Here is a 57,671-nt window from a genome sequence, read left to right as displayed (position 1 = left end):
GATGTGTACTTTGCGTCGCTGGGGGTGCACGGGAAGGCGATCCCCGCGGTGGATCTCGTCTCGTTTGGTGTTGTCCGCGACGCAGACCGTTTCGCGGAGGCTCGGCGCGAGGGGGTGGGCAAAGGGAAAAACTATGGCTTGGGGCTGATCCGAATCGAAGCGTCGGCCTAGACCTGAGGCCCATCATGACCGGTGTGCGCCGCATCCCGTTACACCTCTAAACAGTTGCACAGAAAGAGAAACACATGACCTCGAAGCTAAAAATGTTGTCCGCGAGCACCTCATCGACCCGACCGTTGCGGGCCTGGCCAGTGAGACCGTCTTCCAACCGCTGGGCGGGCCGAACACCCCCGTTGCCCCGCCCACGTATGCACGCCAGAAAGGCGACGACAGTAAGGCACCAAACTACGCAATGTCGCAGAACGCTTTTGTGCCCAAGCGTGATGCTGACGGCTGGTACACCCAGATAGAGCACAACAACGAGGGGACCCCGCGAACTGCCATGCGGGTGCTGCTTGATAGTTGGGGGTCGCAGAGCGGGCGTGCAGAGACCGCGATCTGGAATAACCAGGATCGGCTCGGGATCACCGTTCCCGCCCTGGTCGTCTCGGGTATTCCGGAGGGAAAACAGCCCGAGTTGTTTGACAACGCCACGTTGGATGAGCAATTTATGGCGGCCCTGAATGTGAACGTTTCCACCTGGGAGCTGTCCCATCGTCATGTGGACGGCTGGATCCGTTTTGCGACCGAGGATGGGACGACGCAGGTCTGGCAGTCGGAGGACCCCGACTCGCTCAAGGCGCTGATTTGTTCCGCAAGCGCGCAGCGGGCAGAGACGCTTTTTAAGTATTTTCCCAACTCGGCAATCTATGGCTTCTGGTTGTCCTCCGGAAGCGCGATGCGCCACAAGCTTCCCCGGGCATACTCCTCCGAAATCGTTGGATATGGTGCCCGAGAAGTTGTTGCCGGGGCAACAAAACTGGATGCCGCGGGCGGGGCCTCGAAGCAGTCACGGGCCGAAAATGTTCGTAATGCGTTGACGGTGCTTGCGCCCGGTAAGAGGGGCGGGAAAGAGCCTTCAACGTTCGGTCTTGGCCAGGTGCCAAGCCAGCCCGAGGTGCGGGGATTCATGTGTGAGACCATACTTCAGCAGTCGAGTATTTCCTTTGCCGTGCTCCGCTCGCTTCGCTTTGATAACGAGGAACGTCGAGTTGCGGCTCTTACCGTGCTTGTGCTTCTCGCGATGGCGGGGCATGCCCTCGCGCAGGAAGAAACCTTTTTGCGGAGCGAGTGTGCTCTTGTGGCCGAGGAAACCCGGTGGGGATGGAAGCGGCAGGGGAGCGGGGCCACTCCTGAGGCCGTGGAGATTGACGGCGTTAACGACATCGCAGAGGCGTTGCGTGAGGCCCTCTCCGACGCAGAGAAGGTGGGCCTCTCGTTTGCCGCACCGATTCGGCTGAATTTTTCCGAGGCGCAGCAGAAACTGATTGCGGAACGGGTGGAGGCCGAGGTCACGAAGCAGGAAACGTCAGAATGATCTGCGTAGAGATCGAATTTTACCGTCCCGCGTTTCATGGGCTCGTCAGTGGGGGGCGGCCCGAATGGCCACCCTCCCCGGTGCGGTTGCTCGGCGCGCTCAAAAGCGGGGCACACGCGATTGTGGAACCCGGCTTAGAGCAACGGGCTCACGCGCTGCTTGACCGTATCGTGACTGCGCCGCATCCGGTCATTGAGGCACCCCTCGCCTACGATCTTGACATCCCTGATTCATACCAAGATTGGACCTGGGTTCCAGACCGCGTCACTGACAAAACCGCGGGTGCATCTCTCGGTCTTTCGTGCTTTGCGATGGATAGCTCAAACCGAACCCCGAAACCCCAGGGTGCGCTCGCGCTTTCGGGAACCGCTCTTCGATACTTCATCACGGTTGATGTCGACCAGGCGGATCTGGCCGTATTGCAGTCGGTCGCTCAGCAGGTTCCCTACTTTGGCCGATCCCAGGACCCGGCGTGCGTGTGTGTGTACGAGAGCGATGAGGCTCGTTATCTGTCTTCGGGTGAAGCCCACGATGGCGACAAAACCAGGGTGGTGTGGTATCCGACACCTCATGATCGCGGAAAATCTCGAGGGTGGCAATCGAACACCATCCGCTGGATGGATCTCAACTATGAGCGGGTTTTTTCGGACGATGACAGCATAAACTTTCTTCCGCCACTGCCTCCGGATGGTTACACCCAGCCTGTGGTTTACGCGCCGACACGTGCGGGCGGAGTGGGGCAAGACGCGACCGTGATCCCGTTTGAGCGCGGTCTCGAACACCAGAGAATTCCGTCGGTCATCGGCGAACTCAATCGGCTCCTGACCGGGTCCGGGTGGAGGGTCATCCCGCTGACCGTGAGTGCTCAGGCACACGCCGATGGGCGGTGTGTGGGGGTCGCACTGACACCCACACCGTCGCCCGGTGCGGGCGCAGAGGAGCCGCCGCAGACTCAGGGTGAACGCATCGCAGCGATAGCGGACTGGTGTACCGAACACCAGAAACACTTTCGCGGTCAGGCTGTGGGCCAGCCGAAGGCCCTTCACCCTCATCGGTTGCGGCCACACGCTCGACACTGGGCCTCAACGACTCCGATGCGGGCTTTTCCTGACGTGAGAGTACTCGCCTACGAAACGGAGCGAGAAATCTTTGAGCGCTACGGTGTGAAAGCTCGGGTCACGGAGGCCTCGACCGAACCGGTGAAACGCTGGCAACACGTATTGTCAAACGGCTCCTACCCCGACGGTTACCGGCAGTGGTGGGTCCGTATCGAGTGCGAAGAGAAGGTTTCCGGCCCACTCCTACTCGGCGCCTCAACGAGTGAGGGCTTTGGGGTATTCCAGCCGGCTCAGGGTGAAGAGGAGTAGGTGAGCGACATGAATAAGAGTGAGAATTTTCCACAATTTGATGAATTCTTCCGCGCGTTACACGGTGGCACGGAACCGTATCTGTGGCAACAAGAGCTGGCTGTCGAAATCGCGACGGAACAATCATGGCCCGGGCAGGTCGCTATTCCTACCGGGCTGGGAAAAACGAGCACGGTGGCTTTGGCCGTGTACGAGTTGGCGCGTGATTGTTATCAGGGAGGGCCACGAACTGCTCCACAACGAATATTTCACGTCGTAGACCGCCGCACGGTGATTGACTCGACCGCGCTCTACATGAAGAGAATCGCTGACTGCATCAACCAGGCAACCGCGGGTCCACTGCTGCCCGTAAAAATGGCTCTGGACACGTTGGTGGGTCCCGGCGATAACCAGACGGTCGTCGTCGCGCGAGTTCATGGCGAGAGTCCAGACGATTATGCGTGGATGCGATCAAGCGGTTGTGTTCTGGTGTCTCTCACCGCCCACCAATTTGTGTCACGGCTCCTATTGCGTGGTTTTGGAGTGGGTACAAAGGTTCGTTCTATTGCGGCGGGACTGTGCGGCATCGATCGGCTTGTCCTGTTTGACGAACCTCACCTGTCGGTGCAGAGCGTTTCGACAATTCTCGACACGGAGCGCCTGCAACGGGAGGCCCCTCACGATCTCGGGCTACCGCACGCACGTACCGTGCTGCTGGGTGCGACTCTTCCGTCGACACTCGACGAGTTGGACAGAAGGACCTTCGAGCTCACGGACGAGCAGCAGAAGGATCCGGCTGTCACGAAGCGGGTACAGGCCACACGGGAACTCTCTCCCGTGTGGTGTACGGGAACCGATAGCGGAATTGAGAAGGAGCTCATCGCTCAGGCCCAGGCCGCCTGGAGTCGGGGTGCAGAACGCGTCGTGGTGTTTGCGAACACTGTGGACGTGGCCCAGGGTGTTTATCGCGCGCTGGTCGGTACGGCAAAAAATGTGCCGGGTGCCCAGTCCCGCATCGAGTTGGTCACGTCGAGGTTCCGTCCGATGGATCGTCTGGATCGAAAAGACGGGAACTCCCCGAATAAGGACGCTGATACGGCCATCCCGGAGGGGCCGCTCACCGTTGTGGCAACGCAAACGTTGGAGGTTGGTGTAGACGTCACATTTGACGCGCTGGTCACCGAGTCTTGCTCGTGGAGTGCGCTCGTACAGAGATGTGGGCGGCTGAACCGCGACGGTTCTGCCGCGTCTGCGCAGGGGGTGGTTGTCTGTGGGTGGGACTCGGCGCACGCACAACCCATCCTTCGCAAAGCGACGGGTCTCGTGTATGGGGAGGAGCCGGTCGAGAGGTTAATCTCTTTGCTTCACGTTCTTGATGCCGAGTCTGCTGGGAGTCCGATTGATTGGAGTGTTGCGGGGCTGAAACGGATTCAGGCACGAGACGGTTTTGATGCCTCAACCTTGCAGTGCGTTCCTCCTCGCGTCGGTACCGTGCACCGAGCGATGCTTCCCCTTCTTGCCCAGACCAATCCCACACCGAATCCCGACGTTCCACTGAACGCGTTGATAGCGGGACCGGATGCGCGACCGACACATGAGATCAGCATCCTGTGGCGCCATGACTACGAGGCTGTTGACGTTGTGGGGCCGCGGCTTCGGCCCCACAACGCGGAACAGGTCTCGATTACTCGGGCTGCCTTTGCTGCGTTCCTCTTCCAGAAGCCAAAACTGTCTGGGGGCATGACGGATGTGGACGGGTTGGCGCTGTCTGAGCCGGTCAATGACGTGGCACCGCAGGATCGTCCAGTGGTTTCCCTCGAGCGAATCCGTGTGTGGGATGGTGAGAACATCTGCTGGTGTAAGCCCACAAAATGGTCAGAAGTGTTGCGGGCACCAAAGGTCATTCTTCCGCACGATGCGGGTGGGTATACGCAGGAACTGGGCTGGACGGGGAAACCCGAGACCGTGCCGGTATCGGATATGGCGGTGACGGGCGGCTTGGCGCACATCCGCAGGATCGCAGGGAACTCCCGGTACGGCGAGCAGCGGGTTGATGTGGTATTCAGCGAATATACGCTCGGTGAGATGATCCTTGATGCGCCCTATGGCGAGAGCGTTCGAGGGTCAGCGATTCTCTGCCGAGAGGAGTGTGAGGAGCTGAGCGGACGAGCGCCCGACGATGATGTAGATCTGGAACCGCTCAAGAACTCAGTGGCTGCGGTGATCCGCACCTGGCTGACATCACAAGGATTGGCACCTGAGGGCTGGGCGATTGCGGTTGATGCGGCTGCGAGTCCGTACCCCATCGCGGTGGCTCAGGTCAGGAAGGTTGCGATGGGGAACGTCGCCGGAGACTGCAGCCTGGAGTCGCACCAGAGGCAGGTTGCGCAGTGGAGCCGGGGTGATGGGCGGGCCGCTGGACTTTCGGAATCTCTGGTCGAACAGGTTGGATTTGCCGGACTCCATCATGATGATGGCAAAATGCGTCCCGAATTCCAGGCGTTTTTGCGCCGGAAAGACGGCGAGTCCTTCCTGGCTAAGTCTGACCCCGGGCAGCCGCGTAGTAAGAAGCGGCGGAGGTTGGACTGGATGAATGCGGGCCTGGAACAGGGGTGGCGGCATGAAGCTGTCACCACCCTGGCGGCTCTGATTCTGGAACGCCACCTTATCGGCTCTCACCACGGGTGGTTCCGTCCGATTCTTCAGCCGATTCCAGGAGCCCCCGCAGTGGCTGAAGGGATTCCCTACCCCGACCCCCTTGCGCACGCTGATGACTTTGCGTTCCCTAACGCGCACTACGGAGTGTGGGGCCTCGCCTACCTGGAGGCTGTGCTGCGTTTGGCTGATTGGCGGGCTTCGGCAACTCCCCAGAACGTCGCTGAATCGGACGAGTGGACGCGTTCGGGGAGACCTCGCGTTACTGACCCCGGAAACGCGACCATCACAGTGGCAGAGTCGATTGTCTTCGCCGGGCTCAGCACGCATCCGGTTACCGGCTGGTTCGCCGTGATGGGCCTGCTTTCCACCTCGGAACGGCTGTTGAAAGGACACGCAAGCGTACGCTGGGAACCGTTGGAGGGGGCGGAGGGTGGTGCGCCGCTGGTACCTGTGCTTCGCACGACGTTCTCGGCGCATGACCTCGTGCACGCAGCGTTTTCTTCTGACATGTGGGATGACGCGCAGAGGATTCTTGAACAACACGGAGTGAGCAAACTGGGAATCAAAAACCAGAAGCTTTCCCCCGCGCACCAACTGCGTCCTCTTCTGCTTGCCGCCGAGGAAGAGGAAAACAGCCTACTGCTGGGGTTGGTGAACGATCTTGAGCGGGCGGATGCCAGCGGGAAGGTTCCTCTCTCGATTCCAGCGATTGCCAACAACGCCTCATACTCTGAGGCAGCTCTGTTACGAATCACCCCATCGAGTCGCGATCAAGCTGCGGAGGCTGCGGTCAGTGCGCTCTTTTCCCCCAACGCCGGATTTGCGTATGAGCAATGTGACGGCGGCATGGACCGTTTCGAAACGGTGAACCCGGCCGTAAACGGTTTGAGCCGTAAAGGTGGCCGTGCCAGCCGGAACGCTCTCGCTCCACTTGTCCTGGTCGGAATTGCCGCGTTTGGCAGCGGTTTCTTGAAGGGAGTTGGCATTTCGCAGAATGGAGGTGCCCTTCAGCTTCCGTTTCCCACAGTCCCTCTCCGCAAGGAGGAAATGCGAGCGCTGGTGTACCTCGGCAGCGGGCCCAAGAAGTGGGATTGGGATGGTAGCGGCTTGGAGTGGGTGTATGAAGTAAAACGAGAGCGCCCCACACAATATGATCATTACTGGAAGGGCGCGCTATACCGTCGGGGGAGTGATGGTAAATCGGCCAATCTCCCATAAGAATGCCTGATCAGTATCCGCTCCGCGTACGCGGAGGTAGACCGGAATAGCAGGCGGTTGCCGTTGGCAAGCTCGAATCCGCTCCGCGTACGCGGAGGTAGACCCACGGTCCGCTGCTGCTGGAATTTCGCGATGGTATCCGCTCCGCGTACGCGGAGGTAGACCTCTTCTCGCCCGCCGGTAAATGGGTTGCGGCAGATCCGCTCCGCGTACGCGGAGGTAGACCGTATGGCCTCCGCTATCAGCAGCTCTTTTAGTGATCCGCTCCGCGTACGCGGAGGTAGACCCTGGCCGGGGTTTTCCGGCTTGGTGAATGGGGGATCCGCTCCGCGTACGCGGAGGTAGACCGGGCGGGTTCAACCTCTGGCTCCCGGGGGTGACGATCCGCTCCGCGTACGCGGAGGTAGACCCATCTGACGCACCCCAAGGAAACAGAGCAGGACATCCGCTCCGCGTACGCGGAGGTAGACCCGTAACCATCACCAACCCCGGTGACCCCACCGAATCCGCTCCGCGTACGCGGAGGTAGACCCGACGTTTCCGCCGTCGGCTTACCGGTCACCGGATCCGCTCCGCGTACGCGGAGGTAGACCGAATCTGGCGGTGTTGTAGCGGCTGATCCACCTATCCGCTCCGCGTACGCGGAGGTAGACCCAGTCCACAAAGGTGTTCCGGGCACCCGTGAGGATCCGCTCCGCGTACGCGGAGGTAGACCGAGCCGCCCGTCCAGCTCAAGCGCCGTTTGCGAATCCGCTCCGCGTACGCGGAGGTAGACCGCAAGGCAGCCACCACGGCAAACCTTCACCTACATCCGCTCCGCGTACGCGGAGGTAGACCCTGTGCGCCAGACGATGCCCAGCCCAGCACCCCATCCGCTCCGCGTACGCGGAGGTAGACCCCGATTCAGACCGCGATGCCTTCAGTGCGTCCAATCCGCTCCGCGTACGCGGAGGTAGACCCGTGTCGGGTCGAGTGGGGATGGTGCGCGTACTATCCGCTCCGCGTACGCGGAGGTAGACCCGAGCACCCCAGCCCTAAGCACTTGCCCGCAGTATCCGCTCCGCGTACGCGGAGGTAGACCGCCGTGGCAGATTCCGGTGCCGATCCTACGTCGATCCGCTCCGCGTACGCGGAGGTAGACCGTGGCTGATGCCATTCAGAAGATCGGGTCGATGATCCGCTCCGCGTACGCGGAGGTAGACCCGGCTACGGCTACGGCAACGGCGACGGATCCGCTCCGCGTACGCGGAGGTAGACCCTCGAACCAAAAGCTGACTACGTGGACACTTTCATCCGCTCCGCGTACGCGGAGGTAGACCTCGGGCTGAGCAGCTGATCGGACTGGCAGATGCATCCGCTCCGCGTACGCGGAGGTAGACCTAGCTCTGGTATACGCCTGGTTTGGCCTGGGTTTAGTTCCGTACTTTCAACAAGGATAGGAACACCATGGCAAACAAATATGAACCAGAATTCCGTGAACGCGCGCTGCGTATGCTCACCGAAGCGCTCCCCGAGCATACGAGCCTCAACGCAGCCAGCAACCAGGTCGGCAAGCTCCTCGGTGTCTCACCAGACACGCTGCGTATCTGGCATCGTCAAACGCTGATCGATACTGGCCAAAAACCCGGCGTGACCACTGATATGAACGAGGAGAACCGGCGACTGCGCCGCGAAGTCGCTGAACTCAAGAAAGCAAACGAAGTCTTGCGAGCTGCGAGCATATTTTTCGCCAAGGAACTCGACCCCCCACGAACGAAATGATCCAATTCATCGATACCTATCGTGATCGTTTCGGGGTTGAGTTCCTGTGCCGTGTGCTGGGCTCGGCAATTCGTGTTTCTGACGTCCCGAGGATATCGGGCAGCGAAACACAGACTCCCGTCGGTCAGGAAACTACGCGACGAGATTCTCGTCACCGAGATCCGTCAACTCCACAAACAGCACTACAGCGTCTACGGGCGCCGCAAGATGCACGCCCTCCTCACCAGAGCAGGGTGGGTCATCGGACGCGACCAAACCGAGCGTCTGATGAAAATCGCCGGAGTGCGTGGAGTACGTCGTTCGAAGAGAGCCTTCACAACAACGAGTGACGTCAGGGATCAGCTGCCGGGTGATCTCGTCGAACGCCAGTTCGTGGCCGACGGGCCAATGAAGTTGTTGGTGTGTGACATCACTTACGTTGCTACGTGGGCTGGGTTCGCATACACCGCGTTCATTATTGATGTCTTTGATCGTAAGATCGTTGGCTGGAACGTTGCCTCAACACTGAAAGCTGAGATACTGCCGCTGCAGGCGCTTGAGATGGCGGCCTGGCAATCAGGTGGAACGCTCGACGGGGCCGTGCATCACAGCGACCACGGATCGAACTACATGTCGATGGTCTACTCCAACCGCGTCAGAGAACTGGGGGCGATTCCTTCAACGGGGACCGTAGGTGACAGCTACGATAATGCCCTGGCCGAGTCAGTGAACGCGCTCTACAAAGCAGAACTCATCCGCAGGCGTGGCCCCTGGAAAACAGTTGAGGAAGTCGAACTCGCCACCCTGGAGTATGTGTGGTGGTGGAACAATGAGCGCCTCCACGGCGAGCTAGGCAGGCGAACCCCGGTCGAGGTTGAGACGGCGTACTATGCTGAGGCGCAGTCACTCGTGACAACCGTCGAGTGATGAACAAAATAGTCGGAACTAAACCCAGGCCAAACCATTCGCAAGCGCGGGCCTTGGCGGACGGCCCCGGAAGTCGAACTCGCGACGCTTGAGTACGTGTGGTGGTGGAATAACCAACGCCTCCATGAAGCTCTCGAGTACCGTACCCCGGTCGAGGTCGAGACGGCGTACTACGCTGAGAATCGTCAACCCGTGATCACGCGGGTGTGACGGAACCCGATGCCGGAACCACACCCAGAGCGCATCAGTCCATATCGGAGAACGTCACGGTGCCGCCGTTCAAATGAGGTCTTAATTCTGGCTACCGTGTCGTCAATGGTGACGGGGCGTCCGCCCCAGAACCCATGCAGGACGCAACGGGGTTGCGGTTTCTTCTTTACTATTACAGCGATCGTCACGGGAACGTTGGGGGATGCTCTTGAAGTTCGGGTATGGCCCGTAAGCGTTTGCTATCCAGCAGGTCCCGCCACACGTCTGCGGCTTGTTTTGCGTCCCAGGTGTCGGTTGTGACGAGCGTTCCCGTTCCGTAAGGGGCGGTTGTCGCCCCGTCAACGGTTTCTAACTGTCGCGACACTCGATCAGATACCCAGGACACGTAGCCCCACGAGGGTAGACCTGATGTTCGTGTCCGGGAGATGCGTTCATGTCGAAGGTCCAGCAGCGGGTGGTCTGTGAAGGCGAGGTGCTCCGGTTGCCAAATCCGGGCAAAGCTCCTCACAAGCACCTCCGCGTGCTCCCGCGCTGGAACGGTAAACCCATCCCCCTCAAACGATAGAACAATTCTCGAAGCCACAGTGGAGGCGTAGGGAGACACCGACACGTTGAATTGGCCAAGATCGTTAACTATGGAATTTGGGACTTGAAAGTTTCCCAACTCAAAGCTAGGGATGTAGCCTCCGCCTTCGACGGGTTCGCCAACGTCATCCAGGACCGGCGAGGCGAGGACGTGAGTACGGATCGCGTCCTCATTGCTCACGTCGATTGGATTTGTGTAATCCACTTTCCACGGGCCACTGAGCGGTTCCCCGAGTGATTTCAGAACTTCGAACGAGGCCTTGATCCTCGCCACCGTGTCGTCTACGGTTACGGGGCGTCCGCCCCAGAACCCGTGAAGGAAATACTCATGCTGCGTGTTCACATTGCCGCTTTCTTCTCAAATTGCACAGTACCGGACACCACTGACTATTCAGAGACATAGACAGAAACGAAGTCTCCAAGGTTCGCCTTGACGAAGGCCGCTTGGGCGAGCTTGGCGACTTCAGGGTCCTTGAAGTACCACTCAAGTAGACCCCCGGTGCCTTTCATCGTGTCCCATTGCCGCTGAGCTTGGACAGCCATTTCTTCCATAATCGTTCGCCGGCGTTCTTTATGTGCGGAGTGACGGCAATAGCTCATACTCTGCCTCGACGGAGACAAACGCCGTTTTCAGATCGTCGGTGCCGATACGAGCTTCGTCAATCAGCAGCCCGGCAACACCTTCGACAGCAAATACCTGCCCTAGCAACAGACTTGGGCGACCATCAATCTGTGTTTTGAGTACTCGTTCTAAGGGTTCGAACGATGAGAACGAGAATTCGGGCGACGCGCTCAGAAAATAGTAGTCTCCTAAAACTTCTATAGTTCCCGTCCTCGGCTCGTCTGTGCCGATAACCTTAAAATCGATTGCGGGCGGCCAGTCAAAACCTGGGTTGGCATACAACGACATGAGTTGTTTCTCCTAACAGTTGTGCGGGAAACGTGCTTGATGGTGGCAAGTTGCCGAGGTAAGGCGGGAGACGCTCGGTGTTGTACATATCACGCACTTCTTTAAAGAAATGTTGGAGGATATTCCTGTATTTTGGGCGCGGTACGCAACCGTTTCGTATCCAACAACAGCTGCCACACGTCCGCCGCCTGTTCCGCTTCCCAAGTATCCGTGACGATCAATGTCCCTGTTCCGTAACGGAAAGTTGCAGCCCCCTCAACGCTTTCTAGCTGTCTTGATACCTGATCAGAAACCCATGAAACATAACCCCACGAAGGCAACCCCGATGCCCTTGACCGCGTGACCCGCTCGCGGCGCAGAGCTAACAATTTGTCATCGGTGAAGGCAAAATTCTCCGGTCGCCAGATCCGCGCGAAACTTTTCACTAGCTCCTCCGCATTTTGACACGCTGGGACGGTAAAATTGTCCCCCTCAAATGTTAAAGAAACGCTCGCCGTCATCAAGCTCTGATTTTTAAAGGGCGACAACCAAATATTGAACTTTCCTAGATCGGTAACGACCGAATTTGGTACCTGCCAGTCCCCGAGCTGGAAACCTGGTCCGTAGCCGTCCTCAGGGGAAGGCATTCCCTCATCGTCTTTGAATGGAGAGCCAAGTATGTGCGCGCGTAATGCTTTTTCATCGGTAACGTCGATAGGGTCTTTATAGTTAACTTGCCATGGGCCGCGGAGCGGTGCTCCCAGTAGCTGTAGCGCTTCGAAAGAAGCTTTGATGTTCGCCGCAGCATCCTCGACTGACATGGCGCGCGCGCCGGCAGTACCTTGAAGCGTGTAGTTCCGGTGGCTATTCACTGCTGCCTCCATCTTTCATGAATGACTGTGGAGAATGACCTCTACTTAACAACATAAATTGAGACCCTTTCTAGACCGCCAGCTTGCTCAAAGAAGGACCTCGCGAGGTCGGCCACCTCGGGATTTGTGAAGTACCATTCAAGCACCCCTCCGCTATCTCCCATCCCCGCCCACTGCCTTCTGGCTTGAACGGCCATGTCCGCAAGAATCGCATCCAACCGTGGCTTTGGGAACCATGGTTGCTGCATGAACGAATAGTCACCCTTGAACTCCTGATACACCTCGATGGGCGGGTCTCCACGGTGGGTGAAGTTGTCGAACGCGACCGATTTCCCCGTTGCGGGGGACTCAACGTAGTACTCAATCACTTTACCGTTCTCGCTCGGCAGGATGCCGGAGAGTTCGACTTGATTAGGCATTCCGGCTGAGTTCTGGTCTCGCGGACTTTCTCCCCATGCTCCTGGACCGCCGTCGCTGTCTCCCAAGTTTGGTCGAAGGGGGTGTTCACGTCCGCCGGGGTTGCTCGTGTCGGGTACGAGGTCGGGACGTTCTGGTTCAGCACCCCAGTCACCATCGTCATCGCCCCAGTCACCATCGTCATCGCCACGGTCGCCACTGCCGTTGCCGTCCCCATCGCTGGGGCCGTCGCCTGAGCCGCTATTGCCTCCCGGCCCGCCATGACCACCAGGGTTACTGTCAGTTGGCCCACCGCTGTCCGGGCTGGGTGGGTCACTGTCAGGCAGCGGACGCGTCCCGTCGTCAGCCCCAGGGCGCTCGGACGGTGCCTGGGGAGCAGTATCCGTCGGATGCGTCCCGCCAGGCTGCCCGGGCGGTGTGTCAGCGGGGCGGTCCACCGGCGCAGGAGTGTCGGGTTCTGTCGGGCGCGCAGGGACCGGGGACTCATAGTGCGGCCCCGGGCCACCTGTCGGGTGCGATGCCACAGGTCCAGGTGTGTGCGGGGCCGCAGGGGCAAGTGACGCCCCTGGCGTCTCGGGGAGGTGCCCAACCGCTACCGGCTCCGCAACGTCCAGACCCGGGGTCTTCCCCGCCACTGGTGCCTCGTCGGGGAAGTCGAACTTGGGCGGGGTGAAGAACTCGGGAAGCTTCCCCGCGAGGTCACCGGTTTTCGTTTCCGCACCGACAATAATCCCGTCAAGCTTTGACCCGATCGTTGTCCCTCTAAGAATTGCAGATAACCCTTTGGGTCCGGGGATGAAGATTGTTGCGACGTTGAAGATTGTTGTCCCGGCAGCCTCGGCCGGGTTGTCGGCCCACTGGTCCCACCCGACCATGCCCTTGGCCATACCAATAGTGTTTTGTGCGGCACCTTTCCACAGGTCTTGGAACCCGCCAGGTATGAGTGCGGGAATGTAGCTTGCGGGTTGTGTCACCAACAGGAGGCTGCCGACGCCCGTGGCGAGGCCTCCCCACGCGTTGCCGTAGGACTCTCCTTGCCACCAGTCCCCGGACTGCGGGTTGTACCCCACCACGAGACCACCGAGGCCGTGGAGCCCGTCACGGGCACCCGTGCCCACACCGTGCCAGACTCCTTCACCGCAGTTACGGCTCTCTTGAACCCGGTGACCCCACGGCAGGTCCACAGTGTTCTCGCCATCCTGCTTCAACTGCCACGCTTTCACCGCCTCGACCCTGTCCACGACAGTGTCACGCTGCGCGTTGATAGTGTTCGCGCACTCCGCTTCAAACGCGGACAGTTTCGCGTACTGATCAGCGACCCGGTCCAGGAGCTTATTGTTGCGGTCGACGTGTTCGGAGGACTCTTTCCAGTCCACTGTGATCTCAATGATGCCCCCGGTGCGCCGCACCGTCTCCCCGGCCGCCTGCAACGCCTTCACCTGTGAGGCGATCGGGTCAACAATGCCACCCTCACCACCTGTGCCGCTCCCACCAGTACTGCCGCCACCGTCGGGGACACGCCACTCGTACTTCTTCGTTTCTGACGGGATTACCCACACACCGTTGTCTATCTCGGTCCGAAAGCTTTCCGCATCCGTCCGGATGGTTTCAAACTCTTTCTTCAACGTCGCAATGTTTGTCGCGTAGTCATACAACGCGGACGCGACCTTATCGAGCTTCCCCGCGAGAGTATTCGTACTGCGAACCGCGGGCCGCATCGCCCCATACATAACATCCGCGGACGGTGCGACAAACACGGCAGGGAGAACCTGCCAATTCGTTTCGACGTCTGTGGCATCCGTGCGGATGTTCTTCGCCGTGGAGGAGAGAGTATCCGCGGCAGCGTTCACGTTGTCGGGGAGGAGATCTTTCCCCGGGATCTGCGAGGGAATGATGCGACCGTCAGCGGTGGTGTCGGGGTAGAAATCAAGCACCGGCATCCCCCTGGAACACGGTCATATCGCCTGTCTTCGCGGCCTGCTCGGTGCCCGCGATCATGTTCGACGCGATCTCTTCGTTACCCATCTCAATCGCGAGACGCGCTGCTGCCGTTGCGGAGAGTCCAGCGTTGAAACGGTTCATCAGGGCGGTGACACGGGCGTTTTGATCTTCGAGGAACCCCGCGTACGCACCGGCGACGATACCGTCGAACCCGGCACCGGTCTGCAACGGCTCTAACGCGTCATTCACCGTACTCAGATCGGTACCCAGGGTTTGAGCGGCGGTTTGCGTGTTCGTGAGGACCGTGTTCACACCGGGACTATCCAACTGCCAACCGTTCATTCGGGGAGGCCTTTCACTACTGTGACACCATTGGTGAGTTCCGCTAAGGCGTAGGCGACGACGAGACCGCGTGTGATCGCGTCGAACGGGATGTATCCTTCCGTCCAGAATCCGCAGGTGGCCGGAATCGGCGTGGCCGGTTCCAACACGCGGGTGACATCACGGAGGGTATCGACGCGCTTAGCTCGCGCCAGCGTGAGCACCAAGGCGTCGTCCATATCGGAGAACGTCACGGTGCCGCCGTTCAAATGAGGTCTTAATTCTGGCTACCGTGTCGTCAATGGTGACGGGGCGTCCGCCCCAGAACCCATGCAGGACGCAACGGGGTTGCGGTTTCTTCTTTACTATTACAGCGATCGTCACGGGAACGTTGGGGGATGCTCTTGAAGTTCGGGTATGGCCCGTAAGCGTTTGCTATCCAGCAGGTCCCGCCACACGTCTGCGGCCTGTTCTGCGTCCCAGGTGTCGGTTGTGACGAGCGTTCCTGATCCAAACCGGACGGTTGTTGCCCCGTCAACGGTTTCTAACTGTCGCGACACTCGATCAGATACCCAAGTCACGTAGCCCCAGGAGGGTAGGCCTGCTGTCCGTGTCCGTGACATGCGTTCCCTGCGAAATTTGAGGAGCGAGAGGTCGGTGAACGCAAGATACTCCGGTTGCCAAATCTGCGCGAAACTCTTCACGAGCAGCTCCGCAGACTCCCTCGCCAGAACGGTGAGCCCATCGCCTTTGAACGACAAGATAATACTCGACGACACGGTGGAGGCATACGGAGAAACCGATACGTTGAACTGGCCTAGGTCCCTCACCACGGTGTGGGGCAGCGAGTAGTTTCCTAGCTCAAAGCTCGGGACGTAGCCCCCGCCTTCGACAGCCTCACCGACGTCATCCAGGAGTGGTGACGAGATGACATGGGCGCGCAACGCATCCTCATCGGCCACATCGATTGGCTCCGTATAGTTCACTTTCCACGGGCCGCTGAGTGGTGCTCCGAGTGATTGCAGTACCTCGAAAGACCCCTTGATCCTCGCCACCGTGTCCTCAACGGTGACGGGGCGTCCACCCCAGAAGCCGTGCAGAACATACTCAAGCTGCGTGTTCATCCTTGCTACTTTCTTCTCGAGTTTCACAGTACCGGACTGCCAAATCTAAGCGGAAACATGGATCGAAACTGAACCGCCGATACCGGCCTTATCGAATGCTATTTGGGCTAACTCAGCGACTTCAGGGTCTTTGAAGTACCATTCAAGGAGCCCGCCGGTGCCTTTCATCGTGTCCCACTGCCGCTTCGCTTGAACAGCCATTTCTTTGAGGATCGCGGTTCGCCGTGTGTCGGGGAACCAGGGCTCGGTGATGAAGGAGTAGTTGCCCTTGAACTCCTGATACACCTCGACGGGTGGCGGGTCGCCGCGGTGGGTGAAGTTATCAAACGCGACGGGTTTGCCTGTCTCGGGAGACTCTACGAAGTACTCGATGACTTTTGCGTTGTCGCTGGGTGCGATACCTGATTTGTCGATCTGGTATCCCATCCCAGGCGAGGTGTCTGTCCGGGGGCTTTCATCCCATTTACCTGGCCCGCCGCTACTGTCGCCGAGGACTGGTTGTATCGGGTGTTCACGTCCACCGGGGTTGCTCGTGTCGGGTACGAGGTCGGGACGTTCTGGTTCAGCACCCCAGTCACCGTCATCGTTACCACGGTCGCCACTGCCGTTGCCGTCCCCATCGCTGGGGCCGTCGCCTGAGCCGCTATTGCCTCCCGGCCCGCCATGACCACCAGGGTTACTGTCAGTTGGCCCACCGCTGTCCGGGCTGGGTGGGTCACTGTCAGGCAGCGGACGCGTCCCGTCGTCAGCCCCAGGGCGCTCGGACGGTGCCTGGGGAGCAGTATCCGTCGGATGCGTCCCGCCAGGCTGCCCGGGCGGTGTGTCAGCGGGGCGGTCCACCGGCGCAGGAGTGTCGGGTTCTGTCGGGCGCGCAGGGACCGGGGACTCATAGTGCGGCCCCGGGCCACCTGTCGGGTGCGATGCCACAGGTCCAGGTGTGTGCGGGGCCGCAGGGGCAAGTGACGCCCCTGGCGTCTCGGGGAGGTGCCCAACCGCTACCGGCTCCGCAACGTCCAGACCCGGGGTCTTCCCCGCCACTGGTGCCTCGTCGGGGAAGTCGAACTTGGGCGGGGTGAAGAACTCGGGAAGCTTCCCCGCGAGGTCACCGGTTTTCGTTTCCGCACCGACAATAATCCCGTCAAGCTTTGACCCGATCGTTGTCCCTCTAAGAATTGCAGATAACCCTTTGGGTCCGGGGATGAAGATTGTTGCGACGTTGAAGATTGTTGTCCCGGCAGCCTCGGCCGGGTTGTCGGCCCACTGGTCCCACCCGACCATGCCCTTGGCCATACCAATAGTGTTTTGTGCGGCACCTTTCCACAGGTCTTGGAACCCGCCAGGTATGAGTGCGGGAATGTAGCTTGCGGGTTGTGTCACCAACAGGAGGCTGCCGACGCCCGTGGCGAGGCCTCCCCACGCGTTGCCGTAGGACTCTCCTTGCCACCAGTCCCCGGACTGCGGGTTGTACCCCACCACGAGACCACCGAGGCCGTGGAGCCCGTCACGGGCACCCGTGCCCACACCGTGCCAGACTCCTTCACCGCAGTTACGGCTCTCTTGAACCCGGTGACCCCACGGCAGGTCCACAGTGTTCTCGCCATCCTGCTTCAACTGCCACGCTTTCACCGCCTCGACCCTGTCCACGACAGTGTCACGCTGCGCGTTGATAGTGTTCGCGCACTCCGCTTCAAACGCGGACAGTTTCGCGTACTGATCAGCGACCCGGTCCAGGAGCTTATTGTTGCGGTCGACGTGTTCGGAGGACTCTTTCCAGTCCACTGTGATCTCAATGATGCCCCCGGTGCGCCGCACCGTCTCCCCGGCCGCCTGCAACGCCTTCACCTGTGAGGCGATCGGGTCAACAATGCCACCCTCACCACCTGTGCCGCTCCCACCAGTACTGCCGCCACCGTCGGGGACACGCCACTCGTACTTCTTCGTTTCTGACGGGATTACCCACACACCGTTGTCTATCTCGGTCCGAAAGCTTTCCGCATCCGTCCGGATGGTTTCAAACTCTTTCTTCAACGTCGCAATGTTTGTCGCGTAGTCATACAACGCGGACGCGACCTTATCGAGCTTCCCCGCGAGAGTATTCGTACTGCGAACCGCGGGCCGCATCGCCCCATACATAACATCCGCGGACGGTGCGACAAACACGGCAGGGAGAACCTGCCAATTCGTTTCGACGTCTGTGGCATCCGTGCGGATGTTCTTCGCCGTGGAGGAGAGAGTATCCGCGGCAGCGTTCACGTTGTCGGGGAGGAGATCTTTCCCCGGGATCTGCGAGGGAATGATGCGACCGTCAGCGGTGGTGTCGGGGTAGAAATCAAGCACCGGCATCCCCCTGGAACACGGTCATATCGCCTGTCTTCGCGGCCTGCTCGGTGCCCGCGATCATGTTCGACGCGATCTCTTCGTTACCCATCTCAATCGCGAGACGCGCTGCTGCCGTTGCGGAGAGTCCAGCGTTGAAACGGTTCATCAGGGCGGTGACACGGGCGTTTTGATCTTCGAGGAACCCCGCGTACGCACCGGCGACGATACCGTCGAACCCGGCACCGGTCTGCAACGGCTCTAACGCGTCATTCACCGTACTCAGATCGGTACCCAGGGTTTGAGCGGCGGTTTGCGTGTTCGTGAGGACCGTGTTCACACCGGGACTATCCAACTGCCAACCGTTCATTCGGGGAGGCCTTTCACTACTGTGACACCATTGGTGAGTTCCGCTAAGGCGTAGGCGACGACGAGACCGCGTGTGATCGCGTCGAACGGGATGTATCCTTCCGTCCAGAATCCGCAGGTGGCCGGAATCGGCGTGGCCGGTTCCAACACGCGGGTGACATCACGGAGGGTATCGACGCGCTTAGCTCGCGCCAGCGTGAGCACCAAGGCGTCGTCCATATCGGAGAACGTCACGGTGCCGCCGTCTGGTGATTCCCGCACGATGAGCGGGGGATTGAACGCCTCTCCCAGTTCGCGCTGTGCCAGGAGGTTGGCCCCGCTGGGGGCGAGAATAACAACGTCAACGGGCATCACACACCACCCGTCTGGTTGATCGTCGCGTCGGGATGTCTGGGGAAGCCGAGGGCGTGGCGCACGTTCTCGTCTCCGAATTCTGTGAGCAGCTCGGCGAGCTGGTCCCACGATCCCGTGCGGGGGTCGGTGAACGGCACGACCAGTGAGGGGATGCGTGGACGTCCCGTACGGATCGCCCTGAAGCGATGCTGCAACTCGTCGATGCGTGCGCCCAGGTCACGCACGGCGCGGGGGCCGATGAGGCCGGCCACGGGATACCCCGGGTCAGTGCTTGTTGCGGTTGTGGTGAGGTCGCTTCTCCCACGGCGGATGCTGAGCGAACCGATGACGGGCATCGTCACGGTGTTTGCGACCTCCACGAGCACCTGGGGCAGGAGAGAAACGCTGCGCGGGGAGGAATCGGCCCGGCTCAGGGCGGTAATTCCGGTGAGGGATTCCTCGATGCCCTTGTCCGTTCGGCGGATGAGCGAGGTCGCGTGGAACGGGATGTGGCCCTGGCCGGTGATGACGTAGCGGGATTCGCCTGGCATCCGGGATCGGGCGGCGGCAGTGTAGAGGTCTCGATCCCACGCCACGAGTGCCGGCTCATGTGACCCCCACTGGCCGGGGAGTTTGCCGGTGAACGCGCGACTTAGGCACTCCGCTGCCTCGCCCAGGCGAGTATCGATGGTGGCATTGTGGTGCACCGTCAAGCCAAAAAGCACCTGCACCTCAAACCCCGAGTCGGCCGCAGGAGTAGCGAACGCCTTCTGCGGTAGATCGGCGGAGTGGTTTCCGGCGGGGGAGAGGTCGCTGATGCGGGCGATGCGCTCACCCGTGCGGGTGTCGATGAAGCCGGTGGGGGTGCGGAGAACCCAGAGTGCGCGGCTCAGCTCCAGGAAGTACGTCGCGGGGTACGTGAGGCGTGCATCCGGCGCGGTAATAATCACCGGCGTCAGATTGCGCCGGGCCGTGTATCCGAGGAAGTCGGCGAGGCCCTCGCTGAGGAATACTAAGTGGCTGCGAGATTCCGTGCAGGCAAAAGCGCCCTCGACATGGTCGAGGAGCGGATGAGCGGGGGGCGTCACCGGTGAGGGTCCTGGGACGCTGTCGCTAGCCGATGTTCGCGACGGCCGACTTCGCCTTCGCGATGGCGGCCTGCGCGGACTCGTCGGACTGCTCCAGGCTCTTCTTGATCGTGTTGATGATCTCTTTTACCCCGGCAGCGGCGTTTTTCCAGCGCAGCTCCTTTGCGGCGTAGTCGTCGCTGACGCCGTCGGCCTGGTAGTCAGCCATCGCGTTGCGGACATCCTGATCGCGCTGATCAATGAGTGCCTCCAGGCGGGCGGCCGTTTGGAGGAAGTTGTCCTGAGCGGACTGGGAGGCTGAGATGTCGTAATCGCGGCGGTCGGTCTGGTTAGCCATTAATACTCCAAAGATGAGAGGCGCACAGCCGACACCTCAACGGTGCGGCACGGCGTAAAGGTGAGAAGAAATTACTTGGAAGAACTGAATCGGGCGGCGTCATACGCGGCCCCGGCATCCGTCGCACGGGTTTGCTCGGCCATTTCCTGCTCGCCCTCCTGGAACGAACGATCCATGCTGGAAATACCGCCCAGGACCCCGGCGAGAGCGGCGTTCAGCTCAGCCGCGATCTGGTCAGTTTGGCCCTTGAACCGGTCAAACGCTGCCCGGGCAGAACCGTTGAAACGGCCCTCCAACGGCTCGGCAGACTGCGCGAGCTGCTTCACGAGAGCCCTGAGATCCTCCGAAGACGACGATGTCTTCTTGGTGAGTTGGCCGAGAACATCAGCACCCATAGCAAATTTCATGCGGAACCTTTCGGGGGGAGGTTAATAACAGTGGTCACACTATCTCTGAAATCGTCGTCAATGCAACATGGGGGTATGGTTGTACGGTTATCAGTCGGCGAATGGTAGGGGACCGCGGCATGACGCTACCGAGCACCATTGCTCCTGCCTGCCCAACGTGCGGCACTCCCGCCACGGGTGCCACTGTGCACTGTCAGCGCTGTGGAACGCCCCTCGTCACCGTGTCCCGGGCGCTGCCATCTCTGCACCGCGGTGTGCCGTTGGGAGGCTTTTTCGAGGGCGTTGTTCCTGCGCCGCTGTCGCTCGTGTTGGGCGGCGTGGTGCTTGACTGTCTCATCGCTATTTCCCTGATCGCGGGCATCATATTCAGCTTTGTCTTTAGTGTTCCGGTTCTCGTTCTGGTGCTCTTTCTCGTGACAGTAGGCCTGCTCCTGTGTCAGGTCTATGTTTTCGTGACTCGTGGTCGCAGTATCGGGTGGGCGATTGTCGGAATTCGAGGAGTTTCCCGCGCGACAGCGTCGCCGGTAGGGTGGCACGGGCTGGGGGAGCTGTCCGATCTTTATGTCGCCAATCTGCGACGGGGACGAGACCCGATTCGGCCGCGCCAAACACAGGGTGTTGCGTTCCCCGCGGCTTTTATACCGGCCCCTGTCGGCCACACCGCCCCTGTCGGCCACACCGCCCCAGCGGCACCGGTGCCGCCGGTGCCGGGAGCCGATCCGCGCCGGGGAAACCCAGACGTGCACCCATCAGCCGGGGCTCCTCCGCACCCAGAAGTCACAGTTATCCCCGCTCACGCCGGATACCCTGCGATGCAGGAACAACCCGTCGCGCCTGTCCCACTCGCCCCGGCTCAACTCCCGATAGAGCCCCGTCTATCGGCACCGACACCTCGTGCCGAGGGGACGGTCCTCCCCGAAATAGAAATCCCCACTTCCGGAGACTCAGGAGTGTCCTCCCTGGCCCAGATGATGGGTGCGGGGGCCGGGTTCGAAAAAACGGTAGCCGATACCCCACGCCGTCCCCGTGGCTCAGAGCGCAACATCGCTCAACCCCCTGAACACACGCAGCCCCCGACCGGCCATGCGCCTTCACCTGTCATGAACGAGCACCGTGCGCAGCCCCAGCCGGAGACGGACCCGCGTGCGGAAGACATCGCCCGGGCGGAAGCGCGAGTGCGGAACCTCACGGACGGTCCGCGTCTGGACAACGGTATCCGAGGCTCGCTGTTCGACATTATGGGTGCGACCCCGTCTCAGGCCGGGCCGAGGCTCGGCACCGTGCAACTCGTGATTGATGGAGCAGCAAAACACACCCTCGGCGCATGGACCGTCGTCGGGCGAAACCCGACCGCCCGGCGGGAGAGCGAAACCATCATCGCGGTGACGGACCTGGCACGGAAAATGTCAAACAACCACTTCGCGATCGAGCACGACCCACGAGACGGTTTCTTCATCCGAGACCTGGGATCCACCAACGGCACCGCCCTGCATACCCCGGCTGGTGTCACCCTGCAGCTGGAGCCCGAGGTGCGGATGCCGTTGCCGATCGGCGCGCAGATTCTGGTCGAAAGCCACGTGATGACGGTTGTCGTCCGTAAAGTCGGAACACCAGACTCGAGGAGCGCGCATGGGTAAATACGATGACCAGGCCCTGCTGGAAGCCGTCAAAACACACCGGGAGCGTCTGCGCGGGGCGTTCCTCTTCGGCTCTCTGGGCTCCAGACGTGTGGCGTCGACACTGGCAAACAGGATGTTTGTCAGCGTCATCCTTGCGGCGGTGGCCTGCGCGGTGTGTGCGGGGGTGTCGTTTGTGACGACCACGCTGCAGGCGCAAAAGGACGAAAAAGACCAGGTAACGACGACAACCGTGCCCGCGGAACCCACCCCGGCCGTGACGAACCCCGCCGAGAACCCCGCGCCAGTCCCGGCACCGGCTGCGCCTGTGGCCCCGGACCCGAACAGTGTGAACGAAGAGGAGGGTGGTGTTCAGTGACCACGTTTACCCGGATTACCGTGATCGGTAGCAGTCACAAAGCAACCCTCGTCATCCCGGATGATGACCCGCTTGGCCTGCTCGTCCCCGACATTGCCGAACTCCTCCACGAACCCGCCGAGAACCTCGCTAGGCCTCTCACCCTGGTGAGCAGCCTGGGCGAGGAAGTTGAACGCACGGCAACGGCCGAGGAACAAGGTATCGCCGACGGCACCGTGCTGCGCTTGGTGCGGTTGGAGGATGCGCCGGCGCCTCCGGAGGTCACCGACGTCACGGATTTTGTCGCCGAGTCCCTTGACCACAGCACCGCCCGCTGGAGCGCTGCGCACCGCGAGGTCGCCGGTGGGCTCGGTCTCGGGGTGTTCGCCTGTGTGGCGCTGCTCAACCTGCACGGCCTGGGACAGGTGATGGGCGCGGTTCTCTTCGTCCTGGGCGTCGGTGGTGCGGTGATTGCCGGGAAGCTCGGTAAGCGCTGGGTGACCACAGCACTTACCGCCCTCGCGGTGGGGACTGCCCTGTCTGTCACCGGCGGGATTGCTGACATTCTGGGCGTGCCTCTCTCCCCTGTCATTGCCCTCGCGGTTGTGTGGCTCGTCGTCTGGGTGGCCCTGGCCCTGGGCCTCGGGTATGGGGTGGGGCGGTCGCACCGGGCCGCACTTGCCGGTGCCGGCGTCGGCATCCTGATTGGGGTGGCCACGATCCTCACCGTGACGGCCGGGGCTCCTGTGACCGGCACATGCGCGGTCATTGCGGTTCTCTGCACGGTGCTGCTGGGTGCGGCACCCGTTGTCGCGATGAATGTCGCCCAGCTCACGAGCCTGGATGATCGGGTGATTGCCGGTGAACTACCGGAACGCAGCCGCGTTGAGACGGCGGTGGAGCGCGCCTACCTGGTGCTGACCTGGGCCGTGTATGCCGTGAGCATCCCGGCGGCAGCCGCCGGCATCTGGCTGCTGGCTTCGGGGGAGCTGTGGCCAAGCATCCTCGGGGCGGCCCTCATCCTGGTGCTCATGCTCCGCACCCGAGTCGTGCCCTTGGCAGTACAGGTGTGGCCCCTCTGGGTCGCGGCGGTCATTGGCGGTATCGCCGGTGTCGCGATGCGTTCTGATGTTGACCTGGTCGTCGTTGTGGCAGGGGCCGCGGGTGCCGTCGTTCTGGTCGCAGTGTTGATGGGGGTTCAGCCCGCTGCGCATGTGCGCGCCCGACTGCGCCGCCTCGGTGACCTTCTCGAAGGCGTCTGTGTGCTCGTGATGGTTCCGGCTGTGATGGGCTGTTTTGGGATTTTCGAGATGATGCTGAGCACCTTCTCATGACGCATCTTCTGCCCGGTGCCACCTGGCAGCGTGACCTGATCGAACGCGCCGACAGAATCGCCACCCCGACGCCCACCGGTCGACGCGTGTCGTTCTTCTCGCTCGTGCCACATTCGGGGGTATCGACGGTGACCACCCTCGCCGCTCGCCTCCTGACGAGTCGCCGGCCGGGCCGTGTGCTGCAGGTGGAGACCGGAGGGACGACGGGCTTTCTGCAACCGGGTGTGCGCCGATCTGGCATGACAGTTCCAGACACCTCTGAGGCGTCAGGTGGTCTCGCACAGGAGGTCCTAGACCGGCTGAAGTACCGGGCCGGAACCTGGATGACCGACCTCCCCGCCCTCGCGCAACACGTTGCCCTCACACCGGGTGGTCTGCCTCCGGGGCAGCGTGCCGGGGTTCGTGAGTGGTACGCCCACGTCGCCCCGATGACCCGTTTCTTTGACGTGGCCGCCACAGACTGGGGAACCCGGAGCAACACTACGGAGTGCTTGGAGATCGTCGCCACGGGACACCACACGTGCCTGATTTCGCCGTTTGACCGGGCTGTGGCGGAGGACAGCATCGCGTTTGCATATCACCTGCGCGCGACGACAGGGCAGCCGGTCAGGGTGGCCTTCGTGGATGCCGCGGGTACCCGGTCCACGTGGCCCGGCATCGTCGCCCCCACGCTGCCGTTCCCCGCTGTGGTTTTCGCCTACGACCCGGGATTGTCCCGCACGGTGAAAACCACGCGGCTGCGGGCATCCACTATCAACGCGGTGATGACGCTGGCTGCGGCCCTCATGGCACCCGATCGATCTGGAAAGGATGCCCGTTGAGCTCACGCATCATCCACCGACCCGCCCGCATCACCACCCCGGTGACCGCGCCAGAACCCACCGAACTTGCGCCCCCGCCCCAGCTCGGGGACGCCCCCGTTGGCGGCATCCCGTTGCAGTCTCTTCTTCCGGTTGTGGGGTCGCTGTCGTCCATCACCATGATTGTGGTGCTGCGGGCGAACCCCATCATGGTTGTTATCGGGGCCATGATCCTGGTCGTAGCGCTGGTGGGTGGTGTGGGGATGGCCCTGTCACAAAAGGGCAATGCCACCAGGCAGCGTAAGCGCAGCCGGGAACGCTACCTCGACTACCTGGAGAAACTCCGCGCGACGCTGCGGGGCGAACGCGATGCCGCTCGTGCCCGGGCTGAGCAGCTCGACCCGGAACCTGTGGCTCTGACGGACATTATTCGCAACCCGGAGCGGGTGTGGGAGCGGCGGCGTAGGGACGCCGATTACCTTCGGGTGAGGGTGGGGACCGGTGTGGTTGCGTGGTTTGGGGTGGAGGCCCCGGTAGATCCGAACCCGGTACAGCCATTTGACCCGATCATGGTGACCGAGGCCACCCAGCTGAGCGATAACTATTCGGCCGTGCCCGGGATGCCCGTTACCGTCGCGCTGAAGGACGCCGACCGGGTGTCCATCGTGGGCTCCCCGGCCGAGGTGTATGAAACGGCGCGGGCGTTGGTCGTGCAGTTGGCCACGCTGCACTCGCCCGACGACGTGCAGCTGGGGTTTGTGTATCCGCCTGGCAACGCCGCCCACTGGTACGGAGTTGACCTGCTGCCGCACACTCTCTGCGCGGACCTGTGGGACGGCCCGGTTCCGGCCCGCCGTGTGGCCCCCTCCACTCAGGCCCTCTACGGCGTTATCGGCGGGGAACTGATGGATCGTGCTGGCCGGGCGCACGCCCGTGCTCGCAGCACCGGCGGTACCCACTCCGAATCCGCGCTCATCGTGTTTGTCGATGACACCGGCCGGGTTGCTAGCCCGATCCCGATTCCGGAGGGTATCCAGGATTTTTCCCAGTTGGGCATTACCTTTGTCCACCTGGTGACCGATCGTGTGCACGAACCCACCGAGGTTCACGTGCGTATCGTCCACCACAACGGCACCCTCAGCATCCGGGACACCCGCACCGACATTAACACCCACGAGGTGGCTCCTGACCCGGTTGGCCCGGACCTTTTTGCCGGGATTGCCGGGATGCTCGCGCCGCTGCGCCTGTCCGTGTCGTCGCGAGAGGAGGGGGAGGAGGCCCGCGATATTGATGTCACCGAGTTGCTGGGTATCGGGTCTATCGCACAGGTGAGCCCGGCGGGGTGGACCGCTCGTTCGCCGCGCGATTTTCTTCGTGTTCCCGTGGGGCTGGATGACCTGGGTCGGCCCGTGCATATTGATGTGAAGGAGTCGGCTCAGTCGGGGATGGGGCCGCACGGTATCTGTATCGGTGCGACCGGTTCGGGAAAGTCGGAGTTTCTTCGCACCCTGATTTTGGGCCTCGCGCTGACCCATTCACCGGAGGATCTGGCAATGATTCTGGTGGATTACAAGGGTGGCGCGGCGTTCAGCCCGTTCCAGGGTCTGCCACATATCGCTGGCCTCATCGACAACCTCGCCGACGACGCGCAGCTCACCGAGCGCGCCCGGGCCTCCATCGCCGGTGAGGTGGTCCGCCGCCAGCAACAGCTGAAGGATGCCGGGTCAATGGCCTCCATCACCCAGTACCGGGAGGCCCGCTGCCTCAACCCCGATCTGCCACCGATGCCGCACCTGTTTGTGGTCATTGATGAGTTTGGTGAACTCCTCACGGCGGAACCCGAATTTATCGACCTGCTGCTCACGATCGGGCGCATTGGGCGATCTATTGGTGTGCACATGCTGCTCTCCAGCCAGCGCATCGAGGGCGGCAAACTGCGTGGCCTTGACACCTACCTGTCGTATCGTTTGGGGCTGAGAACGTTCTCTGAGCAGGAATCCTCCGTGGTGCTCAATACTCCGGATGCGTTCCATCTGCCTGCAATTCCCGGCTTTGGGTATTTGAAGGTGGATACGAGTATCTACACCCGGTTCAAAGCCGGGTACGTATCCGGTCCGGTGCCCACCGATAGCAGGGAACCCGTCGAAGAGTCGGAACGATTTGGCGTGCTCGTGCAGCCACCGTTTAATACCATCGCGACGACCGTCGACGGCAGCGATATTCCCGCAGAGGATGTTGTGGTCGCCCGTCCCAACACCGGCCCGTCACTCATCGACGAAACCGTTGCCCGGCTGCGGCCCGGCACAACCGTAACAGCGCCGGTGTGGTTGCCGCCGCTCCCGGATCGGCTGGCACTGTTCCAGGTCATCAACAACCCGCACCGGGCACCGCTCTCGATCCCCCTGGGGCTCATCGATAATCCCTCGCAGCAGACACAGGACCCGTGGGAGGTTGACCTGGGCGGCAACGGCGGCCACTTCGCCATTATTGGTGCGCCGCAGAGCGGCCGCTCCACATTCTTACGCACGTTCGCAGCCGCGACAGCCACAGTGAACACTCCGCGGCAGGTCACGATGTATGGCATGGACCTGACCGGAAACGGGCTTGCGCGTCTTGACGGGTTCCCCCACGTTGGCGGTGTGGCCACCCGCAATAACCGCGAGCAACTCGTGCGCCTGCTGGAAGAAATTGGCGGGATGGTGGCGCAACGCGAGGCCATCTTCCGTGAGCACCGGATCGAGTCGCTGGCGCAGTTTCGGAGCAAACACGAAGCCGGGCAATTGCCGCGAATCATCTCGCCGGATGTCATCCTCCTGATCGACGGGTATGGGATGGTCCGCACCGACTTTGAAGAGCTTGAAGCGCCCCTCACTGACCTGCTGACTCGTGGCGGATCCTTTGGCATCCACCTCGTGCTCGGGCTCACGAGGTGGAACGAACTCAAAATGAACCTTCAGCCGCTCATCGGGAACAAGTTTGAGCTGCGCCTGAACGACCCGACGGAGTCTGTCATTGCCCGGAAACTGGCCGAAACGATCCGCTCCACACAGCCCGGCCGCGTGATTACCGAAGACAAGCTTTTTGCGCAGGTGGCGTTGCCGGTGATTGATGATGTTGATGACGAGAGCATCGGGGATGCCCTGAGCGAGCTGGCGAAGCAATCTGCAGCGTCCTGGGCTGGCCCGGGAGCCTCACCTATTCGGTTGCTTCCCGAGGATCTTGACCCGGCGACCCTGCCGGACATCTTTGACGAACCGGATGCTGTGCCCATTGGTCTGCGGCAAGACACCATGGAGCCCGCGCTTCTTGATCTGGGTGGCCGTGACCAGCACCTCCTGGTGCTCGGGGATACCGAATCGGGCAAGACCACACTGCTCAGGCACGTCATGAACGGCCTGATCGAACGGCATACCCCGGACGAGCTGGTCATCGCGCTCATGGATCCCCGCGGGGACCTCGCCCGGGCCTGCCCGGACGAGTATCTGGGTGGGCACGCCAACAACTCCATCAAGGCAAAGGAGCTGGGGGCCTCGCTTGCGCAGGAGTTGGAGAAGAGGCAGAACGGGGAGAGCTCGGCGGCGTTACGGATCGTGGTGATGGTTGACGACTACGACATTCTCGCGCCGGGCGGGGCGAACCCGCTGGAGTATCTGCTGCCGTATCTGCCGTCATCGCGCGATTTGGGGTTGAATGTGTTGCTGACGCGGCCGGTGGCCGGGGCGGCCCGGGCGCTGTATGAGAACACCATTCAGACGCTGAAGGATACTGGGGCGACCGGGATCATTCTGGCGGGTGAGCGGTCGGAGGGGGCGCTGTGGCCGGGGGTGCATGCGGCGCAGGCACCGCCGGGGCGGGCGAAGTTGGTGCGGCGCGGGCAACCGACACGACTCATCCAAATCGCTAACGCAACAGTGTCATCTCCTGGCCCTGGCGGGTAACGCTCACCCTCTGGATGCTGTGTTTTCTCCCGCGGCTGCTCGTGGATTGAGAGGTCTAATCGGGTTGTCGTATGAGCGAGTGGACTGGTTCAGGTTGTCCTTATAGCTTGGTCCCACACGAGGGAAGGGCAGGCATGAGTAAGAGTCCGATAGTGTTCTGGGACTTTGATGACATCCTGAACTTTTCCGCATCCAAAAATGCGTATCGTAGAAACCCGGACACGATGGGGTACCTCAGGACAACGAGCATTTACAGTGATGATCTCGACCGGTCGTTTACCGTGATGTACAGCGCAGAACTTGTCAACAAGCTACGGGTGCTGAAGCAGGAAACCGGCTTCCAGTGGTGGTGGCTGACCACCTGGACGAAGAGCACACGGGCGCTCGATGAGGCTCTAGCGGTTTCCTCTGACCGAACCATCGACTGGGACTGATTTGGCCTGGGTTTGTTCCCATCGAGGTCGAAGCGGCCGGGAGCATCTATCAGCGCATGATCGTTGCCTATCGCGAACTCGACAAGACGCTCGGGAAGCAGCCCATGCAGGCGGTGATCGATTCCGTCACCACGGGGGTCCTCGGCCATCGTCGAGATTCGCAGACTCCGCTGGACGCCGAAACAGTGCGCCGCCGGCATCCTCGTGTTCTTCGACCGCCCCGGCGCATCGAGCGGGCTCACCGAGGCGATCGCTGACCTCCCCGGGCAAAGTGGCCGCTCAGTGGGTCTTCGGCTGTGCTTCGATTCGGGTGGATACTGGGTTTGCCCGCTCAGGCGGCGTGCAACTGCGTGATGTGGTGCATCTCCCGCACGTCGCTGATCGCTGAGAAGAACCCAGATGCCTCCGGCAATGAGGGCATTTCACGAGCTGCGCGCTGGGCAGCCTCAGGAGAGGCCCACACGATCATCTCGAGGAACGAGCCATCTTCAAAGCGGCCAAGGAAAGCGCTTATGAAGTCAGGTCCGTATTTCTTGCGCAGCACGGAGACCAGGCTGTCGCGGGAGGCAACAAGCGCCGTCTCATCGCTGGCCTCGAAACGGGCGTACTCAATAGTTGAACTCACAAAAATTTCCTCTCTAGTAACGTTTTTTTCATAAAATGCGTTAGTAACATATCACGGTTTTTGGGACCTCATTGCGTTACTATGGAGACATGATGCGCGAACTAGCAGAGATGGCATGGATCGGCAAAGACGACGTTTTTGACCTATCCAATACCGTCACGCTCGGCGGCTCGCCCGATGGGAGCGGCGATATCGACTTCTTCACCGATGTCGGACTAACCGCGACCTGGCGCATTCGCACCCAAGCCCGCGATCTCGCGACGCTCCGGCTCGATACCTTAATCGCGCTGCGTAGTCTGGTTCGCGCGGCGCTCGACGCCGCAGACCGAGAAATTCGGCTCCCGAAGCCCGTGCGTGAAAGCCTCAATAACCTGTCGGTGGGTGCACCTGTGGTGCTGACTCTCGATGCCCACGGTCATCTCGTCACGACAGACACGGCAGCCGACGCGCAAGGGCGTATTGCCCGAAAGGTGCTGCAACTGTTCGTGCAGTCACAGGCAAGCGTTGTTGTGAGACGTTGCTTAGCCCCAAGTTGTGGCATGTTCTTCCAGCCCCGCCGTACTGACCAGGCGTGGTGCACCACTCGCTGCGGCACCCGGGCCCGGGCTGCACGCTACCGAGAGGCCAGAGCTGCCACTACATAGGCAAAGAACTGTTTCGAAGACCAAACTTTGCTTCCAGTGGTCGGTAAAGCAGTTAGTGAGCCATCGTGTGACGGTCCGCGAGACGAATTGGCGAGGGGGCCTCGCGCTCATAGGTGGCGGTAGACCTGCGGCAGCCTCACCATACCCGCCGACATGAGCATCCGCTACGCGTACGCGGAGGTGGAGTTCGATCGGGCAACCCGCCGTTGCGGAGGGGTCGGCCCGGAGCCCGCTCGCAGGAATCGCTGCGATACTGGTCGGTGGGGCATCCGCATCGCCTCGTTGCCGAGCTGCCCGGGAGCCAGCGCGGCTCCCCGTACCGCACGAGTGGATTAGGATCGTTCTGTGCTGTTGTGTCTATCTGCAAGTCACAAGAATGCTGACTTCGAGATTCTCGAAACCCTGTCGGGTGGTGTCAGCGGCTTGTCGCGTCGCGTTTCCGACGAGATGTCTTTCATTGGGGGCATTGTTACGGTGGCCACGTGCAACCGGGTCGAGGTCTACGTCGATGTGGACGAACCCGTCACCGCCGCCGAGGCCGTTACCTACGAGGGCGTTGTTGAGCGCATCGCGATTGAGGCCGGTATCGACGTGGCCCGGGTGCGCGATGCCTTCGATACCTACTCCGATATGGATGTCGCCGAGCACCTTTTCCGCGTGTCGAGCGGCCTGGAGTCGCTCGCGATGGGCGAGGACGAGATCGCGGGCCAGGTGCGCCGCGCGCTCGAGACGGCGCGCGCGGAGGGGACCACCAGCGCCGATTTGGAACGGCTTTTTCAGCGGGCATCCCAGACCTCGCGCGGTATTAAGAGTGTCGCCGGGGTGGGGGAGGCCCAGCGCTCGCTGGCCCGCCTTGCGTTGGAGATGGTGGAGAGCCGCGTGGTTGATTGGCGTGCCGTGCGGGTGCTGCTCGTGGGCACCGGTTCCTACGCCCGGGTGACCCTGGCCGCCCTCAAGGAGCGCGGGGTCAACGACATCGCCGTGTACTCGGCCTCGGGCCGCGCGCACGAGTTTGCGCTGAAGCGCGACCTGGAGGCCATCGCCCACGACGGCTACGCCTCAGCCGTGGCCTCCGCCGATCTCGTGATCTGCTGCACCACCGGTGATGGCTTCGTGCTCAACGCGGACACGGTACGGCAGGGTCGCCGCCGCGTGGGCGGACATGCGCCCCTCTTCGGTGCGTCGGTGGACGAGTGCCCGGTGAGCGCCGCGCCGGTTGAGGTCGCGAGTTCCGAGCAGATCATCGTGGACCTCGGATTGCCGCGCAACGTGAACCCCGATGTTACGACCGTCTCCGGGGTCGAACTGCTTGACCTCGAAACCATCCGACTGCACACGCCCATCACCGCCCTGCAGGCCTCACAGAAGGCCGAAGACCTGGTGAGCCGGGCCGTCAAGAAGTTCTCCCGCGTGAGTGAGGAGCAGAATCTCGCCCCCGCGATGGTGGCGCTGCGCGAGTATTTCCTCGACCGCGCCGATGACGAGATTGAGCGGATGCGCACCCGCGGTGACCACTCCAAAGAAACCGAGCACGCCCTCCGCCACCTGGTCAGCGTGCTGCTGCACGAGCCCATGGTGCGCGCCCGCGAACTCGCCCGTCAGGGCGAAGGCGAACGCTACAACGATGCGCTCAACGCGCTCTTTGGCCTCGTGGTCTCCGCGCCGGTTGCGGCCGAAACGTACCCGCAGGCGGAGAACGCTGGATGACCCAGCCCCGACCCGCCCTCGGTCTCCTGCTGGATGTGGATGGTCCGTTGGCGAGCCCGATAACCCGCACTATCAACATCCCCGAGATTGCCTTCCTCCTGGTGGAACTCGCCCACTCTGGTGTGCCCGTCGTTTTCAACACGGGCCGCTCGGACGCGTTTCTGCGTGAGGTGGTGCTGCCGCCCCTCCTCCGGGCGGGGCTGCGCGACGACGTGCGACTGTACGGTGTGTGCGAGAAGGGTGCGGTGTGGTTTCGGATGTCCACCGCGGGTGTCACCGACCTCACCCTTGACCCCGAGACGCGCGTGCCGGCCGGGCTCGCGGAGTGGGCTGAGCGCCTGGTCGCTGAACGCTTCTCGGACAGTGTGTTTTTCGACCCGACCAAGCGCGCCATGGTGTCCGTGGAGCAGCGCACCGATGTGGCCTCCGCCGCCTACCTGGAGGTGCAACCCGAGCTTGACGCCGCCGTCTACGACTGGTTCGTGTCGAACGGTCACGGCGTGGTCTGGGGGGACATCCGCACGCCGGACGCTCACGGTCGCACCGCGTACCGCATCGACCCCACCATCATCTCGACCGATGTGGAGAGCGCGCTGTTGGGCAAAGACCGGGGTGCGCAGCGCGCGTTTGAACTGATCGAGGCCGATGGTGAGCCGCCGCTCCTGTGGCGCACGATGGGCGACTCGCGCACCGACTACGCGATGGCCGACTGGTTGCACGAGCGCGGCTACGAGGTGGAGCACGCGGATGTGCGCCCCGCGGATGGTCTACTCGCCAAGCCCTACCCGGTGTGTGTCGCCGGGGATCTCATTCACGACGATGCTGGCGTAGTGTTCCTGCGCGAGTGGCTGGAGCTGGTAAACCCATGAGCGTAAACTCCCTCGAATTGACGGCCCGTACAATGCTTTTTACCCGGCCCATTGCGGGTCTGGATGACTTTGTGGAGCATCCCGACGACGCCCTCGTCGATGTGGTGGAGCAGCCCGAGAGGGCGGCGGCCGTGTGGCGGGAGCGCCGCGCCGCGCTGCCCGGGTGGAGCGATGGGGCCCTGCTGCTGGGATACAACGCCCGCCCGCTGATTGACCTGACCATGTGGGATGCCGTGTGGCCGCTCTGGTCGTACCTCATCACGGTCGTGGAGGAGTACCTCGATAACGGCCGCGGCGAGTGCAGTTTTCCGCACCAGGCGGTTGACGTTGCGCTCTTTGACCGCGGGGGTGAGACGTTTATCCTGATCGGCGATCGACAGCTGGATGTTCACCGCGACAGTTTCATTGATCAGCTGCTCGCCGCCGCCCACGACTTCTTCGAGTGGGTTGCGGAGTGCACGGACGACGACCCCTCCGAAGAACTCACCCAGATCGCCGATCTCCAGCAGCGCCGCAGCGCCGAGTAGCGTCCCCCGGTCCCCCTGCCCCCGCCGCGCCCTGCGTCCTGCGCCCACCCCCGCGCTACGGGTGACTTTTCCTCACAGATCGACGTTTATTTCGTCGATCTGTGAGGTTTTCTCACCCTGGGTGCGGGTGCGGGTGCGGGTGCGGGTGCGGGTGCGGGTGGGTGCCGCCGCGCATCCCGAAACGCCCGGGTAGGATTCGCGGTGCACTTTCAGGGATTATGGCGTATGGTTGTCTAGGTCGGCTCTGGACACCGCGTTTAATGTGCGGATGGGTTTGTAAGTCTGGTGGGCCGGTTTTATTCGCAATACCGCGGATAAATCACACGATGTGAACGGTCCCGGTCAATTCAGCCCGGGTAAGAGAGTTTCGCAGCTTTTGAGTGCTGCGCTGTGACTCACGCGATTCATGCACGAGTACAACCCGGAAAGTATCATGCCCAAAAACACCAAAAAGGGCGGCTTCAAAGCTGCCAAAAACTACGTCCCGAAGGATGGCCGCACTGGCGGTTCACACCCCGGCAGCCGCAGCGCCGGACACCGCGGTTTCACGGCTGGCGGCGAGGGGGTCAAGAAGGCCCGGTGGACCACCGAGGACCGTGACGCTCGTCGTGAGCGCACGGACCGCTTCCCCCGCGACGAGTCGCGCGGTGAGCGTCCCAACCGTCCGGCCTATGGCCGTGACGACAACCGCGGTGGCAACCCGCGTGGCGGCTTCGCCCGCGATGATCGACCGGCCCGCCCCGAGCGCGGCGGTTACGGCGCGAGCCGCGGCAAAGACTTTACCCCCCGTGAGCGCACGGACCGCTTCGACCGTTCGGATCGCCCCACGGGTGGGTACAACCGCGACGAGCGCGGACCCCGCACCGGTGGCTACAACCGCGATGATCGCGGACCCCGCACCGGTGGGTACAACCGTGACGACCGTGGGGCTCGCCCCGAGCGGTTCAACGGCTTCAACCGTGACGGGGCCCGTCCCGAGCGCGATGGCTACAACCGTGACGACCGCGGACCCCGTACCGGTGGCTACAACCGTGACGGCGGACGTCCCGACGCTGCTCGCGCCGACCGTAGCGCACCCCGCACCGAAAACCGCGGGGAGAGCACCGGTCGTCGTTACTTTGACGATCGTGGTTCCGAGCGCAACTTCCGCGACTACTCAGACCGCGCCGAGCGTCCCGCCCGCACGGGTGGTTACAACCGTGACGACCGCGGGGCCCGCCCCGAGCGGTCCACGGGTTTCACCCGCGACGACCGCGGTGCTCGCCCCGAGCGTGGCGGCTACAACCGTGACGACCGCGGCCCCCGCACGGGCGGCTACAACCGTGATGACCGCGGTGCCCGCCCCGCACGCAGCTTCGACCGCGATGACCGCGGCGCACGCGGTGGTTCTGACTCAAAGTTTTACCCGAACCGCGACGAGAAGCCCCGCTTCACACCCGAGGAGGACGTTGTCCTTGAGCGCCTAGAGGCGCAGTCCACCCTGGCCGCCGACGTCGAGGGCGTCAGCTGGCAGGATCTGGGCCTGGGCGACAACATCGCCCGTGCGCTGGGTGAGCTGGGCGCACCGAGCCCGTTCCCGATTCAGGCCGCGACCATCCCGGATGTTATCGCCGGCCGCGACGTGCTGGGCCGCGGTCGTACCGGTTCCGGCAAGACCATCGCGTTTGGTGCTCCCCTCGTGGAGAAGCTGATGGAAAACGGCGGTGGCAAGAAGCGCGAGTTGGGCCGTAAGCCCCGCGCGCTGATCCTCGCCCCCACCCGCGAGTTGGCCCTCCAGATTGACCGCACGGTGCAGCCCATTGCGCGTTCAGTGGGCCTCTTCACCACGCAGATCTACGGTGGCGTGCCCCAGGGTCGCCAGGTGGGCGCGCTACAGCGCGGCGTTGACATCATCGTCGGCACCCCCGGCCGGATCGAGGACCTGATTGAGCAGCGCCGGTTGGACCTCTCCGAGGTCACCATCACGGTGCTCGATGAGGCCGACCACATGTGCGACCTGGGCTTCCTGGAGCCGGTACAGCGCATCCTCAACCGTACCCAGCAGGGCGGCCAGAAGTTGCTCTTCTCGGCAACCCTCGACAAGGGCGTTGCGATGCTCGTTGACGAGTTCCTGGTGGACCCGTCGGTGCGCGAGGTGGCCGGTGAAGACCAGGCCTCCGGCACGATTGACCACCGCGTCCTGCTCGTTGATCGCAACGACAAGGACCTGATCATCGAGCAGCTCGCCGACCGCGAGGGCAAGACGCTGATCTTCTCCCGCACCCGGGCCTACGCCGAGCGGATGGCCGACCAGCTGGAGGACGCCGGTATCCCCGCCGTCAGTCTGCACGGAGACCTCAATCAGGCGCGCCGCACGCGCAACCTGGAGAAGCTCACCAAGGGCCGCGTGAACGTGCTGGTGGCCACGGATGTTGCCGCCCGCGGCATCCACGTTGACGACATTGACCTGGTGATTCAGGCTGATCCGCCGGACGAGTACAAGACGTACATGCACCGCTCGGGTCGTACGGGACGTGCCGGTCGCACCGGAACCGTCCTGACGATCATCCCGCGCAGCCGCCAGCGCCGCACCAAGGAGCTGCTGGACCGCGCCGAGATCACCGCGGACTTCACGCCGTTCTTCCCGGGCGACACGCTCTAGGACGCGTCCGGCTTACGCCAGAAAACCACAGGACCCCTCTCCGCCCGGCGGAGAGGGGTCCTGTGGTGTGTCGAGACGGGGCCTAAACCCCCGTGCTCATGCCGATCAGGGCAGCAAATGCACCAAAAAATAAGATGGACATGAGCAGGTTGAATACCAGGCAGACGATGCCGAGAACGATGCCGGTTGTGGCCATTCCCCGACCGGCTGGTTCCCGGCTCCGACCGATGATCCCAAAGATGATCGCCGCCACGGGCACGAGGAAGGTGAAACCGAAGACAAAGGAGGCGATGCCCAGGATCATTGCGGTGATGCTCAGCCCCTTGGGCTGGGGCGCGGGGAAGGTCGCGGTGACGTACGTGGTGGTGGGCTGGCCGTAGCCGGGCTGCTGTGGATACTGCTGCGGGTAGGGCTGTAGGTAGTGCTGCGGGGGAGCAGGGGGTTGAACGTTGGGGTCCACGGGAGGTCCTTTGGAATCGGGTAGAGGCGGGAATTCCGGCACGCATCCCCGAGCCGGTCGATGAGGGTGTCCATCTTATCGATGGGGACAGCACCGTATGCCCGATGTGACCGGTGTCGGGAGCGGTCAGGCTACAGAATTCTTTGCACAATACTCTTCGTGCAGGGCAGACGTGACATTAGCGGTCGGACCTGCACTCCGAGTGCACCGGGTAACAGAAAAAGCGGTGGTCAGTACCCGTAACTGTTGAGCGACGTGAGGCCGATGATCAGCACAATAAGGTACAACCCCCAGATGATCAGGAACAGGCCACCCAGGCACATGCCAATGATGGACATGACCTTTCCGCTCGGCTCCTTGCGCAGAGCGATGCTGCCGAAGATGATGGCCCCAATTGGGATGAGCAGGATAGAGCCGAGGATGATGGATACGCAGCCTAGGATGAGCGCGGTGATGCTGAGCCCCTTGGGCTGCGGGGGCTGCTGGCCATAGTAGACCGGCGTAGTTCCGTAGGCTTGGTTGGGGTAGGCACCCTGGCCGGGGGCGGCCCCGTAGCCAGGCGTGCCGTAGGGCTGGCTGTAGCCGGGCTGTTCGGGCTGGCTGTATGCGGGTGTCGCAGTCGCGGCACCGTAGGGTGACGACGGGGCTGGCTGGCTGTAGGCCGGTGGCGCACTGGGCTGGCTGTAGGGTGTCGGGTCGGTGGGCGGTTGTCCGTATGCGGGGGCCGGCTCGGCGGCTGCGGCACCGTAGGGCGACGGGGCACCGTAGGGCTGGGGCGTGGTCGGTCCGTATGCGGGTGCGGGCGCGTCGTAGGGCTGCTGCTGCGACGGTTGTTGCACGTTGTAGGGCTGCTGCGGGGCTCCGTAGGGCTGCTGCGCACCGTAAGGGTGCTCAACAGGTGCCGGAGCCGAGCCGTAGGCGGGGGCCGGGTGGGCATCCGCGGGCGGCGGTGAGGCCGGTGACGGTGAGCCGTAGCTGGGGGCCTCGGGGCTGGTCGGGTAGATGAAGTCACCGGGCTGCTCGTAGCTGCCGGGCTCGTCGGCAGGCGGCTGGCCGCTATCTGACGGGGAGTCTCCTCCGGTGGGTGGGTTGCGTGGCGCGTCAGTCATGGCCGTTCCTTCATCGAGTGTTGTGATAGTCCCCGGATGGGCGTCACCGTTCCCGTGACACGGTGGAGACATCATCCGGGGCCATTGTACCCGCATAGCCGGGTGTTCGTCGTCTACTGGCCGAGAAGCACGGCCGCGACCAGGCCCAACGCCAAGCCTCCCCACTGTACGGGCGCTACTCGTTCGCGCAACACCAGGGCGGCGAGCAGGATAGTGCCAGCCGGGTAGAGCGCGGTGAGGACCGACATGACACTCAGGTCCCCCGTGCGGATGCCGAGCAGGAAGAGTGAGCTGCCCACCGCATCAATCACGCCCGCGAGGAGGGCCAGGCGGACCCAGGGACGCGGCCGGGGTTCGCCTTCCGTGACGACCCCTTTTCCGTGTGCGCGCCGCCGACGCGAGCGGAGGAGAAGAACCGCCACCACGACGCACATGATGGCGGCGTTCGTGAGCCGTCCGGTGGCGACGGGGATGAGGCCCGCCTCGTGCGGGGTCTGGTTGATAAAAACGTAGAAAATTCCGATGCACGAGCCGCTCCCGACGGCCATCAGGAGACCCCGTAACCGGGGTCGCACGGCCCCCTTCTCCGGGATGAAGCCCACCAGAACGACGGCGACGAGCGCGAGTCCGAGCCCCAGGTATCCCGCCGTGCTGAGCGTACTGCCCCGAACTAGCCCCACGGTCATGGGCACCACCGCGCTCATCACGGCGGTGATGGGCGAGAGGATGCTCATCGGCCCGACGGCGAGGCTTCCGTAGAGCAGGGTGAGGCCGAGGCTGCCGGCGACCCCGCCGAGCATTCCCCAGCCGATTGCCGCGGCGCTGATTGTGCCGGGAATGACGAGTGTGGCGAGCAGCAGTATCAGCCCGCCCGCGAGGGCGGCAACGGTCGAGACGTATACGGGGTTGCGGCGCTGTGCGGCTAGGCCGCCAAAAAAGTCTGCCGAGCCGTACACGGCCGCGGTTACGAGGCCGATGAGGGGTGTGATCACCCTTTCAGATTAGGGGGTTGGGGCCGGGCTCACGGGGATTCGTGTGGAAACCCCGTACCCTACGCGAGCGAGAGGAAGAGCTTTTCGAGCTCGTCAACCGTGGGGCCGTCGCTCGGGCCGCCCTCCTCCTGTGTGGCGAGACAGTCGGTCAACGCCCCCGCGACAACCGCAAAACCGGCGCGGTCGATGGCGCTCGACACCGCCGCGAGTTGCGTGATCACGGCTCGGCAATCGCCGCCGCTCTCCACCGCCGCGATCACGGCGGCGAGTTGGCCCTGTGCCCGCTTGAGTCGATTGGCTACCTTCCGCCGCTGCTCATCGGAGCCCGCGTGAGAGCCGGATGCCGCTGCGCCCGGTGCGACATGCGCCACGGTTATCGCCCGCTTTCGAGGGGAAGCCCGCGCTGTAGCCACTCCTGCACGCCACCCTCCACATTGACGGCATCGTAGTCGAGGCGGCGCAGGTAGGCGACAACCTGCGCGCTGCGCCCGCCCGAGGCGCACACGATGTGGAGGACACCTTCGGGCAACTCGCCGAGCCGATCCAGGATGCCCGACATGGGCAGGTTGAGTGAGTCGGGGATGTGCCCTCCCGCATACTCGTCACCCTCACGCACGTCAATCACGACGGGTCGCTCTCGGGCGGCAAGGTCCGTGATACTGATGTGGGTTTGGGCTGTCATATGGATATCTCCTGTGCGGATGCGGATGCGGATGCGGATGCGGTGGATTGTGCTGGTCGTGCGGGTGTCGTTGCCGCTACCGCGGCCGGGTGAGTGCCCGCGGTACCGGCCCGCCAGGTGAGGTACCCGCCGTCCAGGTTGACCACACTGTGCCCTCGCTGCGCGAGCAGCCGCTGCGCGTTGTGGGCGCTGTGCCCCACGCGGCAGTGCACCACGAGTCGGCCGGTTGGCACCTCGGCGGCACGTGTGCGCAGTTCGTCGAGCGGGATGTGCAGCGCGCCCGGGATGGTGCCCTCGGCGCGGGCGGGCGCGGGGCGGACATCCAGCAGGGTCGCCCCCGCGGCGAGTTCACCGGCGAGCTGATGCCACTGCACGGTGTCGTCCTGGCCGCGGGCCTGGTTGCGGTTGATGTAGCCGATCATGTTGATCGGGTCCTTGGCCGCGCCGAACTGCGGCGCGTACGCGAGTTCCAGGTCGGCGAGGGCGGAGGCTGTGAGCCCGGCAGCCAGGGCCGTCGCGAGCACGTCGATGCGTTTATCCACACCAACCCCGCCCACGATTTGCGCCCCCAGAAGGAGATCGGTTGCCGGGTCAACAAGCAGCTTGACCGACATGGCCTCGCCGCCAGGGTAGTAGCCCACATGGTTGCTCGGGTGGGTATGGATGACGCGAACCGGGCGACCTAGGGCGCGCAGCATCCGCTCGCTCGCTCCGGTGCTCGCGGCGACCAGGCCGTTGATCGCGACGATTGCCGTGCCGAGCGCGCGCGGGGCCGGGGCGGGGATACCCGCGATGGCGTCGGCGACGAGCCGCCCGTGGTGGTTGGCCAGCCCCGCGAGCGGCACCACTCCGGGGGTGGCCGTGGCGGCGAGCGTTTTTTCGGCGGCATCGCCGATGGCGTAGATGTGTGGGGCGCTCGTGTGCTGGTACTCATCCACCCAGATGGCCCCGGATGTTCCGATTCGCAGGCCGGCGGCGGCAGCCAGCTCGGTCTCAGGGGTGACACCGGTTGCGGCGATCACAAGTTCGGCCGACAGCGCGCGGCCGTCGCTCAGGAGGACCGCGGTGGGGGTTATCTCGGCCACGGCCGAGTTGAGTAGCACGGGGATGCCGGTGTGCACCAGATGCTCGGCAACCGGGTGCGCCATCTCGGGGTCAAACGTCGAGAGCAGTTGCGGGCCGCGCTGCACGATCGTAACCGCGAGGCCGGCCGTGTGCAGGTTTTCGGCCACTTCCAGACCGATATAGCCCCCACCAATCACAACGGCCGCCGGTTTTTCGTCCCCGCCTCGCCGGGCCAGCGGGCTGAGTTCCGCCATGATGCGGTCCAGGTCGCTGAGGTCGCGGAGGGTGTGGGCGCGGTTGCCGCCCGGAATGAGAATGCCGTTCGCTGAGGCCCCCGGGGAGAGGACCAGGCTGTCGTAGCGGAGCGAATAGGCGGAGTCGTTGCTGAGGTCATGGACCGTAACGGTGCGGTTATCCGGGTCAATTGCCGTCACCTCGCTGCGCACGCGCACATCGAGGGCGAAGCGTGCGGTGAGGGAGGCGGGGCGTTGGAGGACGAGGTCGGAGCGTTCGGGAATCACCCCACCCAGATGGTAGGGGAGGCCGCAGTTGGCAAACGAGACCTCGTTACCGCGCTCCAGGACGATGATGGTGCGTTCCTCGTCGAGTCGGCGCAGGCGGGTGGCTGCCGACATTCCGCCGGCGACTCCGCCGATGATGACCGTGGTGTGTGTGCTCATAGAACCCCTTATCTCGATACCCTGGAGGGTATCGTTGCCTGAATATCAACTATACCCCCTAGGGTATATTGGGCGGGGAGGTTGCCGACAGCGTATGGCGGAGCGGGCGCGGCCCGTCGCGCCCCGGCTGTGATCTAGCCTGCAGAACCTCCCCGGCGTAGTCTGTACGCACTGGTAGCACGCTCGCGGCCACCGGACAGGACAGGACACCATGAAAACGTATCTTCTGAGTATCTACCAGCCGGACGGCCCCGCCCCCGACGCCGACACCCTCGAAACGGTCATGCGCGAACTCGCCATCCTGAATGAGGAAATCGTGGCCTCCGGGGGGCTTCTCTTTACCGACGGTCTACAGCCCCCCGGAGGTTCCACGGTTGTGTGCGCCGTGGGCGATGGCCGCGTCGAACTGAGCGAGGGAGCCTACCTCAGCGGCCCCGATCACCTCGGCGGGCTGTGGATCATCCGGGCACCGCATCGGGATGCCGCCGTCGCCTGGGCCCGCAAGGCCGCGCTCGCCACCGGCCTGCCCATCGAGGTTCGGTCCTTCCAGAGCTAGGCGGAGGAGGTTCGGACGGTAGTGACCGACGACACCGGACTCGTCCAGAGCCCCAGCGTGTAGGACACTCGGTAGTAGTACGTCGTGTTGGCCACGAGGGAACAGGTCCCGTCGCCGAGATTCGTTGAGTTCGCGCTGCAGCCCGGTACCTGCGGTCGCACCATGGTACCCACCGTTGAGTTGGCAGTGGCCGAGCGTCCGTCCGGCCCCTCGCCGAGCCGAAAGTAGCTGCCCGTGCCCGCGCAGCCGGAGGAGCCATCCGTGTAGAGCCAGCATCGCAGCAGGCCGCCCCCCGCCCCCTGGCGCACCGTTTTGCCCGCAGCGGTGCCGGCCTGCACCGGGGTCGTAGCGTTTGTGGTTGTGCCGATACCCAGCTGGCCGTAGATGTTGAAGCCCCAGCATCGCGTGACACCGGCGGCCAGGTAACAGTACCCGGAGTTACCAGCGGATACCGAGGTGGCCGTTGCCACCGTCTGGCCGCTCACCCGGACGGCGTATCCGGTTGTGGGGGTTACACCCCCATTACCGAGCGCTCCGTTTACCGTCCCGCCCCAGCAGTACACGAAGCCGCTCGCCACGGCGCACGCGCTCCGGTAGGAGGCACCGCTGCTCTCGGCATCGGTCGAGATATCGGAGAAAACAGCGTTAGCTGGGATCGCGCTTGTCCCCATGAGGACCTTTTGTGGTGTGGAACTGCTGGTGGCGTTACCGTTGCCGAGGTTGCCGGAGGTGTTGCTGCCCCAGCAATAGGCCAGGCCGCTGGCGATCATGCAGGAAAATTCTGCCCCCGAGGTGGTCGCCGTGACGGTGGCTCCGGCGGGGATCTGACCGGTGCCATTCATCAGGACCTTCTGGGGGGCGTAGGGGCCGGCACCGAGGGCAGCCCCGGAGCCGAGCTGTCCGTCGCTGTTACTGCCCCAGCACATCACCCCGGTACCCTGGACGTTGACGCAGGCGTGGTCTGCCCCCACGGAGAGGGCGTTCACGGGGGCATCCGGAAGGCCAGCCACTTTCACCGGGCGGTACTTGATGGCGGTGGAGACCCCATCGACAGCCCCCGATTCATTGGCCCCCCAGCAGTAGACGCTGCGGGCCGTCGTGGCGCAGACCGAGCGGAGACCCGCGGCCACGCTCGTGACGGGCTCACCGGCGGGGAGGGCCGAGGCGGTGCTCTCTGCGGTGGTATGTACCTTGACGGGAGAGCCAACGTTGACACTCGATCCATTGCCGAGCGACCCGCGACCGCCCGCTCCCCAACAGTAAACGACAGCTGAGACGAGGCCACAGCCGCTCTCGACGGCGACGGTGATCGTGTCAAAGCCGCTGTCAACAAGAATCTGGGGAAGGTGGCCTTGGTCGGTGACCGAGGTGGACTCGGTTGCGCTCAGCCGGGTGGGGCTCTGGAAGTCCGCGGTGGTCGAGCGTTCCAGGGTGTACTGGGGCTTCAACGTATCACTCGACTGGGCAGCCGTCACTGAGAGCCCCAGGGACCCGGCCGTGATCGTCCCGATTCCTGGAGCGCTGGGTGCGGCGAGCGTCGATGTGGTTGCGGTGCTGCTGATGGTGCCGTCCTGGCTCCAATAGGCAACCGCAGGACCGCCGACTGACAGCATTCCGATAATGACGGCTGCAACACCGGTTGCGGTCGCGTACCGCAACCGCGGTCGTTTCGATCTGCCGTACGTGGTGAGGTGGTGGCCCAATGTTTCCCAGCTTCTGTGTTGTCCCGTTAAATCGGCGGGGAATCACAGGTATTGGTCCCCCACCAATATTTTCACAACGATATTCTTGCAGATAAAGCTCTGATGAGGAGCATAATACGGCTAATTAATCGGCGATTATCAGCATCCGTTATCGTTCCTGGTCTGCCCGCGCCTGGATGGTGATGTCGCTGGCCTGGCCCTGGGCGCTATTGGGTACCGTGGCCGAGAGCAGGAGGCCCACGCACAGGTAGGTGCTCTCTCCCGGTTGGAGTGCCTCGGCGGGGAGAATCACCGGGAGGGGGCTGGCCGGTGTCACGGCGGAGAGCGGCTGGGTAACATCCGCCGTGAGTTGGGTTTTCATGCAGGATGCAGTGGGCACCGCGAGCGCGGCGAGGCTGAGTGCGTTCACAAAATCGTTCTGCGGAGCGGTTCCCGCCGGGCTGACAGCGCCCGTGAACGAGAGTGAGAGCGGGGTGGACCCCGTGTTGGCCACCCGCATGAGAGCCACGCTTTTGCTGCCGGGCAGCATGTCACGGGAGTTCAGGGTCAACCACTCAAATGCGTAGTGCGGGGAGTCGGTGCTTGTCGGTTCCGCGAGCGATGCGTTGGTCCCGCTGACATCCGTCAGTTGGAATGACAGGGTTCCCGTCTGGATGGCTCCCGTTCCGCTGCGCGATACCATCCATGCGGCGAGGGAGGTTCCCATGCTGAGCAGCAGCAGGGCGGCGGTCATCAGTGCCGTGACCGTGATGGGGAGGGACAGTGCGCGCATCCGGCTCAGGGCGGACGATGTTTCCCCCGTGCTCATGCGGACCCCCCTTCGTGCTATCCGTGTGCTGAGTGTACCCACACGGGGTACAGCGTCGCCAGCGGAATGACGGATACTACCTGTCCTCTGCCCGCCGCCGGCGGGAGGCGAGCAGGATGCCCCCGGCCGAGAGAAGCACGGAGAGCGTGACCCAGCCCCCGAGGTATACGCCCGTCAGGGCCAGTGCACCGGATGCGCCTCCCGCTGTCGGCGCGGTTGCCTGGTCGCCGGGTGTGCCGGTTGAGGTGCCCGCTGTGGTCTCTCCGGGTGTGAGCGTTGGGTCGTGAGGGAGGGTCGGCTCCACCGCGGGTACGATTCCCTCGCTCGTCAGGCACTGGCCATCGGACAGGTCGAGTGGTGCGTCGTGCAGGGTGGTCGTCACCCCGAAGGAGGCCGTTTGATTGCGGGCGGCGAGCGGTGCCGTTGAACTCATCGTGACCGTGCTTGGCAGGTACACCCGGGAACCCGCGGCGAGTTTCACGTTGCGCACTGCCACGGCGCAATTGGCGAGGATCACAGGATTCTTGGCGGACTCCGTGTTGCTTCCCACGGAGAGCGACAGGGCACCGGTCAGGTCGGCGGGAATCTCCACCCCGGTTACCTGCACCGTGTAGTAGGCGTTGTGGCCGGAGTTATTCTTGAGCCAGAATCCGCTCGTCACGCGTTCACCCGGTACGTATCGATAGTCAGCATCGAAGAGTGGATGCGCGAGCTGGGCTGCCCAGGTCACCCCGTCATTGCTCAGCAGCAGCGGGTCCGCGGCGGCGCTGGTGGTTGTGGCCGCAGGCCCGCTCGGCGTGGCGAGGGCCGGCCCCGCGAGGCCGAGGACGGCCACCACGAGGATTGCCGATCCCACGGTCAGTGCACGTGCCCAGCGGGGGAGGGAGGGCATCCGGGTCATCGTGTGCCCTCCTTTCCGTGATCGTTGTTGAGGGGAGCGGTTGTTTTGAGGATGGCCGGGGTTTTCCGCTGTGAAGTGAAGTGGGCGATGACGTAGCCGACCCCCCAGAAGATGAAGACCACGGCGATGGCCACGGGCACCCAGAGCTTGGCGTTGCCGGTGACGGTGTTGATCGCCAGCCCGACGAAGGGAACCGAGTAGAGGACAACGCCCATAACCTGTTCACGGATGACGGGTTTCGGGTCGTTGACGGAGTTATTATCTCCGCGCATGATGAAGGAGACCTCACCGCGGGTGTCTTTACTGATGCCCACAACGCGGTGGGTGATCACCTCGGGCTGGCCGGACTCGATCTGATAGGTCACCACATCCCCCACCCGGATGCTGGCAACGTCTCGCGGCTGGGTCACGATGATCGTCCCGGGCGGCAGCGTTGGAGCCATCGAGTTGGTGAGGATCGTGTACGTGGTGGAGCCGGTGATTCGCGGCACGAGGATGATCGCGGTGACGAGAACAATGAGGGCGGAGACGACCGTGGCAAAGAGTACCGTGCGGATGAGAGTGAAGGCCCTGCGGCCGGGACTGCGTGTCTCCGGCGTTTCAGGTGTGTGTGCTGGCACGTGCCGTGCTCCCTTCCGGTGTCTCATGATTCCTCGCTGGTGGTCTGTTGTGATGAGGGGTGGTCTGTGGTTATCGCTGCTGGTCGGCTCGCACCTGGATGGTGAGGGTGCTGCTCTGCCCCTGAGCCGTGTTGGGTGAGGTGGCCGACACGTTGAGGGCTACGCACAGGTAGCGACTCTCGGCGGGTTTGAGCGTGTTGGTTGTGGGAATGACCGTGAGCGGAGTCGCGGTCGTGACCCCACTGAGCGGCTTGATCAGGTCGCTGGTGAACTGGGTGCGCAGACAGGATGCTGTTGTTGTCGCGATTGCTCCCAGGCTCAGCGAACCCACAAAATCCTTCTGGGCGGTGGTTGACGCGTTTGTGGTTACCCCGGTAAAGGTGAGACTCAGCGGCGTCGCGCCCGTGTTGGTGATGTTCATGAGTGCGACACGCGTATCGCCGGGTAGTAGTGACGTGGAGTTGAGCGTCAGTGCGGCGAAGGTGTAACGGGGAGAGTCGATGCTGAGCGGGTCCGAGGGCGAGGCGTTCTGCCCGTTTGAATCCTTGAGTTGAAAGGAGAGCGTCCCCGAGTTGAGAACCCCTGATCCGGTGCGAGATATCATCCAGGTTGCGAACGAGTGGCTCATGCTGAAGATCACGATGGCGGCGGTCACGAGCGCGACGGCAAGCGTCGGTAACCGGAATGAGCGCAGCCGGGTGAGCCCCGATGACGTCTCCACGGTACTCATAGTTTTTCCCCCTGAAAACAGTATGCCCGGAGCGGGGACATTCATCGAGTGAATGTCCCCGCCGGGCGTTGGTGCTGACCGATTTATTACGCGGGTGCGTTTTCGTAGGTCTGCGCCAGAACGAACTCGGTCTTGCTGAGGTCGATCGTCGAGAGCGCTCCCACACGTTCAGTCGCCGTCGAGGAGAAGGCGAAGATTACCTGCTGTGTGAAGGTTTCGGTCCCGCCCAGTTCGTCCGCAAACACCCAGGTGTTCTCGGAGGCCGGCTTGAGCGTCGGCATGGTGACGCCGGCGGGCGGGTTGGTCCAAGCCGTGGTGACCGTGATGAGGTCCGCGGCGGTGGCATCGCCCGAGACAATGGCCTCGCTTGTGTCAACCGTGAGCTCTGCCTTCATGTTGTCACCCACGAGGGTGACGTCCATGGGCTGGGTCAGGCGGACCTTGTCGCCCGGAACCATCCGGAAGGTGCTGATGTCGGGGATGGCGGCCCAGGTGTCGGTGCCGGTGGCGACCTCCCAGGTCTGGCCGCTTGTGGCCACAGCGAGGTTGAGGTCACCGGTCGCGATGGACCCGGCCTGGCTCTCGGCGCTGACGTTCCAGAGTGCGAGCGATCCGCCCGTTCCGAGGAGCAGCGCGACGCCAAGTCCAGACACGATGATTCCCTTAGAAAGCTTGTTCATGATGTATCCCTTTTCTCAATAACTGTTGTGATGAACACGATGTGGAACCCCCCAAGAGACCCACCGAGATGAAGACCCCTGACCTCCATCTACTAATATTTTCTATGATTAACCTGAAATTCCCTGGGGCTGAGCCTGTACTCCAGGGGGTAAAACCCTGGGCAGAAGCGGGGAGCGGTTGTCGTGTGTGTCCGGTGCGTGTACCTCCCTTATGCCGCTGTCGTGAGGGCGGTGATACCTGACACCGGGCTCGTCCAGCTACCGCTGGGACCTTCACCCAATTGGCCGGAGGGGCCAAATCCCACGTAGCCGGCGTTGCCATCGGTGATGCTCCACAGCGCGTTTGCGGCGTTACCGCCGCCGGCCAGCGCGACAACGGCGACGGTGAACGCGATGGAGGTGAGAATGCTGCTGCGTTGTCGCGACGTGTTACGTCGTGAACGTTTAGTCATGTGGCTCCCTCCCTTTCGTTCGATAAAAAGTACGGACTCGTGTGGTGGTCTGCTGCCACTTCTGCGGCCGAGACCGGAGCGCGGTTCACGAAGGTATCCGTGAACCGCGCTATGCCCGGCGTGTCGGGCCGAGACGAACTACGCTGGTGGGTTGGTGTAGACCTGCTCCAGGACAAAGTTGGTCTTGCTCAGGTCAATCGTGGCGAGAGCTCCGGTGCGGCCGGTGGTGGCTGAGGAGAACGCGAAGGTGATCTGCTGTGTGTAGGTGGCCGTGCCGCCGACGAGCGGGCCGTTGAACTGCCACACGTTGGTGGTCCCCACCTGGGTGGGTGCAGTTTCCCCGGCTGGTGCGGTCGGGAAGGCGGAGGTAACGGTGAGGAAGTTGCCGGGCACGCTGCCCTGGGCGGTTGCCGTGATGGCGTTTGCGGTGTCGACGGTCAACTTGGCCTTCATGTTGTTACCGGTGAGGGTCACGGTGAGCGGCTGGGTGAGACGCACGAGGTCGCCGGGAACGATCCGGTAGGTGCTGATGTCGATGTCAACCCAGCTGCCGCCAACGTTGGCTTCCCACTTCTGGCCGGTGGTCGGAACCGTCAGGTTCAGGTCACCGGTCGAGATCTCTCCGGCCTGGCTCTCACTTGTGACGTTCCAGAGCGCAAGCGACCCTCCCGTTCCCAGCAGGAGTGCAACGCCGAGTCCAGAGACAATGATGCCCTTAGAAAGTTTGTTCATAATTTTTTTCCCAATCCGTTTTTACGCGCGAAAGGGGAACCCCTAATCGTCAGTGTGGAATCCCCATGATTTCCAACTGTCTACAATAGTTGAGGATGAACCTGAAGAATTGCCATGATTAAATCGGGGGTGAGAAAGCAACTTTCTAATCGCGGTGTTTTTTGATAAAACTCCGGGAATTTCAAGAAAAAAATCTCCAATTCGGTCATTCTGTTAAAATGCTGAGAATTTAATTGTGTGATATAATACGTAACCTGTTATTTGGTTCTGGCCGAATATTAAATGCTGTCGTGGTTAGGGCTGCGGTTGCCCGCCGCGAGGAACGTGGTCCCCCTGGCGCAGGTGCGAGGCGGCGGCTTAGCCCCCGGGTTTCAGGGCTGCAACCGCTGAAACGGGGCTCTTCCAGGAGCCCAGGGTGAAAGATACCCGATAGTAGTAGGTTGTGTTGGGTGCGAGCGTGCAGCTGCCGTCGCTGAGGAAGGTGGCACCGGTGTCGCAGGTCCGCGGCCGGGGAGCCACCATCGTTCCGATTCCGGCGTTGACGCTGGCACTTCGCCCGTCGGGGCCCTCGCCGAGTTGGCCCACGGCACCCGCCCCCGCGCATCCGACTGTACCGTCCGAGTAGCGGAAACATCGAAAGCCTTGGTCCCCGTCTACCCGAACAACCGTTTTGCCGGCCGCGGTGGCGGCCTTCACGGGGGTTGTGGCGCTGGCGCTCCCGCTGCCCAACTGCCCAGATGTGCCCAGACCCCAGCAGTACGCCTGGCCGGATGTCACGGCACAGTGACCCTGGAGACCTCCCGCGAGTGCCGTCATAGTACCCGTGACCCCCGTGACTTTGGCCGGGTTGAGAACGTTTCCGGCGGCTCCGGAGATGCCGAGCGCCCCGTTAGCGGCTGCACCCCAGCAGTACACCGCGGTTGTTGTCGCCGCGCAGGTGGAGCGGGAGTTGCTCGCATCCGTGGACCCCGACAAGCTCATGTCGATGATTGTTGTTGCGGCGGGGAGGTAGCTTGTGCCCGTTGCGACCGATTTTGCGACGCTCACTTGTGTGGTGGTGCCGTTCCCCAGGTTGCCGGTGGTGTTAATGCCCCAGCAGTAGGCCAGCCCCGAGGTGACGAAGCAGGTGTAGCTGTGTCCGGCCCTGATGAGGTTGAGGCTGGTGCCCGCGGGAACCTGGTTTCCGCCCGCGTTTCCGCCCGTGAGAACCTTGGCTGGTGCGGCCGGTGTTGCGGAGAGGGCGGCGTTGGTGCCCAGCTGGCCGTTCAGGTTACTGCCCCAGCACAAGGCTCCGAAATTGGTGAAGAGCGCACACGCATGACTGTAGCCGACGGTGAGTGAACTGAGATTCCCTGCGGGTGTGCCGGAGACACGAACGGGAAGAGGGTGTGGGCTGGTGTCGGTCGTGGTGACGATACCGCCCAGATTGCGTCCCCAACAGTAGACATCGCGCAGCGTCGAGACGCACGCTGTGTCTCCCCCGACGGCAACCTCCAGGAGCGCAGCCGTAGCCGGAAGTGCAGACGCGGGGTTATCGGCTGTTGTCTGCACTTCGACAGGGGTGGCCGAGAAGCCGCCAATCGTGCCCTGGCCCAGCTGCCCGTTGTCGTTGTTTCCCCAGCACATCACGCGGCCGTTTGAGAGTCCGCAGGAAGAGCTTATGCCCGAGGCGATCGTGCTAAACGTGCCAGCGGTGGGAACCGCGGGAAGATGCCCCTCGTCGGTTACGGGAAACGTGGGGCCAGTTGCGATTGTGGTGGGTGCGGTGAATGCTGCGCTCGTGGATCGCTCAAAGGTGTAGACGGGGGTGAGGGTGTCGCCCGAGGGTGCGGTGTTGCTGGTGAGCGTGATCTTTTGCCCGGTGCTGCTGGCAATTGTCGGCGCGTCGAGGGCTGTCAGAGTGCGTGCCGTTGCGGTCGTCGTCGTGGTGGCATCTGAGATACTCCACAGGCTTGCGGCGGGTGAGGCTCCGCCCACGAGGGCGATGACGCTCGCCACCGTGAGTAGCGCGGCCACGAGGCGGCGACGTCCCCGGGGCGCACGATCGTGTACCTTGTGCAGAACGGCACTGCCGTGCGCGGTCATATGTGTACTACCCCCTACGCTCATCCCCAAGATGTGCGAGTTGTTGTTGTGCCTCCCCCAATACTAAAAGCTGACTGCGCGCCTCCGAGGCACCGTGCGCACAACAGCGCATCGACAGCGAGAGGAGGATGCTACCGTTCAGATGGTACTGAGTGGTGAGCTACGTGACCACCGACGGATCGGCATCATCTCAATCGACGTGAAGAGTGTCCTTACTGAGTGTGAAATCCCTTAAATCTCACACGTCGTAATTATTTCGAACCAAACTGGGGATTTCCCGAATTTCTGAGGTACTGCGGCTGAGGAGTGACAAGATGGGCGTTAAATGCCTGACGGCTACAGCAGATTTTTGTGGACTACCTGCGGTCGAAGCCTCCGGTTGTTGTAGATTCCCTCTCGTGCTGACCGGTCGGTGACGCGCTCCTTTGTGGCCTCCAAACGGGGTGCTTTGCGGTGGCGTGGGTGCCGCCTAGCGTAGTGAGCTACGCACGACTGACTTATGAAGTGATTGAAGGACCAACGATGGTAGACACTGCTTCCCCCTCCACCCCACGCACGACCACACCCCGCCATCTCACCGCCGAGACGGGCGCGATCACCACGGATGAGGTACGGGTGAACATCCCGGCCCTCACCGAACAACTGATGGGCACCTGGAAGAAGGAGCGCAGTGAGGCGCGCCGGACCGCCGCGAAGCCCGAACTCCACCAGATCGCCGGCCTGAGCATGGCGGAACACCGCGCCCGCGTGCTGACACAGCTGGGCATCCTCGTGGACGAAGGCGCTATCCAGCGTGCCTATCCCGTGGCGGTGGGTGGTGGTAATAACCACGGTGGCAACATCGCCGCGTTTGAGGAACTGGTCACCGCCGACCCGTCACTCCAGATTAAATCGGGCGTGCAGTGGGGCCTGTTTGGGGCGGCGATTCTGCACCTGGGCACCGAGAAACACCACACGCGGTGGCTGCCGCGGGTGATCACGCTCGACATTCCCGGTGCGTTTGCGATGACCGAGACGGGTCACGGATCGGACGTCGCCCACATCGCCACAACCGCAACCTACGACGAGGCCGTGCAGGAGTTTGTGATCAACACCCCGTTCCGCGGAGCGTGGAAAGACTACCTGGGCAATGCGGCGCTGCACGGCATCGCGTGTGTGCTGTTTGCGCAACTGATCACGAAGGGCGTCAACCACGGCGTGCACGCGTTCTACGTGCCGCTGCGCGATGAGGCGGGCGATTTTCTGCCCGGTATCGGTGGTGAGGATGATGGTCTCAAGGGTGGCCTGAACGGGATTGATAACGGTCGGCTGCACTTTACGGATGTCCGTATCCCGCGCGAGAACCTGCTCAATCGGTACGGCGACGTGGCCGAGGATGGCACCTACGCCAGCCCCATCGAGAGCCCGGGTCGTCGCTTCTTTACCATGATCGGTACGCTCGTGCAGGGGCGGGTATCCCTTGACGGTGCGGCCGTTGCCGCCATGAAGCTGGGCCTTCAGATCGCGCTAACCTACGGGTCGCAGCGCCGGCAATTTGTGGCGGGTGACGGGGCGCAGGAGCGGGTCATCCTGGATTATCAGCGTCACCAGCGCCGTCTCCTCCCGAAGCTGGCCGAGGCTTTCGCTGCCTCGTTCGCGCACGAGAGGCTGCTGATTAAGTTTGATGAGGTTTTCAGCGGTGCGGACGACTCCGACCGGAACCGTGAAGACCTGGAGACCCTGGCCGCGGCGCTCAAAGCCCTGTCTACCTGGGGGGCGCTTGACACCCTGCAGGAGTGCCGCGAGGCGTGCGGTGGTGCGGGCTTCCTCGCCGAGAACCGTCTCGTGGGACTGCGTGCCGACCTCGACGTTTACGTGACTTTTGAGGGCGATAATAACGTGCTGTTGCAGTTGGTGGCCAAGCGGCTGCTCGGTGATTACAGCCTCAAGTTTCGCGGTGCCGACTTTGGGGTGCTGGCCCGCTACGCCGCCGAGAAGGCGGGCGATACCGTGCTGCACGGCTCGGGGCTGCGCCAGCTCGCCCAGAGTGTCTCCGACCGGGGCTCAACCGCTCGCTCGGTGGGGCATATGCGTGAGACGGAATATCAGCGTGAGCTGCTGACCTCCCGCGTCAACGGCATGATTGCTGCGGTGGCTGAGCGGCTCAAGGATGCCTCGAAACTGTCGAAGGAGGCGGCCGCCGAGCTCTTCAACAGCAACCAGAACCAGCTGATTGAGGCCGCCCGTGCCCACGGCGAACTGTTGCAGTGGGAGGCGTTTACGGATGCCCTTGAGGCCACCACCGACGCCGACAACAAGCGGGTGCTCACCTGGTTACGCGACCTCTTCGGCCTGAACCTGATCGAGAAAAACGCCGCGTGGTATCTCATCCACGGCCGACTCAACGGGCAGCGGGCCGAATCTATCACCGCGTATATCGACCGCCTTGTGGCGCGACTGCGGCCCCTCGCACTCGACCTGGTGGAGTCGTTTGGCTACGGCCCCGAGCATGTGCGCGCGGCAATTGCCTCGGGTGCGGAGCAGCTGCGGCAGGACGAGGCGCGTGCGTACCGCTCGGCACAGCGGGCCGCGGGCACCGAACCCGTGGACGAGAAGGTACTGCGGGCGCGGCAGCGGTAGTACTGAGGGTGCGGTTGGCGGCACACAACCGGCAGCAGCCTCGCCGTGAATGGTCCGGTGTCGGCGGGACGGGGTACGGTGGTCTGCATGGCTGATCTGTATCCCAATTGTGAACCGCACGACTCCGGCATGCTGGACGTGGGCGATGAGAACCACGTGTACTGGGAGGAGTCGGGTAACCCCGCGGGTAAACCCGTGGTCTTCTTGCACGGTGGTCCCGGTGGGGGAACGTCCCCGGTGCACCGGCGACTGTTTAACCCGGAGAAATACCGGATCATCCTGTTTGATCAGCGTGGCTGTGGCAAGAGTACGCCGCACGCGAGCGCACCCGAAGCCGATCTGAGCACCAACACCACGTGGCATCTCGTGGCCGACATGGAGAAGCTGCGTGTGCAGCTGGACGTGGACCGCTGGCAGGTCTTTGGTGGGTCGTGGGGTTCGACCCTGGCTCTCGCGTATGCCCAGACGCACCCAGAGCGGGTGAGCGAGCTCGTGCTGCGTGGCATCTTCACACTGCGGGAGAGCGAGCTGACCTGGTTCTATCAGCACGGGGCCTCCGAGGTCTTCCCCGACTTCTGGGAGAAGTACGTGGCCCCCGTGCCCGAGGCGGAACGCGACAATCTTATTGAGGCCTACCACCGCCTGCTGCACAACCCGGACCCGGCCGTGCACACGCCCGCCGCGGTGGCCTGGACGGTGTGGGAGAACTCCACCATCCGGCTGCACCCCGACTATGCGGAGATTGCACAGGCCGAGGCCGATACCGCGAGCGCCGTGGCCTTCGCCCGGATCGAGAATCACTACTTCGTGAACCGTGGCTGGTGCGAGGAGGGCCAGTTGATCGCCAACGCGCACCTGCTGAAGGACATCCCCGCCGTGATCGTGCAGGGCCGCTACGACACGTGCACACCACCGCGCACCGCGTGGGATCTGCACCGGGCATGGCCCGAGGCGGAGCTGCACCTGGTGGCGGATGCCGGTCACGCGGTCACCGAGCCCGGCATCCGCTCGGCGCTGATTGAGGCCACGGACCGCTTCGCCGATCGGTAGGCGGCGGAGCGTTAAGCCCGGCGGCGCAGCGAAAACCTGTTGTGGCCTGCCGGGTGCCGCATTCTGGTACCCGGGTGCCATGCCGGTTGGGCGGGATCAGCCCCCCGGATGATGTGCGGTCCAGGGGGCAATCGTAGCGTATGAGAGCACCTCTCAGACGAAACGGAGACCCTATGATTGAGGCTCGCTCACTCACCAAACGCTACGGCACCAAAACTGCCGTTGACGGTGTGACCTTCACGGTGCGGCCGGGGAAGGTCACCGGATTCCTGGGCCCCAATGGGGCCGGTAAGTCCACCACCATGCGCATGATCGTTGGCCTTGACCGCCCCACGGAGGGTCTGGTCACGGTCAACGGTCGGCCCTATGCGGAGCACCGCTCCCCGCTCTTGGAGGTGGGCGCACTGCTCGATGCGAAGGCCGTACACATCGGACGCAGCGCCCACAGCCATCTGCGTGCGCTGGCCGCGACCCACAGCATCCCCCGTACCCGGGTGAACGAGGTCATCGAGATGACGGGCCTGGCCTCCGTTGCGAATAAACGCGTGGGCGGGTTCTCGCTTGGCATGGGCCAGCGGCTCGGTATCGCCGCTGCGCTGCTGGGGGACCCGCAAACCCTCATTCTCGACGAGCCCGTCAACGGACTCGACCCCGACGGTGTGCTCTGGGTGCGTCAGCTGGCCCGTGGCCTTGCCGCCGAGGGTAAGACGGTTCTACTCTCCAGCCACCTGATGAGTGAAATGGCTCTGACCGCCGACCACATTATCGTGCTCGGACGGGGCCGCATTATCGCGGACGCACCCGTTGCTGAGCTGGTGGGGTCCACCACCGAAACCCTCGTGCGAGTGCGAACCCCGCACGTGGAGCATTTGCAGGTGGCGCTCGCCGCCCAGGGGGCCACCGTCGCCAACAACGAGCCGTTCCTGCTCGACGTTACCGGCACCCCTATCGAGCGCATTGGCGAGCTTGCGGCCTCCGCTGGCGTGGTCCTGCATGAGCTACGCACTATTACGGGTTCCCTGGAGGAGGCCTACCTCAGTCTTACCCGCGACGACGTGGAGTATCAGACGGATGCCGCGGTCGGGTTTGACCCGCGTCTCATCGCTTCCTCCGCACCCGTCACCCGCACCAGCCAGGAGGAACAACGATGAGTACCGCAGCCCCGACCACGACCCGCACCGGCCACGCCGGAACCGCCCGCCCCTCGTGGCGGGGGCGCAGCAGGTTGACGTTTGGTGGTGTGCTGCGCTCCGAGTGGATTAAACTCTCGTCGCTGCGCTCCACCTGGTGGTCGCTCGGCACCGTGGTGGTGCTGGCGATTACGGCGTCCTTCATGATCGCGAACACTAGCACGCCGCAGAGCGGCAGTTCCGCGGAAATGATCCATACCTCCGTGATGGTGGGCAATTTCAGTATCTTTATTACCTCACTCATCGCCGCCTCGTTGGGCGTGATCGTGGCCTCAGGGGAGTACTCCACCGGCATGATCCGCTCCACCCTCACCGCGGTGCCTCGGCGGTTACCAACGTTGTGGGCGAAGGCTGGTGTTCTCTTCGCCTGTCTCTTCGTCACCGGGCTCATCACCTCGTTCGGGGGGTTTCTGCTCACACAGGGCATCCTCTCAGGGAAGGGCCTCGGTGCCGCTCTCACGGATGACGGAGCGCTTGTTGCCTTGATTAGTGGCGGCGTTTTCCTCGGCCTGATCGGGATGATGGCGTTCGGCCTCGGGTCGATTACGCGTAGCGGGGCCGGGGGCATCGTCATCTCGGTGGGCATCATCATGGTGCTGCCCACTATTGTTCTTCTTCTGGGCACCCAAAACTGGGAACCGGCTAGGGTGCTGATGTCCTACCTTCCCTCGGAGGCCGGAAAAGTGATGTACAGCACTCCCCAAGAGGGGATAGTAACTATGGAATACTGGCAGGCACTACTCGTTGTGCTGGGCTGGGTTGTGGTAACCCTTGTCCCCGCCGCCATTCTGCTCAAGCGGAGGGATGCCTAAGCCATGACCCGTCCAGCGGCCGCGGCCGCCCCCTCCTCCTCCGGGGTGGCCGCGGACCTGCGATTGCCCCGACCTCCCGGGATTTTTCGGCGGTTCTGGGCTCGGCACCCGTTTGTTGTTGACGGAATTCTGGCCGGTGTGTACGGCCTGCCGGCTTTTATCCTCACCGGGCTCCTTATCCTCATTGACGTGATGGGGGTCTCCAACTTCGAACTGCCCAACGTGGGCGAACTGAGCGGTTACACCGTTTTTGCGCTGGGGATGACTCTCGCGATTCTCTTTCGCCGGAGGTTCCCCCTTTGGGGGGTGGGCCTGGCCGCTCTCGCACTGCTCACGGGTCTTGTCTCGCAGGCCAGCTCGCCCATCGACCTCTACGCAATCGGGGTCATCCTCTACTCCGTCCCCCTCTACCGGAAAATGGGGATCTCCTGGGTGGCCTACGGGAGTCTGGTGCTCGCCGTCCTCCTCGGTGAGCTGGTGCGGCACGGCCTGGCAGAAGCGCTCCCCGCGACCCTCTCCGCGGCGGTGCTCCTGGCGCTTGTGCTCCTGGTGGGGATCAACACGGGCAACCGACGCCGTTACCTGGTGGCCGTCATCGACCGCGCCGCCCAGCTGGCCCGCGAGCGCGACCAACAGTCGCAACTCGCCGCCGTGGAGGAGCGCGCCCGCATCGCCCGCGAAATGCACGACATCGTGGCCCACTCGCTCTCGGTGATGATTGCGCTCGCCGACGGGGCCGCCGCAGCCGCGACGCGTAACACCGAGGCCGCCCAGAAAGCCATGCTGTCGAGCGCCGAGACGGGCCGCAGCGCGCTCGCCGAGATGCGTCGCCTGCTGGGTGTGCTCTCTGTTGATCGGGCCGAGAGCGACGAGTCGGTTGAGCGGGTGCCGCAGCCGGGAACCGAGGACATCGCGGGGCTCGTGAAGACCTTTCGTTCGGCGGGACTCACGGTCCGTTACAGCGTGGCGGGCCAGCCCACGATTGATCGCGGGCAGCAACTCGCCGTGTACCGGGTGGTGCAGGAGTCGCTGACCAACAGCCTCCGTTACGCCGGGGTGGGGGCAACCGTCGATATTGCCTTGCAGTTCCGCGCGACTGAAACGCACATCATGGTCGTCGATGATGGGGCGGACACACCCACAGCGGGTAACCTGGGCAGTGGGCGCGGTCTGGCGGGCATTCGTCAGCGTGTCGAGATTTTTGGCGGCGAGGTGGTGGCCGCCGCGTTTGGTACCGGGTGGCGGGTGAACGCCACCATTCCGGTGAGTTCGGATGCGTTTGATACGGCATCCCTGAGGAGAGGTCCCCCCGAGGCGTGAATGAGCTGAGTCGTAAAATCCGGGTGCTGCTGGTTGATGATCAGGAGCTTATCCGCACCGGGTTCCGCCTGGTGATTGACAGCGAGGACGACGTGATGGTGGTGGCCGAGGCGGGTGATGGTCGCCAGGCGATTGCCGCTGTGGGTACGCACCGCCCCGATGTGGTGCTGATGGATGTGCGAATGCCCGGGATGGACGGCATCGAAGCGACCGGCCAGATTGCGCGGCTCTACCCGGAGAGTCGGGTCATCATCCTCACGACGTTTGACCTGGACGAGTACGCGTTTGCGGCGATTC

Annotated in this window: 56 protein-coding genes and 1 CRISPR repeat array (2 of these 57 running past the window's edge); of the genes, 25 read left to right on the top strand and 31 right to left on the bottom strand. The window is 63.1% G+C overall.

Annotation, left to right across the window (positions count from 1 at the left end; all coding sequences use genetic code 11):
- The 7 genes from FB466_RS03900 to FB466_RS03875 all read left to right on the top strand — a co-directional run.
- Nucleotides 1–171, top strand: the final stretch of a protein-coding gene (locus FB466_RS03900) for a type I-E CRISPR-associated protein Cas6/Cse3/CasE (RefSeq protein WP_141916009.1). The gene continues 600 nt to the left of window position 1, outside the view; only the last 171 of its 771 coding nucleotides appear in the window; its start codon lies off the left edge, out of view; the stop codon is at nt 169–171.
- Nucleotides 172–283: 112 nt separating this feature from the next.
- Nucleotides 284–1,537, top strand: a complete 1,254-nt coding sequence (locus FB466_RS03895; RefSeq protein WP_141916007.1) for a type I-G CRISPR-associated protein Cas7 — start codon at nt 284–286, stop codon at nt 1,535–1,537.
- Nucleotides 1,534–2,904, top strand: coding sequence for a type I-G CRISPR-associated protein Csb2 (gene csb2, locus FB466_RS03890; protein WP_141916005.1), 1,371 nt, complete (start codon nt 1,534–1,536; stop codon nt 2,902–2,904). The genes FB466_RS03895 and csb2 overlap by 4 nt, the downstream gene beginning before the upstream one ends.
- A 9-nt stretch (nt 2,905–2,913) precedes the next feature.
- Complete coding sequence (gene cas3g / locus FB466_RS03885; RefSeq protein WP_170206011.1) at nt 2,914–6,759, top strand: type I-G CRISPR-associated helicase/endonuclease Cas3g; 3,846 nt, start codon at nt 2,914–2,916, stop codon at nt 6,757–6,759.
- Nucleotides 6,760–6,774: 15 nt separating this feature from the next.
- A CRISPR array of direct repeats spans nt 6,775–8,139; the repeat unit is 28 nt; unit sequence ATCCGCTCCGCGTACGCGGAGGTAGACC.
- Between the two features lie 66 nt (nt 8,140–8,205).
- Complete coding sequence (locus tag FB466_RS13865; RefSeq protein ID WP_281285147.1) at nt 8,206–8,520, top strand: transposase; 315 nt, start codon at nt 8,206–8,208, stop codon at nt 8,518–8,520.
- Between the two features lie 21 nt (nt 8,521–8,541).
- Entirely contained in the window at nt 8,542–9,426 is an 885-nt protein-coding gene (locus FB466_RS03880) for an IS3 family transposase (protein WP_342777444.1), read from the top strand.
- Nucleotides 9,427–9,462: 36 nt separating this feature from the next.
- A complete protein-coding gene (locus FB466_RS03875) occupies nt 9,463–9,636 on the top strand; it encodes an IS3 family transposase (protein WP_141916808.1) in 174 nt (57 codons plus the stop codon).
- Nucleotides 9,637–9,820: 184 nt separating this feature from the next.
- On the opposite strand, the gene FB466_RS03870 is transcribed toward FB466_RS03875, so the two are convergent.
- The 14 genes from FB466_RS03870 to FB466_RS03810 all read right to left on the bottom strand — a co-directional run bounded on the left by FB466_RS03870 (nt 9,821) and on the right by FB466_RS03810 (nt 20,635).
- A complete protein-coding gene (locus FB466_RS03870; protein WP_141916002.1) occupies nt 9,821–10,564 on the bottom strand; it encodes a hypothetical protein in 744 nt (247 codons plus the stop codon).
- Between the two features lie 44 nt (nt 10,565–10,608).
- Nucleotides 10,609–10,764 (bottom strand): hypothetical protein, encoded by a 156-nt coding sequence (locus FB466_RS13595; RefSeq protein ID WP_211344746.1) that lies wholly within the window; start codon nt 10,762–10,764, stop codon nt 10,609–10,611.
- A gap of 28 nt (nt 10,765–10,792) precedes the next feature.
- Nucleotides 10,793–11,131, bottom strand: coding sequence for a hypothetical protein (locus FB466_RS03865; protein WP_141916000.1), 339 nt, complete (start codon nt 11,129–11,131; stop codon nt 10,793–10,795).
- 101 nt (nt 11,132–11,232) lie between these two features.
- Entirely contained in the window at nt 11,233–11,982 is a 750-nt protein-coding gene (locus tag FB466_RS03860) for a hypothetical protein (protein ID WP_141915999.1), read from the bottom strand.
- A 41-nt stretch (nt 11,983–12,023) separates the two neighbouring features.
- Nucleotides 12,024–14,333: a hypothetical protein gene (locus FB466_RS03855; RefSeq protein ID WP_141915997.1), complete on the bottom strand. Its 2,310-nt coding sequence runs from the start codon at nt 14,331–14,333 to the stop codon at nt 12,024–12,026.
- Entirely contained in the window at nt 14,326–14,682 is a 357-nt protein-coding gene (locus FB466_RS03850; RefSeq protein WP_141915990.1) for a DUF6507 family protein, read from the bottom strand. Before FB466_RS03850 ends, FB466_RS03855 begins: the two co-directional genes overlap by 8 nt.
- Entirely contained in the window at nt 14,679–14,915 is a 237-nt protein-coding gene (locus FB466_RS03845) for a hypothetical protein (protein WP_141915995.1), read from the bottom strand. The genes FB466_RS03850 and FB466_RS03845 overlap by 4 nt, the downstream gene beginning before the upstream one ends.
- Nucleotides 14,916–15,041: 126 nt before the next feature.
- A complete protein-coding gene (locus FB466_RS03840) occupies nt 15,042–15,785 on the bottom strand; it encodes a hypothetical protein (RefSeq protein WP_141915993.1) in 744 nt (247 codons plus the stop codon).
- Nucleotides 15,786–15,830: 45 nt separating this feature from the next.
- Nucleotides 15,831–18,122 carry a hypothetical protein gene (locus FB466_RS03835; RefSeq protein ID WP_141915991.1) on the bottom strand — a complete coding sequence of 764 codons (2,292 nt, stop codon included), beginning with the start codon at nt 18,120–18,122 and terminating at the stop codon, nt 15,831–15,833.
- The gene (locus FB466_RS03830) at nt 18,115–18,471 is read right to left on the bottom strand and encodes a DUF6507 family protein (protein WP_141915990.1); all 357 of its coding nucleotides are present in this window, start codon (nt 18,469–18,471) and stop codon (nt 18,115–18,117) included. The genes FB466_RS03835 and FB466_RS03830 overlap by 8 nt, the downstream gene beginning before the upstream one ends.
- Nucleotides 18,468–18,821, bottom strand: a complete 354-nt coding sequence (locus FB466_RS03825) for a hypothetical protein (RefSeq protein WP_141915988.1) — start codon at nt 18,819–18,821, stop codon at nt 18,468–18,470. Before FB466_RS03825 ends, FB466_RS03830 begins: the two co-directional genes overlap by 4 nt.
- The gene (locus FB466_RS03820; protein ID WP_141915986.1) at nt 18,821–19,891 is read right to left on the bottom strand and encodes a DUF6177 family protein; all 1,071 of its coding nucleotides are present in this window, start codon (nt 19,889–19,891) and stop codon (nt 18,821–18,823) included. Before FB466_RS03820 ends, FB466_RS03825 begins: the two co-directional genes overlap by 1 nt.
- Before the next feature lie 25 nt (nt 19,892–19,916).
- On the bottom strand, nt 19,917–20,228 hold the full coding sequence (locus FB466_RS03815; RefSeq protein WP_141915984.1) for a pore-forming ESAT-6 family protein: 312 nt from the start codon (nt 20,226–20,228) through the stop codon (nt 19,917–19,919).
- Nucleotides 20,229–20,299: 71 nt separating this feature from the next.
- Nucleotides 20,300–20,635 carry a WXG100 family type VII secretion target gene (locus FB466_RS03810; RefSeq protein WP_141915982.1) on the bottom strand — a complete coding sequence of 112 codons (336 nt, stop codon included), beginning with the start codon at nt 20,633–20,635 and terminating at the stop codon, nt 20,300–20,302.
- A 1,100-nt stretch (nt 20,636–21,735) separates the two neighbouring features.
- Between FB466_RS03810 and FB466_RS13405 the strand changes: the two genes are divergently transcribed.
- From FB466_RS13405 to FB466_RS03785, 6 genes are all read left to right on the top strand, one after another.
- Nucleotides 21,736–22,272 (top strand): FHA domain-containing protein, encoded by a 537-nt coding sequence (locus FB466_RS13405; RefSeq protein WP_170206010.1) that lies wholly within the window; start codon nt 21,736–21,738, stop codon nt 22,270–22,272.
- Nucleotides 22,265–22,630, top strand: a complete 366-nt coding sequence (locus tag FB466_RS13400; protein WP_170206009.1) for a hypothetical protein — start codon at nt 22,265–22,267, stop codon at nt 22,628–22,630. The genes FB466_RS13405 and FB466_RS13400 overlap by 8 nt, the downstream gene beginning before the upstream one ends.
- Nucleotides 22,627–23,943, top strand: a complete 1,317-nt coding sequence (locus FB466_RS03800) for an EsaB/YukD family protein (protein WP_170206008.1) — start codon at nt 22,627–22,629, stop codon at nt 23,941–23,943. Before FB466_RS13400 ends, FB466_RS03800 begins: the two co-directional genes overlap by 4 nt.
- Nucleotides 23,940–24,764 carry a hypothetical protein gene (locus FB466_RS03795; RefSeq protein ID WP_141915976.1) on the top strand — a complete coding sequence of 275 codons (825 nt, stop codon included), beginning with the start codon at nt 23,940–23,942 and terminating at the stop codon, nt 24,762–24,764. The genes FB466_RS03800 and FB466_RS03795 overlap by 4 nt, the downstream gene beginning before the upstream one ends.
- Nucleotides 24,761–28,681: a type VII secretion protein EccCa gene (gene eccCa, locus FB466_RS03790; protein WP_141915974.1), complete on the top strand. Its 3,921-nt coding sequence runs from the start codon at nt 24,761–24,763 to the stop codon at nt 28,679–28,681. Before FB466_RS03795 ends, eccCa begins: the two co-directional genes overlap by 4 nt.
- Before the next feature lie 134 nt (nt 28,682–28,815).
- Nucleotides 28,816–29,115, top strand: a complete 300-nt coding sequence (locus FB466_RS03785; RefSeq protein ID WP_141915973.1) for a hypothetical protein — start codon at nt 28,816–28,818, stop codon at nt 29,113–29,115.
- Between the two features lie 331 nt (nt 29,116–29,446).
- Here FB466_RS03785 and FB466_RS03780 read toward each other — a convergent pair whose 3' ends face one another.
- On the bottom strand, nt 29,447–29,740 hold the full coding sequence (locus FB466_RS03780) for a hypothetical protein (RefSeq protein WP_141915970.1): 294 nt from the start codon (nt 29,738–29,740) through the stop codon (nt 29,447–29,449).
- An 89-nt stretch (nt 29,741–29,829) separates the two neighbouring features.
- Here FB466_RS03780 and FB466_RS03775 point away from each other — a divergent pair, with 89 nt between their 5' ends.
- The 4 genes from FB466_RS03775 to FB466_RS03760 all read left to right on the top strand — a co-directional run bounded on the left by FB466_RS03775 (nt 29,830) and on the right by FB466_RS03760 (nt 33,487).
- Nucleotides 29,830–30,384, top strand: coding sequence for a CGNR zinc finger domain-containing protein (locus FB466_RS03775; RefSeq protein ID WP_141915968.1), 555 nt, complete (start codon nt 29,830–29,832; stop codon nt 30,382–30,384).
- Between the two features lie 345 nt (nt 30,385–30,729).
- Entirely contained in the window at nt 30,730–32,091 is a 1,362-nt protein-coding gene (locus tag FB466_RS03770) for a glutamyl-tRNA reductase (RefSeq protein WP_141915966.1), read from the top strand.
- Nucleotides 32,088–32,960: a hypothetical protein gene (locus tag FB466_RS03765; protein WP_141915964.1), complete on the top strand. Its 873-nt coding sequence runs from the start codon at nt 32,088–32,090 to the stop codon at nt 32,958–32,960. The genes FB466_RS03770 and FB466_RS03765 overlap by 4 nt, the downstream gene beginning before the upstream one ends.
- Nucleotides 32,957–33,487, top strand: a complete 531-nt coding sequence (locus FB466_RS03760; protein WP_141915962.1) for a hypothetical protein — start codon at nt 32,957–32,959, stop codon at nt 33,485–33,487. The genes FB466_RS03765 and FB466_RS03760 overlap by 4 nt, the downstream gene beginning before the upstream one ends.
- A gap of 72 nt (nt 33,488–33,559) precedes the next feature.
- Here FB466_RS03760 and FB466_RS13860 read toward each other — a convergent pair whose 3' ends face one another.
- Complete coding sequence (locus FB466_RS13860; RefSeq protein ID WP_281285151.1) at nt 33,560–33,694, bottom strand: hypothetical protein; 135 nt, start codon at nt 33,692–33,694, stop codon at nt 33,560–33,562.
- 226 nt (nt 33,695–33,920) lie between these two features.
- Here FB466_RS13860 and FB466_RS03755 point away from each other — a divergent pair, with 226 nt between their 5' ends.
- Nucleotides 33,921–36,128, top strand: coding sequence for a DEAD/DEAH box helicase (locus FB466_RS03755; RefSeq protein WP_141915960.1), 2,208 nt, complete (start codon nt 33,921–33,923; stop codon nt 36,126–36,128).
- Nucleotides 36,129–36,210: 82 nt separating this feature from the next.
- On the opposite strand, the gene FB466_RS03750 is transcribed toward FB466_RS03755, so the two are convergent.
- The 6 genes from FB466_RS03750 to FB466_RS03725 form a co-directional block, all read right to left on the bottom strand.
- Nucleotides 36,211–36,588 carry a DUF4190 domain-containing protein gene (locus FB466_RS03750; RefSeq protein WP_141915958.1) on the bottom strand — a complete coding sequence of 126 codons (378 nt, stop codon included), beginning with the start codon at nt 36,586–36,588 and terminating at the stop codon, nt 36,211–36,213.
- 230 nt (nt 36,589–36,818) lie between these two features.
- Nucleotides 36,819–37,697: a DUF4190 domain-containing protein gene (locus FB466_RS03745; protein WP_141915956.1), complete on the bottom strand. Its 879-nt coding sequence runs from the start codon at nt 37,695–37,697 to the stop codon at nt 36,819–36,821.
- A gap of 113 nt (nt 37,698–37,810) precedes the next feature.
- On the bottom strand, nt 37,811–38,689 hold the full coding sequence (locus tag FB466_RS03740; RefSeq protein ID WP_141915955.1) for a DMT family transporter: 879 nt from the start codon (nt 38,687–38,689) through the stop codon (nt 37,811–37,813).
- Between the two features lie 59 nt (nt 38,690–38,748).
- Nucleotides 38,749–39,060 (bottom strand): metal-sensitive transcriptional regulator, encoded by a 312-nt coding sequence (locus FB466_RS03735; protein WP_141915953.1) that lies wholly within the window; start codon nt 39,058–39,060, stop codon nt 38,749–38,751.
- Between the two features lie 2 nt (nt 39,061–39,062).
- Complete coding sequence (locus FB466_RS03730; protein ID WP_141915951.1) at nt 39,063–39,371, bottom strand: rhodanese-like domain-containing protein; 309 nt, start codon at nt 39,369–39,371, stop codon at nt 39,063–39,065.
- Nucleotides 39,368–41,116 (bottom strand): FAD-dependent oxidoreductase, encoded by a 1,749-nt coding sequence (locus FB466_RS03725; RefSeq protein WP_141915950.1) that lies wholly within the window; start codon nt 41,114–41,116, stop codon nt 39,368–39,370. Before FB466_RS03725 ends, FB466_RS03730 begins: the two co-directional genes overlap by 4 nt.
- 211 nt (nt 41,117–41,327) lie before the next feature.
- Here FB466_RS03725 and FB466_RS03720 point away from each other — a divergent pair, with 211 nt between their 5' ends.
- Entirely contained in the window at nt 41,328–41,672 is a 345-nt protein-coding gene (locus tag FB466_RS03720; RefSeq protein WP_141915948.1) for a YciI family protein, read from the top strand.
- Here the strand turns inward: FB466_RS03720 and FB466_RS03715 are convergent.
- The 9 genes from FB466_RS03715 to FB466_RS03675 form a co-directional block, all read right to left on the bottom strand.
- A complete protein-coding gene (locus tag FB466_RS03715; protein WP_141915947.1) occupies nt 41,669–43,330 on the bottom strand; it encodes an RCC1 domain-containing protein in 1,662 nt (553 codons plus the stop codon). The genes FB466_RS03720 and FB466_RS03715 overlap by 4 nt on opposite strands.
- A 193-nt stretch (nt 43,331–43,523) precedes the next feature.
- Nucleotides 43,524–44,183, bottom strand: a complete 660-nt coding sequence (locus tag FB466_RS03710) for a hypothetical protein (protein ID WP_141915945.1) — start codon at nt 44,181–44,183, stop codon at nt 43,524–43,526.
- A gap of 76 nt (nt 44,184–44,259) precedes the next feature.
- Nucleotides 44,260–45,084, bottom strand: a complete 825-nt coding sequence (locus FB466_RS03705; protein ID WP_141915943.1) for a hypothetical protein — start codon at nt 45,082–45,084, stop codon at nt 44,260–44,262.
- Nucleotides 45,081–45,704: a signal peptidase I gene (locus tag FB466_RS03700; protein ID WP_170206007.1), complete on the bottom strand. Its 624-nt coding sequence runs from the start codon at nt 45,702–45,704 to the stop codon at nt 45,081–45,083. The genes FB466_RS03705 and FB466_RS03700 overlap by 4 nt, the downstream gene beginning before the upstream one ends.
- Before the next feature lie 70 nt (nt 45,705–45,774).
- On the bottom strand, nt 45,775–46,434 hold the full coding sequence (locus FB466_RS03695; RefSeq protein WP_141915940.1) for a hypothetical protein: 660 nt from the start codon (nt 46,432–46,434) through the stop codon (nt 45,775–45,777).
- Between the two features lie 86 nt (nt 46,435–46,520).
- Complete coding sequence (locus FB466_RS03690; RefSeq protein ID WP_141915938.1) at nt 46,521–47,114, bottom strand: alternate-type signal peptide domain-containing protein; 594 nt, start codon at nt 47,112–47,114, stop codon at nt 46,521–46,523.
- A gap of 209 nt (nt 47,115–47,323) precedes the next feature.
- The gene (locus FB466_RS03685) at nt 47,324–47,566 is read right to left on the bottom strand and encodes a hypothetical protein (RefSeq protein ID WP_141915937.1); all 243 of its coding nucleotides are present in this window, start codon (nt 47,564–47,566) and stop codon (nt 47,324–47,326) included.
- 138 nt (nt 47,567–47,704) lie between these two features.
- Nucleotides 47,705–48,298, bottom strand: a complete 594-nt coding sequence (locus tag FB466_RS03680; protein ID WP_141915935.1) for an alternate-type signal peptide domain-containing protein — start codon at nt 48,296–48,298, stop codon at nt 47,705–47,707.
- A gap of 357 nt (nt 48,299–48,655) precedes the next feature.
- Entirely contained in the window at nt 48,656–50,383 is a 1,728-nt protein-coding gene (locus tag FB466_RS03675) for an RCC1 domain-containing protein (RefSeq protein WP_170206006.1), read from the bottom strand.
- A 522-nt stretch (nt 50,384–50,905) separates the two neighbouring features.
- Here FB466_RS03675 and FB466_RS03670 point away from each other — a divergent pair.
- The 6 genes from FB466_RS03670 to FB466_RS03645 all read left to right on the top strand — a co-directional run.
- Nucleotides 50,906–53,002 carry an acyl-CoA dehydrogenase family protein gene (locus tag FB466_RS03670; RefSeq protein WP_141915931.1) on the top strand — a complete coding sequence of 699 codons (2,097 nt, stop codon included), beginning with the start codon at nt 50,906–50,908 and terminating at the stop codon, nt 53,000–53,002.
- An 87-nt stretch (nt 53,003–53,089) separates the two neighbouring features.
- Complete coding sequence (pip, locus tag FB466_RS03665) at nt 53,090–54,052, top strand: prolyl aminopeptidase (protein WP_141915929.1); 963 nt, start codon at nt 53,090–53,092, stop codon at nt 54,050–54,052.
- 173 nt (nt 54,053–54,225) lie between these two features.
- The gene (locus tag FB466_RS03660; RefSeq protein WP_141915927.1) at nt 54,226–55,203 is read left to right on the top strand and encodes an ABC transporter ATP-binding protein; all 978 of its coding nucleotides are present in this window, start codon (nt 54,226–54,228) and stop codon (nt 55,201–55,203) included.
- Complete coding sequence (locus FB466_RS03655; protein ID WP_141915925.1) at nt 55,200–56,054, top strand: ABC transporter permease subunit; 855 nt, start codon at nt 55,200–55,202, stop codon at nt 56,052–56,054. The genes FB466_RS03660 and FB466_RS03655 overlap by 4 nt, the downstream gene beginning before the upstream one ends.
- Before the next feature lie 3 nt (nt 56,055–56,057).
- Complete coding sequence (locus FB466_RS03650; protein WP_141915923.1) at nt 56,058–57,374, top strand: sensor histidine kinase; 1,317 nt, start codon at nt 56,058–56,060, stop codon at nt 57,372–57,374.
- Nucleotides 57,371–57,671 carry the 5' portion of a response regulator gene (locus FB466_RS03645; RefSeq protein WP_170206005.1) on the top strand. It continues 380 nt past the right edge of the window, so only the first 301 of its 681 coding nucleotides appear in the window; the start codon lies at nt 57,371–57,373; its stop codon lies off the right edge, out of view. Before FB466_RS03650 ends, FB466_RS03645 begins: the two co-directional genes overlap by 4 nt.

Source organism: Klugiella xanthotipulae (genome assembly GCF_006716695.1).
In the GTDB taxonomy this organism is placed as follows: domain Bacteria; phylum Actinomycetota; class Actinomycetes; order Actinomycetales; family Microbacteriaceae; genus Klugiella; species Klugiella xanthotipulae.
This window is presented reverse-complemented; position numbering and strand designations above follow the sequence as displayed.

Bases quoted from the DNA above. Each gene is read 5' to 3' on its own strand.
- csb2 (WP_141916005.1), top strand. From the start codon at position 1,534: ATGATCTGCGTAGAGATCGAATTTTACCGTCCCGCGTTTCATGGGCTC.
- cas3g (WP_170206011.1), top strand. From the start codon at position 2,914: ATGAATAAGAGTGAGAATTTTCCACAATTTGATGAATTCTTCCGCGCG.
- FB466_RS13865 (WP_281285147.1), top strand. From the start codon at position 8,206: ATGGCAAACAAATATGAACCAGAATTCCGTGAACGCGCGCTGCGTATG.
- FB466_RS13595 (WP_211344746.1), bottom strand. From the start codon at position 10,764: ATGGCTGTCCAAGCTCAGCGGCAATGGGACACGATGAAAGGCACCGGG.
- FB466_RS03865 (WP_141916000.1), bottom strand. From the start codon at position 11,131: ATGTCGTTGTATGCCAACCCAGGTTTTGACTGGCCGCCCGCAATCGAT.
- FB466_RS03850 (WP_141915990.1), bottom strand. From the start codon at position 14,682: ATGAACGGTTGGCAGTTGGATAGTCCCGGTGTGAACACGGTCCTCACG.
- FB466_RS03840 (WP_141915993.1), bottom strand. From the start codon at position 15,785: ATGAACACGCAGCTTGAGTATGTTCTGCACGGCTTCTGGGGTGGACGC.
- FB466_RS03830 (WP_141915990.1), bottom strand. From the start codon at position 18,471: ATGAACGGTTGGCAGTTGGATAGTCCCGGTGTGAACACGGTCCTCACG.
- FB466_RS03825 (WP_141915988.1), bottom strand. From the start codon at position 18,821: ATGCCCGTTGACGTTGTTATTCTCGCCCCCAGCGGGGCCAACCTCCTG.
- FB466_RS03815 (WP_141915984.1), bottom strand. From the start codon at position 20,228: ATGGCTAACCAGACCGACCGCCGCGATTACGACATCTCAGCCTCCCAG.
- FB466_RS03810 (WP_141915982.1), bottom strand. From the start codon at position 20,635: ATGAAATTTGCTATGGGTGCTGATGTTCTCGGCCAACTCACCAAGAAG.
- FB466_RS13405 (WP_170206010.1), top strand. From the start codon at position 21,736: ATGAACGAGCACCGTGCGCAGCCCCAGCCGGAGACGGACCCGCGTGCG.
- FB466_RS13400 (WP_170206009.1), top strand. From the start codon at position 22,265: ATGGGTAAATACGATGACCAGGCCCTGCTGGAAGCCGTCAAAACACAC.
- FB466_RS03795 (WP_141915976.1), top strand. From the start codon at position 23,940: ATGACGCATCTTCTGCCCGGTGCCACCTGGCAGCGTGACCTGATCGAA.
- FB466_RS03785 (WP_141915973.1), top strand. From the start codon at position 28,816: ATGAGTAAGAGTCCGATAGTGTTCTGGGACTTTGATGACATCCTGAAC.
- FB466_RS03775 (WP_141915968.1), top strand. From the start codon at position 29,830: ATGATGCGCGAACTAGCAGAGATGGCATGGATCGGCAAAGACGACGTT.
- FB466_RS03765 (WP_141915964.1), top strand. From the start codon at position 32,088: ATGACCCAGCCCCGACCCGCCCTCGGTCTCCTGCTGGATGTGGATGGT.
- FB466_RS03760 (WP_141915962.1), top strand. From the start codon at position 32,957: ATGAGCGTAAACTCCCTCGAATTGACGGCCCGTACAATGCTTTTTACC.
- FB466_RS03755 (WP_141915960.1), top strand. From the start codon at position 33,921: ATGCCCAAAAACACCAAAAAGGGCGGCTTCAAAGCTGCCAAAAACTAC.
- FB466_RS03745 (WP_141915956.1), bottom strand. From the start codon at position 37,697: ATGACTGACGCGCCACGCAACCCACCCACCGGAGGAGACTCCCCGTCA.
- FB466_RS03730 (WP_141915951.1), bottom strand. From the start codon at position 39,371: ATGACAGCCCAAACCCACATCAGTATCACGGACCTTGCCGCCCGAGAG.
- FB466_RS03725 (WP_141915950.1), bottom strand. From the start codon at position 41,116: ATGAGCACACACACCACGGTCATCATCGGCGGAGTCGCCGGCGGAATG.
- FB466_RS03720 (WP_141915948.1), top strand. From the start codon at position 41,328: ATGAAAACGTATCTTCTGAGTATCTACCAGCCGGACGGCCCCGCCCCC.
- FB466_RS03710 (WP_141915945.1), bottom strand. From the start codon at position 44,183: ATGAGCACGGGGGAAACATCGTCCGCCCTGAGCCGGATGCGCGCACTG.
- FB466_RS03705 (WP_141915943.1), bottom strand. From the start codon at position 45,084: ATGACCCGGATGCCCTCCCTCCCCCGCTGGGCACGTGCACTGACCGTG.
- FB466_RS03695 (WP_141915940.1), bottom strand. From the start codon at position 46,434: ATGAGTACCGTGGAGACGTCATCGGGGCTCACCCGGCTGCGCTCATTC.
- FB466_RS03690 (WP_141915938.1), bottom strand. From the start codon at position 47,114: ATGAACAAGCTTTCTAAGGGAATCATCGTGTCTGGACTTGGCGTCGCG.
- FB466_RS03685 (WP_141915937.1), bottom strand. From the start codon at position 47,566: ATGACTAAACGTTCACGACGTAACACGTCGCGACAACGCAGCAGCATT.
- FB466_RS03680 (WP_141915935.1), bottom strand. From the start codon at position 48,298: ATGAACAAACTTTCTAAGGGCATCATTGTCTCTGGACTCGGCGTTGCA.
- FB466_RS03675 (WP_170206006.1), bottom strand. From the start codon at position 50,383: ATGACCGCGCACGGCAGTGCCGTTCTGCACAAGGTACACGATCGTGCG.
- FB466_RS03670 (WP_141915931.1), top strand. From the start codon at position 50,906: ATGGTAGACACTGCTTCCCCCTCCACCCCACGCACGACCACACCCCGC.
- pip (WP_141915929.1), top strand. From the start codon at position 53,090: ATGGCTGATCTGTATCCCAATTGTGAACCGCACGACTCCGGCATGCTG.
- FB466_RS03660 (WP_141915927.1), top strand. From the start codon at position 54,226: ATGATTGAGGCTCGCTCACTCACCAAACGCTACGGCACCAAAACTGCC.
- FB466_RS03655 (WP_141915925.1), top strand. From the start codon at position 55,200: ATGAGTACCGCAGCCCCGACCACGACCCGCACCGGCCACGCCGGAACC.
- FB466_RS03650 (WP_141915923.1), top strand. From the start codon at position 56,058: ATGACCCGTCCAGCGGCCGCGGCCGCCCCCTCCTCCTCCGGGGTGGCC.